The 52156-nt window shown below is 49.9% G+C and carries 48 protein-coding genes and 1 pseudogene; 22 read left to right on the forward strand and 27 right to left on the reverse strand.

Annotation, left to right across the window (positions count from 1 at the left end; genetic code table 11):
- Positions 1-177: 177 nt before the first annotated feature.
- Positions 178-300: a hypothetical protein gene (locus H6F88_RS34010; RefSeq protein ID WP_277882177.1), complete on the forward strand. Its 123-nt coding sequence runs from the start codon at positions 178-180 to the stop codon at positions 298-300.
- A gap of 149 nt (positions 301-449) precedes the next feature.
- Here H6F88_RS34010 and H6F88_RS13295 read toward each other — a convergent pair whose 3' ends face one another.
- Complete coding sequence (locus H6F88_RS13295) at positions 450-1430, reverse strand: glycosyltransferase (RefSeq protein ID WP_190643274.1); 981 nt, start codon at positions 1428-1430, stop codon at positions 450-452.
- 124 nt (positions 1431-1554) lie between these two features.
- Positions 1555-2793, reverse strand: a complete 1239-nt coding sequence (locus H6F88_RS13300) for a glycosyltransferase (RefSeq protein WP_190643233.1) — start codon at positions 2791-2793, stop codon at positions 1555-1557.
- A gap of 30 nt (positions 2794-2823) precedes the next feature.
- Here H6F88_RS13300 and H6F88_RS13305 point away from each other — a divergent pair, with 30 nt between their 5' ends.
- The 3 genes and pseudogenes from H6F88_RS13305 to H6F88_RS34460 all read left to right on the forward strand — a co-directional run bounded on the left by H6F88_RS13305 (position 2824) and on the right by H6F88_RS34460 (position 3658).
- Complete coding sequence (locus H6F88_RS13305; RefSeq protein ID WP_190643234.1) at positions 2824-3048, forward strand: DUF4926 domain-containing protein; 225 nt, start codon at positions 2824-2826, stop codon at positions 3046-3048.
- A gap of 114 nt (positions 3049-3162) precedes the next feature.
- Entirely contained in the window at positions 3163-3378 is a 216-nt protein-coding gene (locus tag H6F88_RS13310) for a hypothetical protein (RefSeq protein WP_190643235.1), read from the forward strand.
- A pseudogene (locus H6F88_RS34460) lies at positions 3375-3658 on the forward strand (type II toxin-antitoxin system mRNA interferase toxin, RelE/StbE family). Before H6F88_RS13310 ends, H6F88_RS34460 begins: the two are co-directional and overlap by 4 nt.
- 65 nt (positions 3659-3723) lie before the next feature.
- Here the strand turns inward: H6F88_RS34460 and H6F88_RS13315 are convergent.
- From H6F88_RS13315 to H6F88_RS13365, 11 genes are all read right to left on the reverse strand, one after another.
- Positions 3724-4968, reverse strand: a complete 1245-nt coding sequence (locus H6F88_RS13315) for a glycosyltransferase (RefSeq protein ID WP_242050538.1) — start codon at positions 4966-4968, stop codon at positions 3724-3726.
- Complete coding sequence (locus tag H6F88_RS13320; protein WP_190643236.1) at positions 4965-6284, reverse strand: polysaccharide pyruvyl transferase family protein; 1320 nt, start codon at positions 6282-6284, stop codon at positions 4965-4967. The genes H6F88_RS13315 and H6F88_RS13320 overlap by 4 nt, the downstream gene beginning before the upstream one ends.
- A gap of 37 nt (positions 6285-6321) precedes the next feature.
- The gene (locus H6F88_RS13325; RefSeq protein ID WP_190643237.1) at positions 6322-7857 is read right to left on the reverse strand and encodes a lipopolysaccharide biosynthesis protein; all 1536 of its coding nucleotides are present in this window, start codon (positions 7855-7857) and stop codon (positions 6322-6324) included.
- Entirely contained in the window at positions 7857-8906 is a 1050-nt protein-coding gene (locus tag H6F88_RS13330) for a glycosyltransferase family 4 protein (RefSeq protein ID WP_190643238.1), read from the reverse strand. Before H6F88_RS13330 ends, H6F88_RS13325 begins: the two co-directional genes overlap by 1 nt.
- 4 nt (positions 8907-8910) lie before the next feature.
- Positions 8911-9939 (reverse strand): glycosyltransferase, encoded by a 1029-nt coding sequence (locus tag H6F88_RS13335; protein ID WP_190643239.1) that lies wholly within the window; start codon positions 9937-9939, stop codon positions 8911-8913.
- Positions 9940-10413: 474 nt separating this feature from the next.
- On the reverse strand, positions 10414-11427 hold the full coding sequence (locus tag H6F88_RS13340; RefSeq protein WP_190643240.1) for a glycosyl hydrolase: 1014 nt from the start codon (positions 11425-11427) through the stop codon (positions 10414-10416).
- Positions 11428-11609: 182 nt separating this feature from the next.
- On the reverse strand, positions 11610-13001 hold the full coding sequence (locus tag H6F88_RS13345) for an O-antigen ligase family protein (RefSeq protein WP_190643241.1): 1392 nt from the start codon (positions 12999-13001) through the stop codon (positions 11610-11612).
- Positions 13002-13011: 10 nt separating this feature from the next.
- Positions 13012-15081: a GNVR domain-containing protein gene (locus H6F88_RS13350; RefSeq protein WP_206756444.1), complete on the reverse strand. Its 2070-nt coding sequence runs from the start codon at positions 15079-15081 to the stop codon at positions 13012-13014.
- 140 nt (positions 15082-15221) lie between these two features.
- Positions 15222-16241: a glycosyltransferase family A protein gene (locus H6F88_RS13355; RefSeq protein WP_190643243.1), complete on the reverse strand. Its 1020-nt coding sequence runs from the start codon at positions 16239-16241 to the stop codon at positions 15222-15224.
- A gap of 66 nt (positions 16242-16307) precedes the next feature.
- The gene (locus tag H6F88_RS13360; RefSeq protein WP_190643244.1) at positions 16308-17420 is read right to left on the reverse strand and encodes a glycosyltransferase; all 1113 of its coding nucleotides are present in this window, start codon (positions 17418-17420) and stop codon (positions 16308-16310) included.
- Between the two features lie 16 nt (positions 17421-17436).
- Positions 17437-18288 (reverse strand): WecB/TagA/CpsF family glycosyltransferase, encoded by an 852-nt coding sequence (locus H6F88_RS13365; RefSeq protein WP_190643276.1) that lies wholly within the window; start codon positions 18286-18288, stop codon positions 17437-17439.
- A 639-nt stretch (positions 18289-18927) separates the two neighbouring features.
- Between H6F88_RS13365 and H6F88_RS13370 the strand changes: the two genes are divergently transcribed.
- A complete protein-coding gene (locus tag H6F88_RS13370) occupies positions 18928-20217 on the forward strand; it encodes an inorganic phosphate transporter (protein ID WP_190643245.1) in 1290 nt (429 codons plus the stop codon).
- A 110-nt stretch (positions 20218-20327) separates the two neighbouring features.
- Positions 20328-20744 (forward strand): hypothetical protein, encoded by a 417-nt coding sequence (locus H6F88_RS13375; protein ID WP_190643246.1) that lies wholly within the window; start codon positions 20328-20330, stop codon positions 20742-20744.
- A gap of 98 nt (positions 20745-20842) precedes the next feature.
- On the opposite strand, the gene H6F88_RS13380 is transcribed toward H6F88_RS13375, so the two are convergent.
- Entirely contained in the window at positions 20843-21091 is a 249-nt protein-coding gene (locus H6F88_RS13380; RefSeq protein ID WP_190643247.1) for a hypothetical protein, read from the reverse strand.
- 416 nt (positions 21092-21507) lie between these two features.
- Between H6F88_RS13380 and H6F88_RS13385 the strand changes: the two genes are divergently transcribed.
- Entirely contained in the window at positions 21508-22395 is an 888-nt protein-coding gene (locus tag H6F88_RS13385; RefSeq protein ID WP_190643248.1) for a PAS domain-containing protein, read from the forward strand.
- Between the two features lie 62 nt (positions 22396-22457).
- On the opposite strand, the gene H6F88_RS13390 is transcribed toward H6F88_RS13385, so the two are convergent.
- The 4 genes from H6F88_RS13390 to H6F88_RS13405 form a co-directional block, all read right to left on the reverse strand.
- On the reverse strand, positions 22458-22958 hold the full coding sequence (locus H6F88_RS13390) for a hypothetical protein (RefSeq protein WP_190643249.1): 501 nt from the start codon (positions 22956-22958) through the stop codon (positions 22458-22460).
- 262 nt (positions 22959-23220) lie between these two features.
- The gene (locus H6F88_RS13395; RefSeq protein WP_190643250.1) at positions 23221-23742 is read right to left on the reverse strand and encodes a DUF2231 domain-containing protein; all 522 of its coding nucleotides are present in this window, start codon (positions 23740-23742) and stop codon (positions 23221-23223) included.
- Positions 23743-23813: 71 nt separating this feature from the next.
- The gene (locus H6F88_RS13400; RefSeq protein ID WP_190643251.1) at positions 23814-24554 is read right to left on the reverse strand and encodes an LmeA family phospholipid-binding protein; all 741 of its coding nucleotides are present in this window, start codon (positions 24552-24554) and stop codon (positions 23814-23816) included.
- Positions 24555-24601: 47 nt separating this feature from the next.
- Positions 24602-24883, reverse strand: coding sequence for an acetyltransferase (locus H6F88_RS13405; protein ID WP_242050539.1), 282 nt, complete (start codon positions 24881-24883; stop codon positions 24602-24604).
- Between the two features lie 260 nt (positions 24884-25143).
- On the opposite strand from H6F88_RS13405, the gene H6F88_RS13410 reads away from it, so the two are divergent.
- From H6F88_RS13410 to H6F88_RS13425, 4 genes are all read left to right on the forward strand, one after another.
- Positions 25144-25638, forward strand: coding sequence for a hypothetical protein (locus H6F88_RS13410; protein WP_190643252.1), 495 nt, complete (start codon positions 25144-25146; stop codon positions 25636-25638).
- Between the two features lie 92 nt (positions 25639-25730).
- Positions 25731-26135, forward strand: a complete 405-nt coding sequence (locus tag H6F88_RS13415; RefSeq protein ID WP_190643253.1) for a BON domain-containing protein — start codon at positions 25731-25733, stop codon at positions 26133-26135.
- Between the two features lie 535 nt (positions 26136-26670).
- Positions 26671-27759 (forward strand): glycosyltransferase, encoded by a 1089-nt coding sequence (locus H6F88_RS13420; RefSeq protein WP_190643254.1) that lies wholly within the window; start codon positions 26671-26673, stop codon positions 27757-27759.
- Between the two features lie 531 nt (positions 27760-28290).
- Complete coding sequence (locus H6F88_RS13425) at positions 28291-30636, forward strand: amylo-alpha-1,6-glucosidase (protein ID WP_190643255.1); 2346 nt, start codon at positions 28291-28293, stop codon at positions 30634-30636.
- A gap of 61 nt (positions 30637-30697) precedes the next feature.
- Here the strand turns inward: H6F88_RS13425 and H6F88_RS13430 are convergent, their stop codons facing one another.
- The gene (locus H6F88_RS13430; RefSeq protein WP_190643256.1) at positions 30698-31435 is read right to left on the reverse strand and encodes a Uma2 family endonuclease; all 738 of its coding nucleotides are present in this window, start codon (positions 31433-31435) and stop codon (positions 30698-30700) included.
- A 543-nt stretch (positions 31436-31978) separates the two neighbouring features.
- Here H6F88_RS13430 and H6F88_RS13435 point away from each other — a divergent pair.
- Entirely contained in the window at positions 31979-35866 is a 3888-nt protein-coding gene (locus H6F88_RS13435) for a PAS domain S-box protein (protein WP_190643257.1), read from the forward strand.
- A gap of 55 nt (positions 35867-35921) precedes the next feature.
- On the opposite strand, the gene H6F88_RS13440 is transcribed toward H6F88_RS13435, so the two are convergent.
- On the reverse strand, positions 35922-36338 hold the full coding sequence (locus H6F88_RS13440; protein WP_190643258.1) for a hypothetical protein: 417 nt from the start codon (positions 36336-36338) through the stop codon (positions 35922-35924).
- A 4-nt stretch (positions 36339-36342) separates the two neighbouring features.
- On the reverse strand, positions 36343-36993 hold the full coding sequence (gene sufR / locus H6F88_RS13445) for an iron-sulfur cluster biosynthesis transcriptional regulator SufR (protein ID WP_190643259.1): 651 nt from the start codon (positions 36991-36993) through the stop codon (positions 36343-36345).
- A 152-nt stretch (positions 36994-37145) separates the two neighbouring features.
- Between sufR and H6F88_RS13450 the strand changes: the two genes are divergently transcribed.
- The 7 genes from H6F88_RS13450 to H6F88_RS13480 all read left to right on the forward strand — a co-directional run bounded on the left by H6F88_RS13450 (position 37146) and on the right by H6F88_RS13480 (position 43557).
- Entirely contained in the window at positions 37146-37508 is a 363-nt protein-coding gene (locus H6F88_RS13450) for a ferredoxin-thioredoxin reductase catalytic domain-containing protein (protein ID WP_190643260.1), read from the forward strand.
- A 26-nt stretch (positions 37509-37534) separates the two neighbouring features.
- Positions 37535-38971: a Fe-S cluster assembly protein SufB gene (gene sufB / locus H6F88_RS13455; RefSeq protein WP_190643261.1), complete on the forward strand. Its 1437-nt coding sequence runs from the start codon at positions 37535-37537 to the stop codon at positions 38969-38971.
- Positions 38972-39406, forward strand: coding sequence for a retroviral-like aspartic protease family protein (locus tag H6F88_RS13460; RefSeq protein ID WP_190643262.1), 435 nt, complete (start codon positions 38972-38974; stop codon positions 39404-39406).
- A gap of 9 nt (positions 39407-39415) precedes the next feature.
- Positions 39416-40036 carry a restriction endonuclease subunit R gene (locus H6F88_RS13465; RefSeq protein WP_190643263.1) on the forward strand — a complete coding sequence of 207 codons (621 nt, stop codon included), beginning with the start codon at positions 39416-39418 and terminating at the stop codon, positions 40034-40036.
- Between the two features lie 68 nt (positions 40037-40104).
- Complete coding sequence (gene sufC / locus H6F88_RS13470; RefSeq protein WP_190643264.1) at positions 40105-40896, forward strand: Fe-S cluster assembly ATPase SufC; 792 nt, start codon at positions 40105-40107, stop codon at positions 40894-40896.
- Entirely contained in the window at positions 40893-42257 is a 1365-nt protein-coding gene (gene sufD, locus H6F88_RS13475; protein WP_190643265.1) for a Fe-S cluster assembly protein SufD, read from the forward strand. The genes sufC and sufD overlap by 4 nt, the downstream gene beginning before the upstream one ends.
- Positions 42258-42294: 37 nt before the next feature.
- Positions 42295-43557: a SufS family cysteine desulfurase gene (locus H6F88_RS13480; protein WP_190643266.1), complete on the forward strand. Its 1263-nt coding sequence runs from the start codon at positions 42295-42297 to the stop codon at positions 43555-43557.
- 221 nt (positions 43558-43778) lie between these two features.
- Here H6F88_RS13480 and H6F88_RS13485 read toward each other — a convergent pair whose 3' ends face one another.
- Complete coding sequence (locus H6F88_RS13485) at positions 43779-43949, reverse strand: hypothetical protein (RefSeq protein ID WP_190643267.1); 171 nt, start codon at positions 43947-43949, stop codon at positions 43779-43781.
- Between the two features lie 389 nt (positions 43950-44338).
- Here H6F88_RS13485 and H6F88_RS13490 point away from each other — a divergent pair, with 389 nt between their 5' ends.
- Positions 44339-44815, forward strand: a complete 477-nt coding sequence (locus H6F88_RS13490; RefSeq protein WP_190643268.1) for a TspO/MBR family protein — start codon at positions 44339-44341, stop codon at positions 44813-44815.
- Positions 44816-44932: 117 nt separating this feature from the next.
- The gene (locus H6F88_RS13495; protein WP_190643269.1) at positions 44933-45403 is read left to right on the forward strand and encodes a hypothetical protein; all 471 of its coding nucleotides are present in this window, start codon (positions 44933-44935) and stop codon (positions 45401-45403) included.
- A 5-nt stretch (positions 45404-45408) separates the two neighbouring features.
- Here the strand turns inward: H6F88_RS13495 and H6F88_RS13500 are convergent, their stop codons facing one another.
- Complete coding sequence (locus H6F88_RS13500; RefSeq protein ID WP_190643270.1) at positions 45409-46134, reverse strand: M15 family metallopeptidase; 726 nt, start codon at positions 46132-46134, stop codon at positions 45409-45411.
- A gap of 247 nt (positions 46135-46381) precedes the next feature.
- Between H6F88_RS13500 and H6F88_RS13505 the strand changes: the two genes are divergently transcribed.
- Positions 46382-46921 (forward strand): phycobiliprotein lyase, encoded by a 540-nt coding sequence (locus H6F88_RS13505; protein ID WP_347277698.1) that lies wholly within the window; start codon positions 46382-46384, stop codon positions 46919-46921.
- A gap of 114 nt (positions 46922-47035) precedes the next feature.
- On the opposite strand, the gene H6F88_RS13510 is transcribed toward H6F88_RS13505, so the two are convergent.
- From H6F88_RS13510 to H6F88_RS34015, 4 genes are all read right to left on the reverse strand, one after another.
- Positions 47036-48346, reverse strand: coding sequence for a serine hydrolase (locus H6F88_RS13510; protein WP_190643271.1), 1311 nt, complete (start codon positions 48344-48346; stop codon positions 47036-47038).
- A 127-nt stretch (positions 48347-48473) separates the two neighbouring features.
- Positions 48474-49073, reverse strand: coding sequence for a TetR family transcriptional regulator (locus H6F88_RS13515; protein WP_190643272.1), 600 nt, complete (start codon positions 49071-49073; stop codon positions 48474-48476).
- Between the two features lie 110 nt (positions 49074-49183).
- On the reverse strand, positions 49184-50176 hold the full coding sequence (locus H6F88_RS13520) for an aldo/keto reductase (RefSeq protein ID WP_190643279.1): 993 nt from the start codon (positions 50174-50176) through the stop codon (positions 49184-49186).
- A 95-nt stretch (positions 50177-50271) separates the two neighbouring features.
- A complete protein-coding gene (locus tag H6F88_RS34015; RefSeq protein ID WP_190643273.1) occupies positions 50272-51618 on the reverse strand; it encodes a GAF domain-containing protein in 1347 nt (448 codons plus the stop codon).
- Between the last annotated feature and the right edge of the window lie 538 nt (positions 51619-52156).

A 52156-nucleotide genomic window follows, 5' to 3' on the forward strand; every position in this document is an offset into this window, starting at 1 on the left:
CAGGAGGAATTGGCTCAAATGCTAGGGACATCGCAATTCACCTTTCAAGACTCAAAGGAAATTGCTCTTTAGGATAACCAATGTGATCCCAGTCAGGGTTCGCCAACAGTATCCGCACCATTTTGTCATGGTTCAGCAACCGTTTTGATTATAGTGATACATGTTTGCAGGTGCGTCATGACGCACCCTACAAGATGGCGATCGCACTTCCATCGTTTGAGAGCGATCGCCAGCATTAATCGCGTATTTATAGTAAATATCATGCAAGAATCCACTATTTACCGCTCGACCCAAAGTTGAGAGAGGCGAGCGATCGCCCTCAATCTTTTACGAGAAGGTTTATTTATCAGCCTGATTGCTTCTGCGACAGGACTGTTGATTGAGGAAGTTCAGCAACTTCAACAGCAAACGAGCGAGTCTTCACAAAGCTAACTTTAAGCAGAACGACGTTACAAGTATTCAATTTGTAAGGCTTTCTCTGGCAGTTTGGCTTCTCGTTGCCCTTCAACCTGAGCGCGAACGGTAATCAGGTAAATGGGTGGAATGACGAGATCAACTAGGGCAGCTTTACCCAGAAGTGCTTTGATCCCTGCTGAGGGAAGTTCTTTAACTAACCAACGACTGAGCCGATAGCCATATTGATAAAACTTCAGTTCCTTCATCAGGTCGATGCCGTGCAGTTCATGCAGGTAGCGGTTAGAGCGACCGTAGCGGCGAAACTGGCTAATCAAATCAGGTAGGGTCGTGCGGTGACGGTGCTGAACGATCGCCTTCTCGGTAAACTTAAACTTCCAGTTGCTCTGACGCTGCACTCGCCAGCAAAAGTCTGCATCGCCGCCCGTGGTCAGGTGAGAGCGAAACAGCCCGACTTCGGATAACACGGTGCGACGGGTAGCCAAATTCGCGGTTTTCCCGAAGGGGCAGAAGGGATGTACCAGAGCGGTTTCGTGGGACAGAATTTTTTTGCGGGCAGCGTATTGTTCCAAAAGTGATTGACCGGGCAGGGCTTCGATCGCCCCGACGACTAAGCCTACCTTCTCATCTTCAAAAGCGTTGACCAGTGACTCTAGCCAGTTCGGTTTGGGGCGGCAGTCGGCATCGGTGAAAGCCAAAACTTCTCCGGTAGAGGCTCGAATGCCTTTGTTGCGAGCGGCATAGGAGCTTTGAATATCGGTTTCGCTGATGTAGCGTAAGGTAATGCCCCGTTCCTGAGATTCGGTTTCGACGGCTTTGATGATCTCGGCAGTGCGATCGCTACTGGCATTATCAACCAGCAAATATTCGACGCGATCGGCAGGATAGGTCTGTGCCTGGAGGCATTTGACCAGATCGGGCACGTCCTGTTCGCCGTTATAAATCGGTACGATAACTGAAACTCTAGGTTGCACCATTTTAGTCAAACTATTTTCCAAGGCTGTGCGGGTATCCATGCTGAAGCACATGGATAGATGTAGCTGCATGGGAGCGATCTTGTCAAATCGGCTAACGGGGTAAAAGGTGGTTCCAGGCATAGTTCTCACTGAAGGCAGTAGAGTTAGGGTTGAGGTTAAGACATCATGGGCTGGTAGATTTCACGCTTTGGTAGATTTCAACGAGGCGATCGTTCAGCGTTTCTTTGTTGTAGTGAGTTTCGACGTAGGCACGCCCAGCTTTTCCCATCTCTATCCATTGGTCTGGGTGCGTCACCAGGAATTCCAGGCGATCTGCTAAGGAATCAACATCACGTTCGGCAACCAGAAAGCCAGATTTGCCGTCTTCGATTAATTCTGGAATGCCGCCGTGCTGGGTGCCGATGACGGGTAAGCCCATCGCCATTGCTTCTTTAAGCACGTTGACGGGCGCATCCTGATCTCCGTTCCGGCTACTGATGCTGGGGGCAACCATGATGTGGGAGCGATCGAGGATTTCGATTAACTCCCGTTCTTGTTTCCAACCCAGCAGTTCAACAAATTTGCTGACGTTCAAGTCTTGAATTAATTGTTGGAGGCTCTCTCTCAGCGGACCATCACCAATTACGTCGTATTTGATGTTGGGATGAGTTTTGCTCAATTTGGCGATCGCTCTCACTACATACTCGATCCCCTTTTTCTCCACCAGTCGCCCTGTGGTAACAATGCGAACCTGTTCACCGGGGGAAAGGCTGCGCGGCTGAAAGAAGAAGCGATCGCAGTCTATCCCGGAGCGATGAACCAGAACTTTTTCGGGATCGCAGCCGAGTTTGAGTAACCGATTTCTGAAGAAGTCGCAGTTAGTGAGAAAAAAGTCACCTTTCTGGAATAGCTGATCATAAACATGTTCACCATGTTGCCGAACGTATTCACTAATGTCGTTACCGCGAAAGGTGGTGATCAGTTTTCCTTGAATCGCACCGATGTCTCGCAGCGCCATTCCCAATAAGCCCAGGTTGCCAAATTGACAGTGAATGATGTCGTAGGGCGGTTTACCGAGCGAGGGCATTGTGGCGTAAATCAGGGAGAGCAGTTCAGGGTGTTCGCGATATTTGGAAGGATTGAGCGATCGCCAAGCCACAGCCGGATTCTTAAACCCGTCAGTCAGCACCAGTTTTATCCCTTTGGCAATTTCTTTTACCCGATTTTGGGGAATGCGATCGCGATAGTGAGTTCGTTCTAACAGGTTGTATTGGATAACATCGGGATGCAGTTTGGATAGGTCGGCGGGTTTGATGCCATAGATGTCTACTTCATGACCGCGATCGATGCAGCCAACAATCTGATTCAGGATAAAAGTTTCTGAGAGAAGAGGGAAACGATTGACGATAAAGGCGATTCTCATAGTGCTTGATCTAGATAAGGAGGTTAAGTGATGGCATTTGAGTTGTTTAGTCGGGTGGCACTACAGGAAGATTTTCCACACTACAAGCTGAAACAGGGCGATATTGCGACAGTGATAGAGCATCACCTGGTAAAAGATGGGGAAGATGGCTACAGTTTAGAGGTGTTTAATTCTGTAGGAGAAACCATAGCAGTACTTATTGTTTCTGAGTCACAAATTCAACCGCTCCTGAATAATGAGATCTTGAATACCTGAGCATTAGATGAAGCTGTTTGCGAATTAATTAACTTCTCTGTATCGATTGCTCATAAGGTTAGACTTGATAAAAACAAGTTTTTTCTATTTCTGACAACTGATTGGCTGTAGGCTATGACACATAAAACTTCTTTTCAACAAGCAATCGATGCTGTAGAAGCACTGTCAATAGAAGATCAAGAAATGCTTTTGGATGTTTTGCATAAGCGATTGGCAAGTCATCGGCAGAAGGTCTTGGTGCAGGAAGTTTCTGAAGTTCGTCAAGAGTATGCTCAGGGAAATGTTCAGTTTGGAACGGTTACTGATTTCTTGGCGGAGTTGGACGATTGAGAGCAATTGGGTGGACGCCAAAATCTCTACGTGTTTTCAAGCGTTTGATTCAGCGAAATCCTCAGCTTCGCCCCTTGATCGAGCAAACGTTAAATCAGCTTGCTGAAGATCCATTTCATCTCAGTTGCAAACTCATAAGTTGACAGGAGATTTATCTGGTATTTGGTCTTGCTCAATCGACTATAAGCTTCGGATTTTGTTTGAGTTCGTGGAGAATCCTGAGGAAGAGGAAGAATTCATTTTATTGCTTAACCTTGGCTCCCATGATGAAGTCTATTGATGCCTAACTACCAAGCTCTAAAAAGTTCAAGGGGACACGGCAACCTCCTTTATTGAGTATTGAGTTTACTGAGAAAGTTCAACTAATCGGTCGTTCAGCTTTTTGATATTGAAGTGCTGCTCGACGTGAATGCGCCCGGCTTTGCCAAGGTCGGGCCAGATTTCGGGATGTTGAATCAGGTGGTCTAGTTTGGCAGCGAGTCCGTCAACATCTCTTTCGGGGACGAGGAAGCCGGATTTGCCGTTTTCAATCAGTTCAGGAATGCCGCTGTGTAGGCTGCTGATCACGGGTAGTCCTCTGGCCATGGCTTCCATGAGGGCAACGGGGATGCCTTCCTGGTTGCCATCGTGACTGGTGACACTGGGGGCAAGCAAGATGTGGGACTGGTCGAGCAGTTCAATCAGGTCTTGCTGCTGTTTCCAACCCAAGAGTTTGACGGTATCACCAACTTCTAATTCCTGAATCAGGTTTTCCAGGTTGGCTTTGAGCGGACCGTCGCCTGCAATGTTGTATTCGAGTCGGGGTTTGAGATGGGGGCGAGTGTTGACGAGTTGGGCGACAGCGCGAATGCCATATTCGACTCCTTTTTTTTCAACGAGGCGACAGATGGTGATGAGGCGAATGGGATCGCCCTCTTTCAGAATCCGGGGTGCGAAGGAAAATTTGTCGCAGTCGATGCCCATGTGATGCACCACGATTTTGCCTTCGTCGCAGCCTAGCTTAAGTAATTGCTGTTTCCAGTGTTCGCTGATCGGGAGGAATAGGTCTCCTGCCTGAAAAAGTGGGTCGTAGGCGCGATCGCCCTTCTCCTTCAAATAAGTCGTGATATCGGAGCCGTGAAAGGTCGTGATCAGTTTGCCTTGCAAGACTCCTAGTTCTCGCAACAAGGCTCCTTTCAAGCCTGATGGTCCAAAGTGACAGTGGATCGCATCGTAGGGTCCGCGTCCGAGCAGCGGTGCGGCGGTGTAAAACTGCCAGAGTGAGGCAGCGCGTCCACCATATTTGGCGACGTTAAGCAGGTTCAAAGTGGCTTTAGGATCTTTGGGAAAGTGAGTTGCAATCAACTTTAGTCCTTGAACCAGCCGCATCGGTAAGCTGGATGGCATCGGAATTGGGCTGTAGGTATGCGCCAGCAAACTATACTTTTCGACATCAGTTTGCATCACGGATGCAGCCCGACGCTGGGGCGTGTAGATGTCTACCTGGTGTCCCCGGTCGATTAGTCCGGTGATTTGGTTGAGGATGAAGGTTTCGGACATGACGGGAAATTGTCCGACGACGAACGCAAATTTCATCGGCTTACCGCTCATGGTTTACCTCCTAGATTGCCACTGCTCGGATTCCCCTGTTTGGATTGCCATTTCTCTAATGCTTGCTTGGCGATCGCCCCCGCTGCCAACGCCTGTTGCTGCTCCTTGATTACGCCCACTGCGAGAGTTTGACGAATCTCAGGAATTGCCTGGATAAACGCTTCTACGGACTGCGTAAACTCCTCTGGCTCAATCAGTTCGATGTCGTGAACCCATTTGCCTAGCTGCAATCGGTCGAACAATTCACGAGTTTTAAATTCGTAGGCGATCGGCAGCACGGGAGTTCCTGCGGCTAGAGCGAGAATTGCCATATGCATTCGGGTAGCAATGACAAAGTCGTAGGTTTTTAGCTGTTCTAGCAGAGCTTCGGGAGGGCGAAACTGATGGTCTACCTGGACGTGTTGCCGAATGGAGTCGGGCACCATTGCGGCAATTTCTTCACCGACCTTGGAATCGTCTGTCCAGTATTGAGGAATGCCCTGACAGGTTGAGAGGAAGGTGACTTCGGCTCCGTGCTGTTCAACCAAATATTCGGTTGCCTTGCTGAGCGATTCCTGATACTTTCGCATCCCAAATTTAGAATCAATGTGTTTGAAGTGCGACCACTGGCGAGATGAAATGGCAACTTTGAGGCAAGAGTTTTTGGGTACAGATTGAGGATTTTGAATTGCCTCCGGTTGGGCCAGAGCAAAGGCTGCGTCAGAGCTAACGTGGCTGTTCTGAGTATCAACCTTAATTTCTTCTAGATGTTTGAGGGAGGCGCGATCGCGCAGCAAAATCAAAGCTGCTTCGTTAAATATCTTTTGTAGCTCTGTCTGATAAACCGGATTGCTGAATGGACCTAGAGACTGGGTAAACAGCATCAGAGGTTTTTTGAGCAGCAAAGAAAATTGAAAGTCAAAGATACGTTTTTCCAGGGAATAGTTCTCGACCAGGTACGTCCCGCCTGTACTCACAATTAAGTCGGCAGAAGCATATTCCACTAAGGCTCTGAGTTCGTTGGGAGAGAGCAAGGCTTTGGTAATTTGCTTGAAGCCATGCGTCCAACACCAGGCAGCAAAGAGGACGTAGTTTTGGTTGATTTGCTGAAGGCGATCGCTCCACCCCCCCAGTTGGCGAAACTTGCGCCGATCCAGGTAAACCCAGCGTCTGAAGGTTAACTTCGGATAATATTTGCTGGAGACTTCTGGCTTGCTGTCATAAATCACGAATTCCACATCAGCGCCAAACGCCTGCTTGAGAATGGACATCAGCCCCATCAAAATGGCGGCATCTCCGGTATTCAACATGACGACGTTGGTGATGAGAATTTTCATCGAAGGCTCCTGATGGATTGAGCAGAATTCTCCAAAACTAAATCGGTTTATTCTTCTTGAAAAGCAGCGGAATTAACAAATCTCGAAAATCTCGAACGGCAGCACGTCCAGCAGGCATTGCCAGCAAAATTGATCCGGTAGTGATAACGGTGATGGCTGCTGCAAGGATTAACCCCAACAGAGGACTGGGCACTTCCACCCAGTAACGCAGAGCGCCAATTCCCAATAACGCTCCCAACGCGGAGAAGGCGAAGGGGGCAAGGGTGCGGTAAAGGTCACCCGTGCGAACGAAGCCTTCTTGACCGACAAACCAGAATAGCAGCGGCGTGCGAATCAACAAACCGCTAATCGAGTAGGAGGCGGCTACGCCCATTGCACCCCAGGGCAGCCCAGCGGCGATCGCAATAATCGACAACGTGCTGCCCACCATACCCCACTGCAACTGTTTGCGAGTGCGATCTTGAGTGACAAACAGCCATCCGGTTGTGTTGGAAACAGGCTGCGTCCAGGCAACGATGCCCAACAGTGCAAACAGTTTACCTGCTTCGACCCACTGCGGACCCAACACCACAGTCATCAGCCAGTCAGCGGTGCCAATCATATAGACAATTAGCGGCATGGTGAGAATGCAGACGGCTCCCAGGATCTTCAGGTAGGCCTGGCGGTAGCGCTCGGGGGTGCTGGCTAGACGGCTCAAGGCGGGAACTGCAACACGGGTGAGGGGAGCGTTGATCTGATAGAGCGGCATTAGCAAGAGTTGGTATGCCTTGGTGTAGAGTCCAAGCTGTTGCGCTCCCCAAAAGCGACCAATCAAAACATTGTCAGCGTTGCGGGCAAAGTAGTTGATCACATTGAAGCCGGTCAGGTTTGCGCCAAAGGCGAGCATGGAGCGAACGCCTGCTTTGCGGGAAGGCAGGCTGGGTCGCCAACCACAAACAGCCCAACTCATGATCGTGTTGGTAAACCCCATTGCCAACTGCATGAATACCAGTGCCCATAAGCCATATCCCATCAGGGCGGCAACTACGCCGACGAGAACGCCGACCGCCATGTCTGCAATGTCAATGATCGCCAGGACGGTGAACTGCATCTGACGATTGAGCAATGCCTGATGCTGTACGGCTAGCCCACCGAAGAAGTAGCCGATCGCCAACACCAGCGTAATCCCCATCAGTCGCGGCTCACCATAGAACCAGGCGATCGCCGGAGCAATAGCAGCCGTGACAAACGCCAGCAGCAAGCTCACGCCCACATTCACCCAAAACAGCGTACTCACCTGCGCCTGGTTGATCGTTTCCCGCTGCACGGTTGCCTTCGATAAACCCAGGTCTTTGAACAGGCTAATGAAGCCCGTCACAGCGGCAACCATGCCAAACAGTCCATAGTCTTCGGGAGTCAGCAACCGCGCCAGCACTACCGTTGAGCCAGTTTGCAAAACAAACTTGCAGGCTTGCGACACCATCGTGATCGCGCCGCCCCGCACCGATCGCCCCTTGATGTTGGCTTTCAGGTGTTCGGTTTCAAAGTACTGATTTGGATTCTGTTCAGGAGTTTTAGCCGCATCTTTTCGCATCAGCCTGCTAGCACCTCCTGAAAGAGAGTTTTCCACTCTGCCAGGTAGCGTTCGTTGCTGCCCTGGACTGCATTGCGACCGTTACGTCCCCAGGTTTCAAGCTGTTCCGCAGGAAGGGAAACGAGGTGGGCGATCGCCTCTGCCAGTTTGGTGGGATCATCCGGCGGCACTAATAGTCCACAGTTCTGCACCTGTTCGGTTAAGCCGTCTACGTCTGAGGCGATTACAGGTCTGCCTGCGGCTTTTGCCTCCAGGCAAACGTTACCCCACGCCTCCCAGCGAGAGGGGATCACGACTGCATCACAGGTTTGCAGGAAGTAAGGGACATCGTCTACTCGTCCAACAAATTCCACGTTGGGTAGCCCTGCTGCCAGTTGGCGTAATTCGGCTTCGAGCAGTCCTTCTCCAGCAAGCTTAAGCTGGACGGGAAGATCGGAAGTTTGCTGAAGCGCTTTGATCAGAACGTCGAATCCTTTGTGTTCGCAGAAGCGACCGTAGGCAGCTAAAACCAGAGATTTTCCAACGGGTTTGGGTGCAACTTCAAAGAAGCGCTGGAGCGGCGGACATTGGGTAATGACTTTCAGCTTTTCGGCAGCAACTAGCCGATTTTTCAGCATCCAGTTCCCCTGTGCCTGAGAGATAGCAGCGACCTGGTCAGCCAATCCATAAAAGATTTTGAGCATGGTATGAAAGCGGGCGATCGCCTTCACGTTATAGGTTTCGTAGCCTTGAGAATAGCCATGTTCATGGATCAGCACTTTGGCGTGAGGGTTAAGCCATTTCATCAAGATCAAGTGGGGCAACACCTTAAGCCGCAGCGGGTGATGGCAGACGATCAAATCGGGCTGCGATCGCCAGTTTTCCCTTAGTGTTGGATCGGAAGCGATCGAGGAAACGGTGAAGTCAAACAGTTCTGCCAGCTCAGAGTTAACTAAGCCGCCCAAGGTAGACTTCACGCCACCCATTTTTTTGTCGCCGACGATGTGCAGAATTTTCGGATTTGTCCGATCGATCGCTACGGGTTTCGTAGGTGTGACGGGCAGTGCCATCGGTTTACCCTCCTGACAGTTGCTGCATAGGAATGTTTTGAGAGGTGTCTTGACTTGGAGGTGCCTGGAGCCGCAGTCCTTCCCGAATTCCCCGGTAGCGCTCCCACGGTACTAATAAATCTAGCCTCGCTTCCCAAATGCCCTCCCAGAGGACGCGCCCCGGCTCCTGCAAGAGGCGATCGCGCTGCTTCAGGCTGTGTTTAATCACAGTAGGGATGAAATTGGGAAGGGCGATCGCCGCCTTAAATAGCTCCTTGCGTCCAGTCGGCACGTGCAAATTCCAGCGGCGGTGCAGGTCGATTAGCGTGCGAGCCTTATAGTGCTGGGTGCGGCAAAATGCTTTCAGGTCAGCCCGGTAGCGGTGCCAGACCAGTCCGCCTTCCGTCAAGAAGTGAATTCGGTAAGGTGTTTGGGTCTGCATTCGCCAGTTCAAGTCAGTCTCTTCACCGCCTGTACATTCCAAGAATGTCCCGACTTGGGCAAACACGTCTGCCCGATACATCACATTGGCGGTTACAGCGGTAGGCAAAAACACATGGACTGCCCGATGTCCCGGACAGTTGAGCCGCAGTGCCTCATAGCGTTCCACTGGATGAGTCAGCGTGTGCGGTTTGAGCGTGCCTGCAACTGCGCCAATCGTGGCATTGGTGAAGCCAGCCAACAAGTCCTTGAGCCAGTTGGAATCGACGACACAATCAGCATCAGTGAAAGCCAAAAACTCTCCCTTCGCCTGTCGAATTCCGGCATTGCGGGCAGTTCCGGCACCGGGACTCGGTTCAAATAGGGCAGTGAAGGAAGCAGCAGACGGGAATTCAGCCAAGATCTCGGCGGTGCGATCGCTGGAGTTGTTGTTCACGATCAAAATTTCCAAACGGTCTGATGGATATTCCAACCGGGAAAGTGACTGGAGTAAAAGCGGCAGCAAAACTTCACCGTTGTAGACCGGAACAATCACCGAAATCATCGGCATTTGGGTAGAAATTTCTGCCTGGGACTGCACAGGATGGGGAGATGGGTCGGGTGGCATTGTCATTATAGGAACCTACGTTGTCTCAACCTGTCGTCTCAATCTATCGATAGGAAAGTTTCAGAAGTAGGTTGGATAAAGCAAAGCGAAACCCAACATCTGTCTGGATTTTGTTGGGTTCCGCATTCGCTCCACCCAACCTACGGGACTGCTACACGGGGTCAAGAATGATCTTTCTGTAATTGGGAATGATTCAGCAGTGGTCAGGAACGATTCAGCGATGGTCGGGAATGATTCGGTAATAGTCGGGAGCAATTCAGCAATGGTCGTTGGTTATTTTTCCTCGTTGTAAGGGCGCACTGCGGTGCGCCCCTACGCAAATCCGCAACATCTTTAGATTCAAGTGGTGTCAAAAGATGAGGTTGTGTTGATGAACTTGCAATCGGCTTTCATCTCCTAACTCTTTCCTGATTAGGGCTGCTGGACAGGGCATGGGTGTTTTGCTCAAGCCGGGGCTGGACAAGAGCTAGGGAGGTCGTTTTAGGGCTGTGACAGGTTTGCTTGTGTGGCGTTAGTCGTCAGCGCTTGAGCGTAGCGGTTGTAGGCAGAATAGGCAGGCAAGGTTTTGACCCTGCCGGAGTCTTCATCTGCTTCAATCAAGCCGTAGCTCATGGGGTGCAGTCCTTCACCTTGAATGCTGCGATACCAGAAGACTTTCTCCGCCCGTTGTGACAAACGGGGCATGACATTAGTGAGAAATTCTGCTTTGAGCCGTTCGCCACCATCATCCGTAGAGCGTCCCAACTCGGTAATCCAGAGCGGTTTGTTGACGCGACGTAGGAAGCGATCGACGACTTCGATCACTTCGTCAGAGCGAACGCGGTAGGGGTGAATGTTGACGCGATCGCAATGCTGCTCTAGCCCGCTATCGAGCAACGCCTGCCAATATTCTTCAGTGGACGCGCCGCTGGGGCCAGCCGCGATCACCGGGGCTGACTGACGCAATACCTGATTGGCACTCGACAGCAGTTGCACATAGCTAGCGGGAGTTCCCTGGTGATATTTGTCCAGGTTTGGCTCGTTGCCAATTTCCCAGGCATCGACCAGCCCTGCCATGTTGCTTCTTAGCCAGTTGCAGTAGCGCACCCAGTCGGGGGCATTGGGTACGGCACTCAGTTCGCCATTTCCAGCAAAGGCTGGCGTTCCCCAAACGACAAACAGGATTTTGAAGCCCATGTTTTTGGCTAGCTGCAAAGACTCCAGCGTCAGTTCGCTGTCATATCGACCGCGCACAGATTCTAGCGTCGCCCAGTTGTACCACACCCGCAGCCAGCGGATTCCAGCGGACTGGTAAAGCGGCAGCAGTTTGTCGCGCCAGTTTGTCCAGTTGAGTTCTGTACCCACATTCAGACCGAGAAACTCTGCTGTTGGGGAAAGGGATTGAACAGTTTGCGCCAAGGATTTTTGCACGAGCGGCTGACTGCTACGGCACTGAGCCGACAGTCCAGCGATCGCTCCACCTAAAAGTCCCAGGGCTACTCTGCGTTTAATCATTTAGAGTTCTCCGGTTGGTAGATTACAAAGGGATTAGGGACTGGGGGCTAGAGGGGGAAGGGGCTGGGGGCTAGGGGCTAGGGAGTGTAGAAATTTCAATGTAAGGGGCTGGAAATTGGGGGCTAGGGAAGTGTTAGGACTAGAGCTATCTCGGCATAGAGTTAGGGATTAACAGAGTAACCCTAGCCCTTTCCCCCCCACCAACGCCCAAAGCTCTCCCAAGGAGTCAGCGGCTCAGCCAGGGTAGCGGCTGACCAGGGTACCTGCTGCACTTGTCGATCTGCCCAGTTCCAAGCGCAGCCGAGCCAGGCGGCGAAGACAAAGACGGTGACGCTGGCGGCGGCTAGTTCCCCGGTCAGCATGGCGAGGGATAAGCCAGCCCAGGCTCCGAGGGTGGGGGAAAGGCTAGGCTGCTGACGCACCAGGCGATAGATAGAAAAGCTGATGGCAATCCAGGCGACGGCTAGGACAAAGCAGCCAATCAGTCCGGTTTGGTAAAGCGTGGAATAAAGCTGAGAGTGCGACCCCAGCGGTACATCTAGCACTTGGGAGCGTCCCTGTGCGCCAAAGCCGATCCAGGGCGAGTTAGTGAATGCTTGAAAGGTTTCCTCATAGAGGGCTAATCGTCCCGAGGTGGAGTCGCTGCGGTAGTTAAAGAAGTAGTCGTACAGCTTACTGATAATGATGGGCGAGGCAATTCCCAGAACGGGAGCACACCACAGTAAGGCTCGTCTGCCTTCGCGACTGCCTAGCCAGATAGCGATGAATGCGGCAAGAACGATGCCCACCTGGGCGGCGCGTCCGGCAGCTAGCAGAATGGTGATGAGTCCTCCCGCAATGCTGAGCCAGCGGAGCAGGCGATCGCGTTCCACTAAAGACCCCATGCAGACAAAGATGCTCATCGTACCCGCCAACGGTGCCCAGTAATAGAAAGATCGCAGTCGCGTTACGGGTTCAGCGTCCCATTCTAGTTGCTCGTAGTTATAGAGCCGTGCTTCAAAAAAGATATCAGCAGGCATAGACGGTACAAGCGTGATCAGTAAGCTTTGGGTTTCAGGAATGCTGCCTGTCAGCTGCTTGTAAATCTCGCCAAACACAACCGCTGCAAGCTGACAAACACCGACGATGCAGATCGCTCGGACGATGACGCGATAGCGTACATTCAGCTGCCGCATCGCATACCAGACTGCTACCGTCAGCAGCCACACACCCAGGATTGAGCCCGTTGCGGTGACGCTGCGTCCTAATTCTGCACCGCCCGTCCACAGGTTGAGGACGATCGCCACCAGCCAAACGCCCGCATACAGGCACCACATCTGCCAGCCAAATGGCAAGGTAACACGACTAGGACGCTGAAGACTGCGATAAAGCAAATACCAGCCGACTGTAGGGTAGACAAATACCTGAATTCCTAAAATCCACCACAGCGGCACCAGGGCGATCGTCCAGAAGACCATCTTTTCGGCGAAGAGGTCAGTGTGCGATCGCTCTACCCTGGCTTGCGGTATCCAAACCGGCGAAGCAACAGAGCTCAGCAGCGCTTTAGAGGGTAAATCTTCTGGGCTAAGCCTCATCGTGCCTCCCTCAAACTTCGCTGCCAACCAAATAGCGGCTGGAGTCGGACATGGCGGTAGGCAAGGGTTCTTCTACCCCAATCACCACTTGACCCAACAGGCGAGTACTCCAGGTTTGCAGGGTTTCCGCTGCGGCTTCTACGCCTTGACGACCTAGCAGATCGGGGTAAACCACCCACAGTACGCCATCTGAAAGGGAGGCAAGCAATGCGGCATCGGCATTTTGGCAAGCAGGCGGACAGTCTAAAATCACCAGGTCATAGCGCTCCCGTGCCTGATCCAGCAGCACCAGCCAATCTCGATAGTTGGTCGTCAGGCTGGCAGTAACTTGAGGCAGCACATCAAACCCAGGCAGCACCTTTTGCACCGTGCTTTGCCAAGAAGGAGAGCCGTTTGTGTCATTGGACCTAGCAGCTAGCAATGGAGCGTAAGCAGGACTGGGACGACGATGGGCATCAATCAGCAAGACTCGCTGACCCGACTTTGCCTCGACCAGCGCCAGGTTATGCGCCACCGACGATCGCCCTTCCTGCGGTGCCCAGCTACAGATGGCGATCGCCCGTACCTGCTGCGGCAGCATTCGCATGTGAGCTTGCAACAAGCGATAGCTATGTGAGAGTGGCTGGTGGTCTAGCGATTCCTCATGGTTCAATCTGCCATTGCCACGTCGAGGAATGGTTGCCAAAATCGGTAGCGGCAAAATTTGCTTCAGATCCCGGGTTTCCTCTAGGGAATCGCTGCGCGATCGCAACAGCCAAACCAGCGCCAGGGCGATCGCCGTACTCACGACTACCACCAGCGCTAACAGCAGTTTGTCATTGGGGGCGATCGGGTTATTGTTCACGGCAGCAGGCTCGACCACCCGTACATTGCTGACTTCTTGCTGTTCGGCAATTCGGGTTGCGGTGTATTGCTGCTCAAAGGTGCGATATTCCTGTTCCGCCAATTCTGCATCAAGCTGAAGCTGCGACTGCTGTTTAATCAGCTCCGGCAACTGGCGAGAACGCGCCTGAAGCTGGTTATATTGCTGAGTTAGTTGAGCCAATCGTGCCGCCTGAGCCGATCGCTCCGCCTGAAGCGTAAACCACTGCTCGACCAAGCGTTGGCGAATCGGGTCAACGGGCTGCTGAGGCGTCTGTTGTCCTAATAACTGTTCTGACCGCTGATTCATCAAGGCTTGAATGCGATCGCGTCTTTCCCTGGCGCTGACCACATAGGGGTCATTCTCGGTGAACCGATTCTCATAGTCAGCCAGTTGCCCCTGCGCCTCAACCAACTGCGATTGCAATTCCTGGTAAGCCGGATCTTGGCTCACCCCGGCTGCATTCAGCGTCGTCAACGGATCGCCCGAAAGCTGAGTTCTCATTTGGGCAATTCTTTGCTCCGTTGCAGAAAGCTCTGCCCGTGCTGCGGCGACCTGACTGGCAAATTCGCTGAGCGATTCTGTGATCGCATCCGTCTCAACCGTTGTGCCAAGGAATCCGCTACTGGTTTGAAAATTCTCCAGGCGATCGCGGGCTTGGGCTAGCTCACCTTGTAAGCTGTCTAGCTGACTTTGGATAAACTGGCGGGCTTGAGAGCCTTGTTCCCGGTTGGCGCTGAGGTTCTGCTCCATGTAAACCTCAACCACAGCTTTCACCACGTCGGCAGCGAGTTCCGGCGAGTCTGACTGGTAAGACACCTCGACCAGGTCAGTTCCCTCCACTCCTTTTACCTGGAGATTGCCATAGGGCGCATCCGAGGAACTCAAGTTCAACCGTTCTAAAGCCAGGTCGTACACCGGGCGAGACTTTAGCAGCGCCACCTGGTTGTTGACTGGACTGACGCGATCGCCCACGGCATCTAGTTCGCCTACCACCGTAGGCTGCTCTCCTGGACTAATTAACCGGGTACTCGTCGCCGGAGCCTGAATGAGCAGCGTAGACTTTGACTCATAAACTCGTTCAGGCAGGCGCGTTAGCACGGTTCCCACTCCCAAGAGCAGTGTCAGCGTGAGCAGAAATGGCACGCGCTCCTTGTTAATCGCTTGCAGCACCCGAACTGGGATAGATGGACGCTGAGAAAAAGACCAATCTGTCATCACGGCAACCTATTCCACCTCTCGGAGTAGAAGGACTGAGCAGTATCAAATCATTGAACTTGAGTTTTTACATCCTGCTATAGGCATTTATTCCTGTTTTTTAGGTTGGAATACTCAAAACCAACGATCAATAACATTTCCTAAATCCTTGCCTGCCCTCCTGATCGCATTTGAAACCAGCGTGATGTAAGCTGATGTCCCAGCTGTAGGAATTGGTTGAATACAGGTTGAGGCGTGACAGACTGAACGGCGATCGCCGCAAAAGTAATCGGTGCGCGGGGATCATGCCACAGGACTTTAGGCGAAGCTTTCAATGATTCTTGGGCGTGTTGCCTTGCGGCGGAGTAGTTTCCAGCAACAAAAGCAGCACGAGCCATCCAGCGATGGGTAAAGGCGATCGCTTGGGGTCTTAACCGCTCAACGCTATCGGGCGCATAAACGGCAATCTGCTGCAAAAACGTCTCCAGCCCTTGCAGCATTCGCTCGGTGTCCGCCGTGAAGCTGCCCGGATGCGTTCGATATTCGGTTAGCGTTTGCGGAACGAGATGAAACCGATGTCCATAAAAACTCAGGCGGACCCAAAGTTCTTGGTCAACCATCCGGCGCAGGCTGGGGTCAAATCCATTGGCTTGCTCTAGCACATACCGTCGCACCACGGCTGTACTGCCATTGCCTAGATAATTTTTGAGCAGCAGTGCTTCGTGGGTCAGGTTGATCTGGGCTTGGCTCATGTGAAGTCCCGTGCGATCGCCCTTTACGTCAATAAACGCTGCCCAGTCATAACTCACTGATGCATTAGGGTCACTATCCATCGCCTGACGGTGAGCCGCCAATTTTTCAGGACACCAGCGATCGTCTGCATCCAGAAATGCCACCAGTTCACCTTTTGCCGCTGCGATGCCGCTGTTGCGGGCAGCCGCCAACCCTCCGTTGATTCGACTAACCAGAACAATCCGCCGATCGCGCTGGGCAAATTCTGCCGCAATCTCAAGCGTATTGTCCGTAGAGCCATCGTTGACCACGATCGCCTCAAAGTCTGGGTCGGTCTGCGCCAACACCGAGTTGAGACAATCTGCCAAAAACGGACTGGCGTTGTACGCCGGGATCACGACGCTAAACTTGGGAAGGCGATCGCTGGACGCTTCAGATGAATTAGGCATTGCAGTGATCCAGATACTTCTGCTGAAGAGACGGTGAAATCTCAATAAAGTTTCATGAAGAAAGAACTAGGGGCTGGGGGTTGGGCTGGAGATCTTTCCCAATCCCCAACCTCTAACCCCCAATCCCCGACTTCTAGACGCTAACCGCTGATAAAGCGCTTCGTACTGCTGCCAGGTGCGATCAAAGGTCCACTGGCTCCAGTAATCGGCTTGAGCTTGCTTGCCGAGGCGCGATCGCAATTCCTCATCCGTTAGCAAATGCTCTAGTGCATTAGCCAAAGCTTTTGGATCACGCGCTTGGCACAGCCAGCCATTTTCACCCTGATGCAGTAATTCTTGATTGCCGTCAATATCTGTTGCGAGACAGGGTAAACCTGCTGCCATTGCTTCCATTAGCGCTAGAGGCAAACCTTCATACAGAGACGGCAGCACGAAGGCATCGGCAAGAGAGAGCCATTCTGAAACCTCTGAAGTTTGCCCCAAAAATACAATGTCCTGGGAAACGCCTTGCTGTTTTGCCTGGAGTTGCAGAGTTTCTCTGAGTTCACCGTCCCCTGCCCAGACAAAGCACCAAGATTCACGCAGGGAGTGTGGAAGCTGGGCAATCGCCTCCAACAGATGAGCATGACCCTTCTGCTCTGAAAGCCGAGCCACCGTTAAGCAAATTTGACGCGATCGCAATGATGCGGGTAATTGCTGACGCAGTGCTTCAGCGCGTTCTAGGTTGGGTGAACGGAAATAGACACCATTGGGGATCAGTGCCCGTCGCTCCGGCGGCAGACGAAAAAACTCCGCATGGTGTCGGTCCATTGCTTTAGAACAACCCACTACACAATCAGCAAAGCGGGTGAGGCGACGGCGAGTGCGATAGGCAATGTGGTTGGTCTGCACAGAAGCAGGCACCTGGGGGATCAACCGCAACAACAGGGAACAGTAGCGATCGTGCACATGCACAATGTCGTAATTCTCGCGCTGTAGTCGCTGCCAGAGCCGCCAACCGTCTAGAAGTTTGTTGCCTGTAAAGAAACGCTCAGCGGCGATCGCCTCCGACACATCAGCATCTTTGGCTAAAACCGTCACCTCATGTTCACTACAGCGGGCAGCAGTTGCTAAGTCCGCGACAACCTGAAGCGAGCCGCCACCCGTTTGATACTGATAAATTGCCTGGAGAATTTTCATCTCATGTGTATGAAAGTCATTGCTGAGACTGAATCACCAGAACCTCTGCCGGACGTACCTGCACCTTTGCCAAAGCAATCTGCATCAGGAAAGCAGGATTGCCCAGCAAATAGCGCGTCGCTAACCGTTTGGGCTCGTGCCACAACCGATAAAGCCACTCCAGTCCAGCATTAGAGAGATAAGTAGGACAGGTTGAAACGATCCCTGCCAGCCGATCAATTGCTGCACCACCCGCCAAAATCGCATTGGTCGAAAGCCGATGACGGTTTTGCCGAATCCAGTTTTCCTGGCGTGGCATTCCCATTCCCACTAACAAAACGTTGGGCTTGACTCGATTGATCTGCTCAACCACTAAATCATTCTCAACAGGGTCATTCATGTCGAAATAGCCGTCGTGACCGCTCAGCCGAATGTTGGGGTACTGAGTCCGCACATTCTCCAATGCTTTCTGCAAATGCTCACACTCAGAACCCAGCAGAAAAAGAGACAGCCCATGCTGGTCACAATGCTGTAAAAGCTTCGGCAATAGCTGAGTGTAGGAGACACGATACTGAATCGGTAGCTCCGTTCCCATAATCCGGATTGCCTTTAAAATCCCCGTGCCATCACAATGCACGATGTCTGCACTTTGCAAGAAATTGTAGAACCAGGGTAGCTGCATGGATAGATTGAACCCATGCACATTGGAGTGCGCCACCGTAATTTTTCTCTGCTCAACACAGGCGCTATGAATAGCTCCAACGATTGCTGTCGCTGTCATACAGGTAATTCGACGACCTAGTAGATGTACATCCAGGTTTGGTAACGCCTCTGCGTCAGTCACATCTGGCAGCGCTACGACAGTAGGGTGAACGTGTGAAATAGCCATATGAAAAAAGTTCACTCGTTAAAGGGTGAGCAGTCAGGGGTGTGCAATTGTGACGAATCTTCAGGTGATTGACTTAGGGTTAGAAGTCACTAGCTATCCTTCCAATCAAGGCTGAAGAATACTGGCGATAATTGCCCTAAATCCGACCGCCATTTCAGTTCTCAAACTGAATTTTGACTTTGCAACTCCTTGGCGCTGTATCTACTGAACTCCCTAACTGAAACAACGCTAAATCGGGGGCTGAGTTCTGACCTAAAACCAAACAAGGTCTAACAGTCAGTCAAAGTCAAGGCGTTATACGTGTATAACATCGGTTGTATCCATGTGTAAAGATAGTGTCAAGACCAGCGTTTAACAATGGGCTATGAGTGGGCTACAAAACCTACTAAAGCAGGCTATTTCCAAGTGACGTTCACGTAACGTTAAGTTAACAACCGCACTGTAACAAGCGGAAAAAAGCACAACATCTTACCCTAGGCTGAATCTCAGGGAAGGCAAAAATTGCAGAAATTAGGATCAAACTCTTTTCAGCACAAGGTTTTATCCGGCTCAAGTATAAATTTTTGATGAAGCTAAGTTATACGAGGGGCGCTACAGGCGAGAGTTTGAAGGGAGTTAAGCTGGTCTGGTTCACTTAACATGCTGTTTCTTGGTCTAACTGCTGTTCTCGCTTTTTATGTCGCCTGGAACCTGGGTGCTAACGATGTTGCCAACTCGATGGGAACGTCTGTTGGTTCAAAGGCAGTAACCCTGCGGCAGGCATTGGCGATCGCCGGAATTCTCGAATTCACCGGCGCAGTTCTATTTGGCAGAAATGTTTCAAACACAATTGCTACGGGAGTTGTTGATCCCGCTACGTTTGCTGCTGATCCCCATGTGCTGCTACTGGGAATGACCTCAACGTTAATTGCCTGTGGCATCTGGCTACAAGTCGCAACAACGTTTGGGCTACCCGTTGCTTCTTCTCACGCCGTTGTAGGAGCGATCGCCGGATTTGGTTGGCTAGCAGCAGGCACTCAAGCCGTAGATTGGGGCTCACTGGGTATCATTTCCGTTACCTGGATATTGACCCCAGCAATTAGTGGCTCGGTCAGCGCACTGTTTTACACCCTGATTTACCGCTGGATTCTGGCGCAATCCAACCCAGTCCAGCAGCTTTATGAATGGATTCCCTGGCTCAGTGCTGCTCTAGTCAGCGTTTTTAGCGCGATCGCTCTCCCACCCATTTTTCGTCTACCGCAATTTCAAGCATTACCACTTCCGTCCCATGATCTGCCGCTAATGGTTGGAGCGATCGCCACCGCCAGCCTCACCCTCATCACCTGGAACCAACTCAAAACCCACACCCAATCCGCACCCCCTCCCCCCCAATCCCCGATCCTCACTCCCCACTCCCCATTCCCTAACCCAGTTGAAACCCAACTTGCTCGCTTCCAATTTCTCAGCGCTTGCTTCGTTGCTTTTGCTCACGGCTCTAACGATGTAGGGAATGCTGTCGCACCCCTAGCGGCGATCGTTTACATTCACCGCACAGGCAGCATTCCTCTTAGCGATTTCAGCGTTCCGACCTGGATTTTGGTACTGGGCGGCATTGGGATCACGGCTGGATTGGCAGTATTCGGCAAGAACGTGATCAAAACTATTGGAGAAGGCATCATTCCGCTTCAGCCCAGTGCTGGCTTTTGTGCAGAATTATCGACTGCAACCACTGTTTTACTTGCATCTCGACTGGGTTTGCCGATTTCTACTTCCCATGCTCTAGTGGGTGCGGTCGTGGGGATTGGACTGGTACAACGAGGGCGATCGCCGGACTCCTCTATTCAATTTGGCACCCTGCGCCAGATTGCCTTAGCCTGGCTTGTTACAATTCCTGCTGCCGCCGGGCTATCAATCGCTATTTTTACGGTCCTTCAGAAATTGAACCTGTGAGATTTCAAAGCTAATATTGTTCAGTTGAGGAACTGTCACAGAAAGAACAAGGTTATAAAAATTACAACGCTAGGATACAGATATTGAAGCCCCATTGGAGGGTTGAACACATGAAACTACTAATGAAAGCTCTGGTTATCCCTGCCGCTCTACTAGCAACCCTCACCGCTGCAACCGTTGCTCGTGCAGATGTACAAACTCCGATCTCCTCTGGTCAAGCGGTTAGCCAAGGCTCATCAGGCGGTTCGCAATCCAGCCAGTGTGGTTTTATTGCTAGCACACCCAACGAGGTTGTGAGAGTGACCGGGGAAAATGCCTCCCTGCGGTTTACCTTGCAAAGTGAAGGACAGCCAACCCTACTAATCCAGGGTCCGGGTGGACGCAATCAGTGCGTCTTGGCGGATAGCTATTCTGGTGGCAATATCGAAGTTCCTGGCGTGTGGGAACAGGGAACTTACTCCGTGTTTGTGGGCGATCGCACTCAGTCCAGCCATCCATACACGCTCACGATCGTGCAAGAGAACTAGAAAGGAACAGGTTGAAGAAAGGGAGACGGGGCAAAGCCCCATCTCCCTTTCTTCGTTTAAATAATCAGTCCTGTGTGTAGGTTAAGCAACAGCGCCAGTTACTTCAGTTGAGATAAAGTCGTTTTGCTAAGCTGCTCGGTCAACCTTTCCACCTTCTGCTGAAGCTCATTCATCTGTTGCTGAAGTCCTTCTACCCGGTTGGACTCTGATGCAGAAGGCAAATCAAAGAAATGTCGGAGCGCCTGAACGACAACTGCCGTTTTGTCTTTTCCAGTTGTCTTAGCTTCAGATTCGATCGCCTGTACGACATCGTCTGGCAGTCTAAATGCTACTAACTTACTAGCCATTTTTACTTAAATTTATTGTTCAAACTTTAAAACCGTTTACTCTGCTCAGCTTGTAGACTCCTACAGCGCCAGACGATAGATTACCCTACCTAAAACGTATCAGCCCAAAGCGGGCTAAGCCAGCTTTGTATAAAGACTTCACGGAATCTACAACCTAATCCGAATGGGCTTGTAAATTTGTTAAGAACAAACCCACGCGCTTACCTTTAGATATAAAGAGCTTAAGCCCCTTGTTAAGGCAGGAATTATCTGTTTCGTGCTTTGTCTATATAAGCCCTGAAGGAAATAAATGTTACACTCTTCTTCCTCCCGCAGGCTCTCTCTTCCCTTCTTAATTTCTGACTCAGGAACATCGGGGCAAGTTATTAAGTCAAGCCCTTGAACCCTTTAACAGGCTTCAGGAGTTTGCACTACCCGTGATCTCAGCATCAGGAGAACCCGTGATTGAGTTAGGCATATTCCAGACTGAGTGCCAGATTTTGGAGCAGCTATTGTTGCGTCTCCGGTCAGCCGAAGCTGCCAAACAAGCTCTGGCAAAACTTGTGTGTGTGGCTCACCAGACTTCTTTAAAACGTCCAGATCAAAATTCTTTAGACCACGACAAGTCAACCTTAGAAAGCATTTGCGTAGTAGACCTAGATACTAAGCAGGTTCTGCAAGCTAATTTAGCTTTTCAGCGGTGGTTGGGATATGACCAGATTGAGGGATTAACCTTAAACTTGTACGACATAGTGGAGGGCGATCGCCACCAAATCGATCGGCAGATTCATCATCTGCTGCTAGAACAGCACTGCCTCATCACAGAACAACCGTGTCGTCACAAAGATGGATTTTGGATAGAAGCTGAAGTTAGACTGAGCCTAATTTCATTTAAAGGTGTGTTGGCACTCTGTGTTGTAGCGCGTGATGTTACTGAGCGCAGACAAATAGAGGCAACGTTGCAGGAAAGTGAAGCAAAATTTCGGGCAGTAGCCGAGACAGCTACATCTGCCATTTTTATCTATCAAGACGAACAGTTCTGCTATGTCAACCCAGCCACAGAGCAGTTGACGGGCTACACCCAAACAGAACTTCACACCATGAAACTTTGGGATCTGGTTGATCCTGATCTGCTTGCTTATACTAATAGGCTAGAAATTCAGCTTGGTAAACCTATATTTCTTCGCCATGAGCTAGAAATGATTACGAAAGCAGGTGAGATCCATTGCTTGGAGATAATAGCAACCTGGGCTGAATTCAACGGTCGCCCTGCTTTAATTGGTACCGCGTTCGATTTGGAAAATACCTTTCAACTAACCCTTTAAATCCTGAGAATTAGGAAAGCATCCGCTAATCACCTCCTTGATTCTTATATCTATCCCTCTGTTTAATCATCTCGAGATTCTGTTTCTTCCTCATACAAAAACTGGATATCAGAACGTAAAGCACTCCGAAACGCGCCTTTAGCTTTCCAGATTTTCTCTAACTGCTCTTTTGAATACTGCCCCTCCATCTCAGGTTTTTCTCTCAAAACTCTACGTAAAGTGTAAAGGGTATCCACTGCACTGCGTGACAACAACAAAAATGCTTTGGTACTGTGCCATTCATCGAGTTTTTTAGCAATATCTTTGAAATAAGTTTCAGATAAGTGTGCTTGTTGAGCAGCCATTTGTGATTTTCGCAACCCATCCGTGATGGCGATCGCTTCTGGATACATTTCGAGTCTTAAATCATATAGCTTAGAAGTCATACTTCTTTGCAGCTCTCGCTCAAACTTTTCCCGCTCTGACCTTAAAGTATTTTTGTTAGTCACAAAGGAAATGAGCGCGATGATAAGAGACACAATTGCAGCAATTACAGCACTCAAAACTCCTGTAAATAGTTCCATAAAAACTTCCCGAAGCTCCAGCACAAACCTTTAGAAAGTGTACTTTTATAGCGTCAACCATTTCAATTACTCCTTTTTCACTTGTATAAACCACAAATCTCTGTAGGGCGGTTCGCGAACCGCCCCTACGCTATGGCTTACCCATCTGAAGATAGCTGTAATCTTTAACTAGTAAGGGAGTAAATAAAAAGGGAAGGACTAGTCCTTCCCCTTTTCCACTCAACCTTTGATTCAACCTTGGTGTTTCCAATACCGCTCGCCTTTAGGGTCCTTCAGGATCACCATAGCCAATTACGGCAATTTTGTGGCGATAGACCAGTTCACCTCCATACCATCCGCTGATGCCTAACAACGCTGCAACAATTAGCGACAGGATTAACCCAGCCGGTAGAACTGCCCCAGTTACATTGTTCCAGCGCAGCACTAGGTTAATGATGGTCAGCACCAACACGGCCACATTCGCGACCATGTGCGCCCAACCTGCACTATGCTTACGAACTCGTCCAATTCTCAAGAAATCTAACATCCCGGTTATGGCTGCAGCGATTCCAGTTACTAGACCCGCAGCAATTAGCCAGAAAGAAGCTCTTGCCCAAAAGTCATCACCCACCAACCAATACACAGCATCCGTCGCAAACGCACCGACTAGAAATGCGATTGGAAGAGTCACAATTACAGGATGAATAGGGTGTCCGGCGATCGCCACGGTGCTAGGCACACCGCTATCACGATATTCTCTCTCATCGCTCTCAATAATTGGCGGAATGTTAGGCGTTTGAGTCATGCTGATTCTCCTAGTGTAAAACGATGGATAAAGCGTGGAATTGCAAATTCACAGTAGTGAATTACAACGGCTTATGAAGGAAACTGCTCAACACGGGCTGCTGTTTGAAGCGCTAATTTACCTTCAGAAATATCTAACTTTTGAATTTGGAAGGACATACCTTCTAGTTCAAAATTACGTAAATCTAGTAATTCAGCAGAGCGTTCCAAAAGTGCTTCTGTTAGCTCTGGTGAAAGATCTTTACCATCGTGATATTCTACTTGTGTCAAAACAACTCGTTGCCCACCTTCACCAATTTCTGGCTTTGCTGTAAAAGCGACAGGCTGACTCTCACCCGTTTCCTTGTCTAAAATGGTGGCGCTTAGAGCGACTTTAGTAGAATCAGGCAAACGAAAATCGACCTGTTGAAAATCAACTTTTGTCACCTTTCCGTTTACATGTACATCCAGCCCTTGCATTTTGCTCCGAATGTATTCAGAATTGAACGCCCGATTAATGTCTTCTTCCAACAAAACCACGTGAGCGGAAGCATCTACTGGGCGAGTTAATTCGACTTTACCGAAAGCAAGGCTAAGTGGGTTAATTGAAACACTGTCCGTTTGAAGCTCCATATCTTCAACCCGCAGGTCTTTCTCCATCACCATTCCCTTGCCTTTGATGGAGACAGAATCTACCTTTCCTTGAGCGAGTCCAAGAGCCTGTGCATCGACATCGACATTCACTTCTTGGACTTCATCTAGTTGGCTTTTAATGCCAATCTCAGCAGCCTTGCCTAATGCTTGTCCTTCAAGGCTTCTATCATCTTTGGTCACGCGTTCTAACCTTATGCAATTCAAAAAATAGTACAGTTCAAAAACAGTTAGTTGGTTCGGTAATCTGCATCGACCCAGCAGCGAGGCAACTCTTCACCAGAAGGAAATTTCAAATTTTTTTTGCTAATTGAAGCCGGCTCTTGTTCCTCTTGTCCAGCTTGCACTTGAGCAGAGATTGAATCTTTTACAGGGTTAAACAAAGCTTCTGGATCAAGCACTTCAACCAGATCTCCTGTTTGCTTATTCTCTAAAAACATTACGGTTCCTATATTTATTCCTAGTTCTTCTTGAGCAATGAGTGAAGCTAATACTTCTCTATAGATTCCCAAGGTTACGCTCAAGTCTAGAATGTCTAAATCTAACTCTCCTCGTTCTCAAGACAGATTAGATATAGCGCTTCACCTAGGTTTTTTGAGTGATAGTTTGTCTAGTAATTAAAGCGATGTGTTCTACCCAAAGAAGGATTAACTGAATTGTCTTTTGCTGCTGTGGCCTGAAGTTTTTGTCGCGAACAAAACACAAACTGAAGACACATAGAACGGGATCACTAGGATCAGTTAGGATCAGTACGGATACGAGGGGGACGATCATGACGAGTCAAAGCCCAACGGAAAGGCTACAGCGTACTGTGGGGGTCTTTCAGCAGCAGCAATCAGCAGAAGTTGCTCGCGACGCACTACTCAAAGCAGGTTTTTCCAATGATCAGGTTTTTATCCAAACTCAAGCTCTAGACCCAAATCCTCCGGCTCAAGACACTAAAGCCGCTGAAAGTGCTGGAGGGGGTGCTTTAGTTGGGACAATACTAGGAGCGCTAGTTGGTCTGCTACTAAGTTTGGGAGCAGGGAATATGAAAGCGGTTAGCCCTGTTGCGTTTATCAACTCTGGTCCCTTTTCATGGGGTGCTATTTTTGCAGGGGCAGGCATCGGAGCGATCGCCGGAGGGTTAATCGCTGGCCTTGCTGGAGTAAATGTGCCTAAGTCAGGTGTAGCAGCTGACCGGGATCATCTTTCCCACAAATATTTACTGATGTTTGTGGGTGACAAAGATGAATTGGCTAGAGCAAAAGAGTTAGCGCAGCAGTAGTAAACCTGCTTGAGCGAGCTTTCTAAACACACCTTCTAAGAATTGAGTAAGCGCTGGGCTACGCCGCAAGGATCTGAAAAGGAGGTCAAGTCATGACTTGGATGGAAAGACTGATCGTTGAGAAGGTCGCAGAAGATAAGCACTCTGCTAGCGATCGCCCAGTTCACTATGAAGGGCAAATGAGTCCAGGGCTTACAGGACAGTATGACCGCGATTTGCGTGAGAAAGCAGGAATGCATACCCCGCCACCCCTACCAGAAAACATGGGTTTAGAGGGAGAATTTGACCAGGGTGGGTTAGCAAAACGGGTGGCTTTAGCGCTGGATCAAAGCTCAGTTGCAGATGTTGAGAGTTTACAAATCGTGCAACGAGGCAACATGATCGAGTTTCGAGGAGAGTCACCCAATCAGTCAGTGTTAGAGCAAGTTGTAAAAATCACGGCTCAGATCGATGGAGTGAAACAAATCGAAACTGACCAGGTGGCGATCGCCCCTTGATCCTCTAGAAAAGCAGATAAGCAAGGCATTTGAGAACTACTATCTCTAGAGAAATAGAGTTACCCAAGGCTTGCCTGGTTAAAGAACGCTCTAAGCAAGGAATGCAGTAGTGATCCAGCCCTACCGATCTTCTTGCTCTCGCATCGTTCTCTTTCGTAGAGATGCCAACAGCTGACTTCTCACTTCTCGTGACCATAGATCAAAATCAAAACTGTCACTGTTAGCATTGAGCGCTGCCTCAGAAGGCTTTCTCTGTTCAGTTTTCGCGTTCGAGTTCATCTTGATTGCTAGAGAAGAACAGCCTATTAATTGTCAGCTAAAAACAAGAGCCGTATCTGTATCTCAAGGCATAAAGAGTCGCATCTGATGCATACAGCGCAAGGGCTTGATGCAATTGCTGCATAACTTTCATAAAGCGCTTTTCCATTCCTTTTGGTCTATGGTTATAGCTCCCAAGCATGATGGGGTAAAGGGTAGACCTGAAGAGAATGGAGCTGCCCCGTTTTAACTTTCTTTATTTTTAGGAGATTAATTCGTGAAAATTGCTCAAATTGCTTCTTTATGGGAAAGGGTACCGCCCCCCGCTTATGGGGGTGCAGAATTGGTCGTTAGCTTACTAACGGATGAATTAGTACGTCGGGGTCACGAAGTAACGCTGTTCGCATCAGGTGATTCTATTAGCTTGGCTCAGTTAGAGTCTGTCCATCCTCGAGCGCTACGGTTGGACTCGACCGTGAAAGAACCTGGCGTTTACGAGATGATGCAGTTGGGGCGAGTATACGAACAAGCAAACCAGTTTGACGTTATTCACTCTCACATGGGCTGCAGTGCTATCCCTTATACGGGTTTGGTGAAGACCCCTACAGTTCATACCCTTCACGGCATTTTTACGCCCGATAACGAAAAGCTATTTACTCACGCTAAAAACCAGCCTTACGTCAGCATCTCCAATGCTCAGCGAGAAGCCAGACTAGGACTTAACTACGTCGCTACCGTCTACAACGGAGTAGCGCTGGATACTTACAAATTTCATGCTCAACCTGATAACCCGCCTTACCTGGCCTTTTTAGGACGAATTTCTCCCGAGAAGGGAACGCATCTGGCGATCGCCATTGCTAAACAAACAGGTTGGCACCTAAAAATAGGCGGAAAAGTCGATCGAGTAGATGTGGACTATTACGAAGAAGCGATTAAGCCACACATTGACGGCAAACAGATTGAATTTTTAGGCGAGCTCAATCACGTTCAGAAGAATGCTCTAATGGGAGGAGCCGTCGCGACACTGTTCCCCATTACCTGGCGAGAACCGTTTGGGCTGGTAATGATTGAGTCAATGGCTTCTGGAACACCTGTAATTGGGATAGATCTTGGCTCAGCTCCAGAAGTAATTGCTCATGGCAAAACGGGTTTCCTGTGTCACACAGTAGAAGAATGCGTAGCAGCGCTTGACTCAGTTCCCCAGTTGAGTCGTACCGATTGTCGTCAACACATCGCAGACAACTTTAGCGTTCAACGCATGGTAGATGGTTACGAAGCGGTGTATCAGCAGATTCTAGAAGGCCGCTTTGCAAAAAATGGGCAATCTCGCAGCTTACCCCGTTTGAGCAAATATAGCGTTAGCTAATCATTCACGCTTAGCACGTGACGGTTTTCTTTAAGGGGTTGGCAATGCCAAGCCCCTTTTAAGGTTCGAGTCACTGTATTTGAATCACTCTATTTAAGCCACTATAAATCTCAGGATCTTGAGAAATTATTTAATTCATCTTGCTATAGGGGGATGCAGGGTGGCAGCTGGTGTAATGAGTTGGCAGAATAAAGTATGAGTGAACTATGGTTTTGTGGCACTCCTGGTAGAGTGTCTTGGTATCAACCAACAGACCCACTCACAAACTTTGCAACACCCGTCGTGCAGTTTTCTTATCCTGTATGGCATCTCCATATTTTCTGGGATTAACGTCCTAACGATTGCACTGCTTTGTGGTTCACTAGACCAGCCTGGGATAAGTCAATGGTTCTAAAGCTGATGGGTTTAATTCTGTTTAGACCCGTCACTTAACGCGATGTGTAGAAGCATTTTTAAGCGTTTACAGTGCAGTTCTAGCCTGACTTCCTAAGCTACGATCACTCCCTTGACCCAAGAATTGAAGTAGGAAGGATGTCAGATATTCTCGAAATCGACGGTAGAACTTTTATCCCTGCTGACCAGGCTGCTGTTCCAGAGTGGCCTTGCGTTCTTGTAGAACGTCCTCAGCCAACGTTAACGCTTAAAGACGATGACCTATTTCTAATCACCGATACGATCGGCAACATCGGTGGATGTTTGGTTAACGAACAAACCACCAGCATGGGGTTGTTTTGTCGAGACACACGATTTCTCAGCCGCCTGGAATTGCAGCTTGAAGGACGGGCACCCATTTTGCTAAGCAGCGATGCCCGCAAGGGATTTGCTCTTTCAGTATTGTGTGCGAACCCCAATCTCGATAGCGGTATTCGGGCAGAAACCATTGGCATTCAGCGAGATATTGTGCTGAATGGTGGTCTGTTTGAAGAGTTAACCATTACTAACTACAGCACCCGTCCCGTCAAATTTGAACTGACTTTGAGTTTCGGTGCTGACTTTGTTGACTTGTTTGAGGTGCGGGGTTCTGCCCGAGAAAACCGGGGACAGTTGCTGTGTCTGGTGCAGACTCCAGAGGAAAAAACTGTTTCTACTGAGCTACCTGTGCTAGCAAATGTGGGCGATCGCTTTCGGGGGGCTTCTGCTGAAGAGTTGGCGATGCTGGAAGAACTGGCGCGAACGCAAGATATTCCTTGGAACGGTGATGTCGATCGCCCTCCCCAAGAGTTAACGATCGCCTATCAAGGGCTAGATGGCGCTTTGATGGAGTCCCGCATTCAGTTTTGCCATCGCCAGCCCGACTCCTTTAAGGGATTTACGGCAATTTGGCAGCTAGAGCTTCAGTCTCATGAGACCCAGCGGTTAGGCTATCGGCTGCAGCTATTGACTAACAACCGACATGTCTCAACGGTGAGTGTGCCGATGACGCTGATGCAGGCTAAGGCTGCAGAGTTGTTAGAAGAGCAAAGCTGGCGATCGCTAGTAACTCAAATCCGCACTGACAACCGGGGCTTTAACCAGGTGATTGAGCGGGCAGAGCAAGATGTTTACTTGTTGCGGCAAACCTTTGGCAAGGGCAAAATCTTGTCAGCTGGGGTGCCCTGGTTCTCAACGCTGTTTGGGCGCGACTCAATCATTGCCGCCTCTCAAACGCTGATCCTCGACCCCACGATCGCCAAAGAAACGCTAACAATCCTGGCTCAATATCAGGGCAAAACGGACGATGATTGGCGTGAAGAGGAACCCGGTAAAATCTTGCACGAGTTGCGCCTGGGTGAGATGGCTCGTTGCCACGAAGTTCCCCATACGCCTTACTACGGCACTGTCGATGCAACTCCGTTGTGGCTGATGCTCTACGCTGAACACTATGCCTGGACACACGACCGGGAAACCCTGGATCGTCTCTGGTCAAACGCATTAGCTGCGATGGAATGGGTTGACATCAATTGTCAGGAAACGGGCTATCTCAGCTACAACCGTCGGTCTAAGCGGGGATTAGCCAACCAGGGCTGGAAAGACTCGAATGACTGCATCGTCAATCGCAAGGGAGAACTGGCAACTGGGGCGATCGCTCTTTGCGAGGTTCAAGCCTATGTGTACGCGGCTAAAGTCCGCCTGAGCGAGATCGCCCGCATGAAGAAGCGGCTCGACCTAGCAGACCGCTGGCAGGAAGAAGCCAGAGATCTGAAAGCTCGGTTTAATCAGGACTTTTGGTTAACAGATCAGGACTACTGTGCGCTCGCCCTTGATGGCAACGGCAACCCTGTAGACAGCATCACCTCTAACCCAGGTCATTGCTTAAACTTGGGCATTCTCACCCCTGAAAAAGCTCAGAGTGTAGCAGAGCGGCTCCACGCGCCAGATATGTTTAATGGGTGGGGCATTCGTACCCTCAGCAGCCTTTCTCCGGCTTACAATCCAATGGGCTATCATGTCGGCTCTGTCTGGCCACACGACAACGGCATGATCGTGCAGGGGTTGCGATCGCTAGGACTCGTCGATCAGGCGTTAGAAGTTGCTCAGGGTTTAGTAGATATGACACTACAACAACCCTACCAGCGTCCGCCAGAGCTATTCTGCGGTTACGATCGCACCGATGACAGCGGGCCTGTGCAGTATCCTGTTGCCTGTTCACCTCAGGCGTGGGCAACTGGCACGATTTTCCAACTGTTACAAATGATGATTAACCTGGTACCCGACGCAGCAAACAACTATGTGCGGGTAATTGACCCTAATTTGCCAGAGTCGATCAACCATTTGTCGCTGCACAATCTCAGAATCGGGCAAACGTTGCTAGATCTAGAGTTTGAGCGATCGGGAAGTGCGACCGCCTGCCGGGTAATTAAGAAGCGAGGCAACCTGCGAGTCGTCATTGAAGCTTAATTTTGAAGGGTGCTCCCCAGTGCGGGAGCACCCTTCAAAATTTAAGCCCTCGATATAAGACTTAAGCTTCTGCATCCGGATCGATGCCTAGTTCCCTTAGCTTTGCTGCTAGTTTTTCACTGCGTTGCTGTTCTGCTTCAGCCCGTTGTCGTTCCGCCTCCGCTATTGCTTCAGATGCCTGTGCCGATTCTTCTGGGGTAGGAATCAGTTGCCCTTCTGGCGTAAAGAAGCGTAGTTCACGATTATGAATACCCAAATAGAGATTTAACTGTTGACTCCACAATTGACCTTGCTGATTGGGCTGAAGGTCTTGATATTGCCCATCCAGAAGATGAAAACCCTGAAGCTCCAGTGTGTTTGGGTCAAACCAAAAGTAGTCCGGGGTGCGGAAGGTATCTTGATAAATTTGTTTCTTCAAGCCTCGGTCGGTTTTGGCGGTCGAATCTGAGAGCAGTTCAATGATGACGTTGGGGTATTTACCTTCCTCTTCCCACACGACCCAACTCTTGCGCGGCTTACGTTCTGTGCCCAGCACCACAAAAAAGTCCGGCCCGCGAAAATCTTCTGACTTGCGTTGATAAGGGCTGTAGTAAACCGTAAGGTTGCCTGAAACGTAGAAGTCTTGTCGCTGCTGCCAATACCATCGGAGCAGACGAATCAACAAATCAATTTGATCGCGGTGCAGGTCACTTTCCAAGGGAGGTTCGTTACTGTAGAGGTCTCCTGGAGGAAAGCAAACACCGTTTGTTTTCGCTTCCTCAAGAACGGCTTGCACGGATTCAGCAGTTGGGGAAGACATAAGCGCAGGTTATTTTATCCGTGTATGTATATCTCAGTTTAGCGGAAGGCGATCGCCCGTACTTGTCAAGAACTATAGGCTCTGTCAGTCCTTACATGCAGTCGTGCCATGCGTTAGTCAAAGTTTACATATTGAGGGAGGACGGGCTCCTACTCGTTGAGTAATTTTAGGATATTTGCCTTTGCCAGCCTTCTCAGTAATTGAAACAACATTGATTTGTTGCCACTGATCATCCCCAAAATCAAACCAATATCCAAACACATCACCCGTTAAAGGTAAGGGTTTAGAGGTGCTCTTCCCACCCTCTCACCATCACTCACTATCACCTTGTCTTACCATCGCGTTCTATATTATTCAACCAATAAGTTTGTCTAATCTACATATCGGATTGTTTCCTAGTGGGGAAGATTTTTTTCGATTTGCATCGGAATATATCTTTATGAACAGGTCAGCGCGATCGCTAGAGGTAGCGAGGCGCTGACGACTTTGTGTCGGAACATCGCCAAATAAATCTAGCTCAGCAGTCGCGCCCCTTGGAATCCTATGCTTTCTTCTCCAAATACCGCTCCTGCGAATCAGCACCGCTGGTGGATTGTAGTTTTAGTAGGGATTTTGGCGTTGTTCGCGGCTCACTGGATCGCGTTGGTTTATCGGGTTCAGCCCTCGCTTTCTCTTTGGTTTGTGCCATCGGGAGTGGCGATCGCTCTCACTTTTTGGTTTGGCCCGATTGGTGCAATTCTGGCAGGTGCAGCCGGCATTATGGTTGCGCCGCTGTGGGGACACACAGGCTGGAGCAGCTTAGTTGGAGCCGCAGATGCAGTTGAGCCGCTGGTTGCCTGGATGCTTTATCGCTACGCTTGGCAAGGTTCGCTTACGCTTAAACGACTCAAAGATGCAGCTGCCTTCATTCTCAGCGTGCCGCTTTCAGCCTGCATTCTTACAGCCCTACTCAGTAGCTTACTTTTAGGCGCATTGCAGAGATTGCCAGAAACTAGCTTCTCCCAGGGCATTGTGTTGTGGTGGCTAGGTAACGCACTGGGGGCTTTCTCGGTTACCCCCGCCTTGCTGCTTTTATTAACTCCTCTATTGCAGCAACGGGGATTGCTTTCGTCTGCCAACTCATCTGACCCCGTACACCTCTTGCAGCTTCCCCGTTATCGGAGTTTTTGGCTAGAAGCTCTTCCGATTCTCGCTGTGCTGATCAGTACAGCTTTACTGACCGTTTGGAAAACGGGTGAAGCGGTTTTGGTGTTTCAGCAATTTTCGTTTCTCAGTTTTGTGCCAATCGTGTGGGCAGCAACTCGATTTGGGGCAACAGGTGGAATTCTCACCTCCAGCTTCTGTGTACTGGTGACATTCCTGTCTTATTTGCTGAGCTACGGGGATGCCTTCGCGCTAGACCAGTTTCCGATTCCTGAAGAGGTGTTGAGTGTTCACACGCTGAGTCTGCTCGTACAGTGTGCGGTAGGTTTACTGGTAGGCACGGCCATCACCGAACGAGCTGCCAGTCAAGTAGCGTTGGCAGTTGAGCGGGTGCGTCTGAGCGAATATGAAGCCCGAGCGCAGATGTCCGAGCAGTTGATTCGACTCAATCATTCCCTCTCTGAAGCAAACGCCTGTTTAGAAAACTCTAATTTAGAGAAGGATGAGTTGCTCAGGCGAGAACAAGCCGCTCGCTCGGAGGCAGAAAGTGCCAGAGAGCAAGTCTCTCAAATTCTTGAAAGCATTACGGACGGGTTTGTTGCAGTCGATCGAGAGTGGCGGTTTACCTACATCAATGCGGAGGGAGCGCGAAATCTCGGCTGCACTCGTGAAGCACTATTAGGCAAAAATGTCTGGGCAGAGTTTCCAGACTTGGAACACACTAACTTTGGTCGGCTTTGCAAGCAAGCCATGTCAGAGGGAATTACCGTTGAGGATGAAGGCTACTACCCACCTTTTAACGCCTGGTTTAGCGTTCGGGGCTATCCTTCAAACAATGGATTTTCGCTGTATTTCAAAAATGTTACCGATCGCAAACAGACTCAAGAGGCGCTGCGTAAAAGTGAAGAACGTTTTCGGGTGGCGCTTCAGGGAAGCTCGATTATTGTTTTTTCCCAAGATTTAGAGCTGCGTCACAACTGGATCTATAATCCTCACCCGGATATGGCGGCCGAGTTCATTCTGGGTAAAACCGATCGAGAGATTTTGCCATTAGAAACTGCAGAGCGGGTTACAGCAATTAAGCGATCGGTAATTGAGCAAGGAATCCGGGCACGTACCGAGGTAGAGATAGAAATCAACGGGCAAATCACGACTTATGATGTGGCGTTGGAGCCCCTCCGCAGTCCAGGGGGGAATGTAGTAGGGCTGACCGGAGCCGCGACAAATATTACTGAACGGAAACAGGCAGAACAAATTCTGCGAGAAAGTGAGGAACGATTCCGGCAACTGGCTGAAAACATTGATGTTGTCTTCTTTATTTACGAGGAATTCAACGATGTTTCCCCAGGACAAGTAATTTACGTCAGCCCTGCCTATGAGAAGGTTTGGGGGCGATCGCCTCAGCAGCTTTACGCAAATCCTCAGGGCTGGCTTGATGCCATTCATCCTGACGACCAGGCGCGGATTCGAGCAGCACTGACGGGGTTTGCGCGAGCCGAGTTTGACGAACAGTTTCGCGTTGTCCAACCAAATGGCGAAACTCGCTGGGTGCATAAACGAATCTTTCCGATCTACGACCCTCAAGGCAACCTGTATCGCATTGCCGGAATTGTCGAAGACATCAGCGAACGCAAATGGGCAGAAGAGGCGCTTCAGGCAAGTGAATTGCTCTACCGCACATTAGGAGAGGCGGTGCCTGATTTTGTCTGGTCTGCTGGTGCAAATGAGCAGGTCGATTATGTTAACTTGCGCTGGGTTGACTACACAGGCACCCGACTGGATCAACTCAATCAATCGGGTGCTGTGGCGCAACTGATTCACCCAGATGATCTTCGTGCCCATCGACGACGGTGGAGGCAAGCCAAACAGTCCAAAGAGCCATTTGAGGTGGAACTGCGGCTACAACGACACGATGGTGAATATCGCTGGTTTATGGGTCGAGCAGTGCCGCTCAAAGACAATGCAGGTAACCTGATCCGTTGGATTGGCTCTGCTACTGACATTCACGCACTCAAGCAGGCGGAGGTAGAGCGAGAAGAACTGCTGGCACGGGAGCAGGCAGCGCGGGCAGAGGCAGAGGCGGCAAACCGTGCCAAGGATGAGTTTTTGGCGATTCTTTCCCATGAATTGCGATCGCCCCTTAACCCGATTTTAGGTTGGGCAAAACTGCTGCGAACCCGTCACCTCGATCCTTCCACCGTCGCTCGTGCGGTTGAAACGATTGAACGCAACGCTAATTTGCAAACGCAGCTGATCGAAGATTTGCTAGACATTTCTCGAATTTTGCGCGGCAAACTCAGCCTTGATGTTTCTCCAGTGAACCTGGTGCCTGTGATTGAGGCAGCTATGGAAACGATGCAGCTTGCAGCCGATGCAAAATCGATCGATTTTAGGTTTTGGATTACAGATTTTGGATTGGAGTCCACGGCGAGTCATCCAGCGGATGAAATGCTGGATTCCTTCAAAACTCAAAACTCAAAACTCAACATTCAACCTTCCCAATATTGGGTGATAGGCGACGCAAATCGGCTTCAGCAGGTCATTTGGAATTTGCTGTCCAATGCAATTAAGTTCACGACTGAAGGTGGACGGGTGACGATTCGGCTGGGGTGCAGTGACACTCATGCCCAAATTCAGGTAAGCGACACGGGTAAAGGCATCCGCGCTGATTTCTTGCCCTACATTTTTGATTATTTTCGGCAGGCGGACGGCTCCATCACTCGGCGGCACGGCGGACTGGGAATCGGGCTGGCAATCGTGCGGCACCTGGTTGAATTGCACGGTGGCACCGTTACCGCAGTCAGCCCTGGCGAAGAGCAAGGGGCAACATTTACTGTGCGAATTCCACTGATGGCTTCTGCCCCAGAAATCCGAGCGCCCATTAAACGGTCTGAGCCATTCCCCAGTTTGCAGAACCTAAAAATTTTGGTAGTAGATGACGAAGCAGATACCCGCGAATTTCTGACCTTCATGCTAGAAAAATACGGCGCAACGGTGTTTGCAGTTGCCTCCGCTCGGGCCGCTCTAGATGCGATCGCCGCCGTTCAGCCAGATCTGTTGCTCAGTGACATCGGCATGGCGAATGTGGATGGATATGAGTTGATCCGCCAGGTCAGAAATTTAGCCCCGGATCAGGGCAGACAGCTTCCGGCGATCGCGCTCACCGCCCACGCCAGCGAACAAGATCAGCAGCTTGCTCGCTCAGCTGGGTTTGACCAGCACATCGCTAAACCTGTTGAACCAGGTGTTTTGGTGGGAGCAATTGTGGCATTGGTTACTGATCGTTAATCATTAGTTTTTGGTTACTGGTTTTTGGTGATTGGTTATTGAGCTAATGCAGCTTCTAACCGTCTGGTTGTTGTGAGTTTAGCTCCTGTCCAACTTTGGCTTTTGCTTCTTGCTCAAACCAGGCAATGACCTGAGAGGGTGTGAGCTCGGCGATCGCCTTTCCCTCACTCTCTGCAACTTGACGTAACGGTTTGAGTGAGGACAACACCAGTTGCGTAAAAAACTGTCCAAAAGACTCATTTGCGGCTGCTTCTCGCCGCAGGCTCTCATCGTTTTCAACCCAGTCGGCAATTTGTTGAGCTGTGATGTTTTCAACCGCTAGCCCAGTTTGTTGAGAAAGCTGTTTGAGCGATCGCAGTGAATAGATTGCCACCCGCGTCAAAAACTTATCCCGCGAAGTCAGCAAAGCCTGATCGACCTCAGCCGATTCCTCTGGCGTTAAGAACTGCATTGGTTCTGGCGAATCATTCATACTGCTATTTTCCCTGAATCAAATAACCACAGCGATGCTCACCATTGACCAACCAGTGAGTCCGCTCAACGATGCAATCTTGCAATGCCGCTGCAAACATTTCTAGCTCATGCCCACACACGCTGGGGAAGGACTCGGCAATATGAGAAATTGCACAGTTATATTCAGTGACGATGAATTTAGAATTAGCAGCACTCTCTGAATCGTCAACGGCATACCACTCTGCCATGTAGCCTTCTGCTTGACGCAGCTTGACCAGGTTCGCAACCCGTTCGGCGATCGAGCCTGTCCCCAATCGCTCTCGATATTCCTCAGCTTTGCGCTCCCACTGTTTGCGTAGAATGGTGCCGACCTGGTCGTGTCCAACGGTTTCTGCCAGGGTGTTGAGCAGGGAGAGGGCAAATTCGTCGTAGCGGTCAGGCAGGCGATCGCGCCCTTCCCGACTCAAGTGATAAACAAAATTAGGACGACCCATACTCGCCTGGATCGCCTCATGCTCAATTAAGCCATCGGACTCTAAATCCTTTAAGTGACGGCGAATCGCTTGTGGACTGACGTTGAGCGCGCCAGCCAATTCCTGAGCGCTAGCCTGACTTTGCTTTAGCAGATAGTTCAGGATGTCTTGTTTAGTGGAAGGTTCCTGCGTGGTTGCCATCGTCTTCCTAACGGAGTGCTGAGACAAATCAATTTAAAGCCTAAAATAGACTTTGACAACTTTGATGTTGCTAAAGTACCCTACAATAAAGTTAAGCAACAAAAATGTTGTTTTAATTATAGAATTATTCGGCTGACCTGTCGCTTTATCAAATGAATCCATCTGAGAAACCTACCCAAGCCACCGAAAAGAGCCTCGAAGCCATGCGGCACTTTTCTGAAACCTATGCCAAACGGACTGGCACATATTTCTGTGCCGACCTGGGTGTGACTGCTGTCGTGATCGAAGGGCTAGCCAAGCATAAAGATGATCTGGGTGCGCCCCTCTGTCCGTGCCGTCACTACGAAGATAAAGAGGCAGAAGCCGCTGCCGCCTACTGGAACTGTCCCTGTGTGCCCATGCGAGAGCGCAAAGAGTGCCACTGCATGTTATTTCTAACCCCGGATAACGACTTCGCAGGCGACCAACAAGAAATTACCTTTGAGGAAATCCGGGCTACGACTAGCCAATACTAATTGTTTGTTGAGAGAGAACACCCCCGATGACTGCAACGGTTAGATCCTTAGTTAACCAGCCTTACAAGTACGGCTTCGTCACGGATATTGAGTCGGAGTCGATTCCACGTGGGCTAAGCGAAGATGTGATTCGTTTGATTTCAGCGAAAAAGCAAGAGCCAGAGTTCATGCTGGAGTTTCGCCTAAAAGCTTATCGTCAGTGGCTTAAGATGACTGAGCCAACCTGGCCCCAGGTGAAATATCCACCGATTGACTACCAAAATATTGTTTACTACTCAGCGCCCAAGAAGAAAGACAAGCTGGGCAGTCTGGATGAGGTTGACCCGACGCTGTTGGAAACCTTTGAGAAGCTGGGCATTCCTTTATCTGAGCAAAAGCGGTTGTCGAACGTGGCAGTTGACGCAATTTTTGATAGCGTTTCTGTCGCTACCACGTTTAAGGAAAAGCTGGCTGAAGAGGGCGTGATTTTCTGCTCGATCTCAGAGGCGCTCCAGCACCATCCCGACCTGGTGAAGAAGTACCTGGGCAGTGTGGTTCCTGTAGGCGATAACTATTACGCAGCGTTGAATTCAGCCGTATTCAGCGATGGCTCTTTTGTCTACATTCCTAAGAACACTAAATGTCCGATGGAGTTGTCCACCTACTTCCGAATCAACAACGGCGATTCGGGACAGTTTGAGCGGACGCTGATCGTTGCCGAAGAAGGCAGTTCGGTGAGCTACCTGGAGGGCTGTACGGCTCCCATGTTTGACACCAACCAGCTTCACGCGGCTGTAGTGGAATTGGTGGCATTGGATAATGCCGAAATCAAATATTCCACTGTGCAAAACTGGTTTGCTGGCGATGAAAACGGCAAAGGCGGCATTTATAACTTTGTCACCAAGCGCGGTTTGTGCCAGGGCGTAAACTCCAAGATTTCCTGGACACAGGTAGAAACCGGATCTGCAATCACCTGGAAGTATCCAAGCTGTGTGCTGGTAGGGGATAACTCAGTCGGTGAGTTCTACTCTGTTGCACTCACTAATAATATGCAGCAGGCAGATACGGGCACCAAGATGGTGCATATCGGCAAGAATACCCGCAGCACGATTGTCTCGAAGGGAATCTCGGCAGGGCGATCGCAAAATAGCTACCGGGGTCTGGTCAAAATTGGACCTAAAGCCGAAGGCGCTCGCAACTATTCTCAGTGCGACTCCATGCTGATTGGCGATACTGCTGGAGCAAACACCTTCCCTTATATTCAGGTGCAAAACAACACCGCCAAAGTAGAACATGAAGCCTCTACCTCCAAGATTGGAGAAGACCAGCTCTTCTACTTCTCTCAACGGGGCATCTCTTTGGAAGACGCAATCTCAATGATGATCAGCGGCTTCTGCAAGGATGTGTTTAACCAGTTGCCAATGGAGTTTGCCGTCGAAGCCGATCGCCTATTAAGCCTGAAACTAGAAGGCAGCGTTGGCTAAGTGAGATCAGCAACAATGGGCATCACTTACGCTGAAATTGAATTGACTCGTGGGGATGATCTGGCTCTTTTTCGTGAGGGTTACATCCCAGAGAACCGAGTTAGACGGATAATCGTCAGAGCTTTAGTAGATAGTGGTGCCTCGATGCTGTCAATCACTCCAGCCATTAGAGACTATTTGGATCTACCAAAAGTTGATGAGCAGCAGGCAGAGTTAGCGGATGGCTCTGTGGCTCAGTTTGATGTAGTTGGGCCAGTAGAACTCAGGTTTGAGAATCGAAAGACAGTTGAGTACGCGATTGTAGTACCGAACTCACCAGATGTCTTACTTGGAGCGCACCCGATGCAAGATTTGGATGTATTAGTTGACCCAAAACGAGAAGTGCTGATTGTCAATCCTAAAAGTCCCGACATTGCCCGAAAGTTTCTGAAGTGAGTTGGCAAGATGGTTCAGACCTTACAAGCAAGAACAATTGATCTGCGTCACCTGATTGATCACTTCAAGTTGGAGTTAGCTCAAGATGAGCAGTTCTTTAGGGAATGGCAAGTAGGATTACCCGAAATTACAGATGTTGAAAGGCAGTTTCTAGACAAGGTGAAAGCAGGTTATTTGAACTTGCTAAACTATCCACCTGTTTTGGAAAAAGCAGTTCAAATTTCTGTCCTGGGTCCGCTATTGTTTCTGGCAGATTTTTATCTTCCGCCTTTTCACATCAAAGCTGAGAAGTCAGTTGAAATTCAAGCTGAAGATGAAGGCGTAATTGTTCGTGGGCAGATCGATATCTTGCTGCTGAAAGAGCAGTTTTGGCTAATGGCGATCGAGTCAAAGGAGTTTTCCTTCTCCACAGACGCAGGTTTGGCACAGCTTTTAGCTTACATGTTAGCTAACCCCAATCCAGACAAACCAGGATTTGGTTTAATTGCAACTGGCAGTACATTTACGTTCGTCAAGCTGGTGCAAGGAGAAGTGCCTCAATACGCAACTTCCGATCAATTCGGCATTCTAAATCGGACAAATGGACTCTATGACGTATTCAGAATTTTGAAGCGGATTAGTCAGCTATAGGTGAGCTAGTCATAGATTTATTGAATTTACTTAGTTGAACGAATGGCAGTCGATGAGGGGTTTTTAGCGTGATTATTGAAAACAGTGAAGTGATTCTTTCAGTGCGAGATCTGACGGCTGAAGTAGATGGCAATCAGATTTTGAAAGGGCTAAATTTGGAAGTCAAGGCAGGAGAAATCCACGCCATCATGGGTCCAAACGGTTCCGGTAAAAGCACGTTTTCCAAAGTGTTGGCAGGGCATCCGAGCTATGACGTAACGGGTGGAGAAATCCTGTTTCAGGGCGAAAATCTGCTGGAGTTAGAGCCAGAAGATCGAGCGCGATCGGGCGTTTTTCTGGCATTCCAGTATCCGTTAGAAATTCCTGGCGTGAGTAACTTGGACTTTCTCCGAGTTGCCTACAATTCCCGTCATAAGCATCAAGGTTTAGAAGAACTGGATGCATTTGACTTTGATGAGTTGGTGCGAGAACGGTTAGAAGTCGTCAAGATGAATCCTAGCTTCCTTGGTCGCAGCGTCAACGAAGGCTTTTCGGGTGGTGAGAAAAAGCGTAATGAGATCTTGCAAATGGCAATGCTAGAGCCAAAGCTAGCGATTCTGGATGAGACGGATTCTGGTTTAGACATTGACGCACTAAAGATTGTCGCCAATGGGGTAAACCAGCTTGCTAAGCCAGATAATGCAACGATTTTGATTACTCACTATCAGCGCTTGCTCAACTACATTGAGCCTGACTTTGTACATGTGATGGAAGGCGGCAGAATTGTCACCACAGGCACGAAGGAGTTGGCTCATGAACTGGAGAGCAGGGGCTATGACTGGGTGCTAGAGGCAGAAGCGGCTGAGGTGGCAGGACGATGAGTATTCAGGTTTCTTCGAGTAATAACGAGGTAATGCAGCGATCGCCTCTTAACCGCGACAGCTATCTATTGCGCCTGCTAGAGCAAACGGGTAGCCCGGAGACGGATTTAGAGCTGTTGCGATCGCTCCGGTCTCAGTCCAAATTGCTGATTCAAGAGCAGGCATTTCCCACAACTCGCGATGAGGAGTGGCGATTTACGGATCTATCCTCACTGCTACAGGTTAACTTTGAGGCACGCACTTCTCAGTCCTCGGTTAGCTCAGAGCAAATTGCACCTTTTACATTACCTGAAGCCGCAGAGAGCCGACTGGTATTTGTGAATGGCGTGTATCAGCCACACCTATCCTCGGTGAAAGGGTTGCCCAAGGATTTGTATGTGGGCAGCTTATCAGAATTGTTGGCAGGGAAGCAGGAAGAGGCGATTGCCCTTCAGTCTCGCCTCTCTCACTATTTAGGTAAACAGCCAGGAGCCGCAGAACTTTTCACTGCGCTAAATACGGCAAACCTTACCGATGCTGCGATTATTTGGGCACCCAAAAACTTGGTGGTAGAGACTCCGATTCACCTACTGTTTCTCTCAACCGCAGCCGCTTCCCCAGCTTTTTCCCAGCCTCGCTGTTTGGTCGTGGCTGAACCTAACAGTGCCGTAACACTGGTTGAGGAGTACGTTGGACTGGACGAAGGCGTTTATTTCACTAACTCCGTCACTGAAGTGTGGGTAGAGTCCAATGCCCAAGTCAATCACTCCCGCATTCAGCGTGAAAGCAAAGCCGCTTTTCACATCGGCAAAACGGCAGTCTCTCAGGCAAGGGATTCACGCTACACCTGCACTGCTATCAGTTTAGGTGGAAAGGTTTCTCGTCACAATCCGGAGATTTTCCAGACTGGGGAGCAGACGGAAACTTACTTAAACGGACTGACGATAGCCCTGCAAGATCAACTGTCAGATACGCATAGTGCGATCGTCTACAGCAAGCCTTACGGCAGCAGTCGCCAATTACATAAATGCATCGTTGGCGACAAGGCTCACGGCGTATTCAACGGTAAAGTATTTGTGCCGCAAGCTGCCCAACTCACCGATGCCGGACAGCTCAACCGCAACCTGCTGCTGTCGCCCAAAGCACGGGTAGATACCAAGCCTCAGCTCGAAATTGTTGCAGACAACGTCAAATGCACCCACGGAGCTACCGTCGGACAGCTAGATGCCGATGAAGTCTTCTACCTGCAAAGCCGGGGCATCGACGCAGCCAGCGCCCGTAGCCTGTTAGTCTACGCCTTTGCCTTCGAAGTGGTTGAGCAGGTGGCGATCGCTTCCCTCCAGGACACCCTCACCCACTTTCTTAAAACTCAAATCCCTTAACCCTCACACCCCACACCCTACCTCACACACCCGATCCATGACCTTCACCCAAGAAAAGACCCTCGCTGCTCAGGTTCGTGCCGACTTCCCCATCCTGCACCAGGAGATTCACGGCAAACCACTCGTTTACCTGGACAACGCTGCCACGTCTCAAAAACCAGTGGCCGTGCTGAACGCCCTTCAGCACTACTACCAGCATGACAACGCCAACGTGCATCGCGGCGTGCATACCCTCAGTTCTCGCGCTACGGATGCCTACGAAGGCGCAAGAGACAAAGTGGCTAGCTTTGTCAACGCTGCCTCTCGTCAGGAAATCGTCTACACCCGCAACGCTAGCGAAGCGATCAACCTGGTTGCTTACGCTTGGGGCAACAGCAACTTGCAGCGCGGAGATGAAATCATCCTCTCCGTGATGGAACATCACAGCAACCTGATTCCCTGGCAACTGCTGGCTCAGCGCACCGGAGCCGTGCTGAAGTTTGTTGAGCTAACCGAAACGCAGGAATTTGACCTGGAACACTTCAAGTCTCTGCTGTCTGACAAAACCAAATTAGTTTCGGTCGTTCACGTCTCCAATACGCTCGGCTGCATCAACCCAGTCAAGGAAATTGTGGAACTGGCGCACCACTACGGTGCAAAAGTTTTGATTGATGCCTGCCAGAGCGTCCCGCACATGACTGTAGACGTACAGGCGATGGACTGTGATTGGTTAGTCGCATCAGGACACAAAATGTGTGCCCCTACCGGAATCGGCTTCCTCTACGGCAAGCTAGACCTGCTGCGTTCCATGCCTCCTTTCTTGGGTGGTGGCGAAATGATCGCGGACGTATTTTTTGATCATTCCACCTATGCTGATCTGCCCCACAAGTTTGAAGCTGGAACTCCTGCCATTGCTGAGGCGATCGCCCTCGGTGCTGCTGTAGATTACCTCTCTAGCCTGGGCATGGATAAAATTCATGCCTATGAAGCCGAGCTAACTGCCTATCTGTTCCAGCAGCTTCAGCAAATTCCTGAACTGATGCTCTATGGACCTAAGCCAGATTCAAAAGGTGAAGGTAGAGCTGCCTTGTCTGCCTTTACTGCCGGAAGCGTCCACCCACACGACCTGTCTACCATTCTCGATCAGGCAGGGATCGCCATCCGAGCCGGGCATCACTGCACCCAGCCCTTGCACCGTCACGTCGGGGCACAGTCCACCGCTAGGGCAAGTCTTTACTTCTATAACACCCGCGAGGAAATTGATACTTTTATCACGTCCCTCAAGGAAGCGATCGAATTCTTTAGCGGAATTTTTGGCTAAGAAGATTTCTACGAAGGGATTTACCCTTGGGTAGGGGCGGTTTGCCAGAAGCTTTGCAGTTAGCGATAGCTCTGATGCTAAACCTGCCCTTACAGGTATCTTGTTTACTAGAAGTCTTTTAAGAGAAGATCCGCCTCCAATTTATTTCCAAACAAGCAACCCGTAGGGGCGTAGCGTTCGGGCAGAAATTCTGGATTATTTCAGGGTTTATTTGCCGAATGCTACGCCCTCTCCTCTATCCGGCTTTCTAAAACTTCAGCGATCGCCCTAAATCCGCTGCATACTTCTCCACAATCGTTTTCGACTGCTCCTGCATCTTTCCGCATTGCTCCTTTGTCATCCCGCATTGCTCCTACATCTTTCCGCATTGTTGCTGCTGATACGGAAGCCACTTTGTCAAGAGCTATTATTTCTATGTACGGGCGAAGCATTCGGTCGGAAGATTGTGATTAAGTTGCAGGGATTGTGACCGAATGCTTCGTCCCTACCGCTACCGCTACTCCATTGAAGGATTCGGTATGAATCATTCTGCGCTGCTCTGAGACTGTCTGCGATCGCTTTGAGGTCATTCCCTTGGAGTGCTAGTTGAATTTGTGAGAAGTTACATTCTTCCAAGTTTGCTTCTAAACAAAAATCATCTATCAATGCTGCATCCTTACGACACCTCTAGAGATTGATTACAGCTACCTCTCAAACCTGCAAAGATAGCTGTGCAATTCGAGCTATCTCTACAGCAGTAGCTTAGACAACGCGGAGCATCGTGCCGCTAAGGGTGAGGATAATGATTAAATCTTGGATGGTGATTGGAGGAATTGCACTGATCTTAGGAGGAGCTGGCGGATCAATCGTGCCACCAAGTGGCGTTAAATGGTTTGCTCGGCTGCGTCGTCCCTATTGGCTGACATTTGAACCGTTGATTCCGCTGATTTGGACGACTGTTTTTATCTGCGGCGCATGGTCTGCTTACATCGTCTGGGAACATGATCCCGGTAGCCGCAAAACTTGGCTGCTCATGGGGCTATATCTGCTGTTGGAATTAGTGACCCTGTCCTACAACTCGGTGATGTTGACTCTAAAGAGCCTCAAAGCAGGAACCTTCATTGGAGGCACGGGCTTTTTCCTGGGACTAATTCTGGCAATTTTGGTATTGCCTATTTCTGTCTGGGCATCTGCTCTGTTGTTGCCTTACCTGCTGTGGAGCCCGATTGGCACCTACACCACCTGGGAACTGATGCGCCTCAATCCGCAAGATGCATAGCTCGATCCCTAATTCCCAATCTTTAATTCTCAATCCCTAATTCCCAATCCCCAATCCCTGCCTAAGTCCTGGTTTAATTTTTAAAGCCCCCGTTGATGCATACCCAGGAGAATCTAGATGCTCTTTTCGCGTAATCGAGCTGTTGTTGTGTTGTCTGCTGCACTGGGAGTTTTCGCGATCGGCTGTAGCCAGAACAAAATAGCCCAGTGTAATCAGTTGATTGAAGTTGCCAATGAAGCGGTGACCGAGGTGCAGGCAATCACCGAGAATGCCAGTCCGGACGATCCGGCCGCTTTTCTGCGAATTGCAGATACGGCTGACCAGGCAAAGACAAACCTGCAAGCAATTGAGGTTACAGATGAGCAGCTTCAAACTTACCAAGAACGATTCGTCACGCTTTACACAAACACGGGCGACTCAACCCGCAACCTAGTTGAGGCGGTAAACGCGCAGGACAATCAGGCTGCTCAGCAAGCTTATGATGCACTCCAGCAGGCGATCGCTGAAGAACCCAATCTGGTCAATGAGGTGAACGGCTACTGCAGCGGCAGAGCTCCAGCACAACAAGGCAATCAGACAGCACCATAGGGCAATCAGACAGCACCATAGCGAGCCACTATCATGGTGTCCAGGCTTTCCAAACCCATTAGCCAGGCCCACATCTGATCTCCCTGAGAAAAGTGCCACCACTCGTGAGGATGCTGCCGAAACCCAGCCCGAATCATTGCATTACGGAGAAGCTGACGGTCGCGGTGAAAGGTTTCGCGCAGGTTTTGCTGCCGTGAATCTTCCTTGGTTGAAGCACTCATGAAATGGTCAGGGTAAGAGCGAGGAGACAGTTCATCAATCGGAGAACCCATATCTACAGCTTGGCCCTGATCGTTTACCAACGTCACATCCACCGCTGCTCCCGTGCTGTGGGGCGGAGGCATCTTTGGGTCAGCACTGGGGACAGCCCAAAACTGATAGACCTGTTCTAAAATCGCCTGACGCTGTTCAGGGGTTAGCTGATTAAGGCGAAAGCCTTGTGCTTGAACAGTTTCAGCAAAAGTGTAATCCACCATAAACTGCTGCACGGCGATCGGGCGATAAGCATCAAAAATTTGAATACGCCACTGAGGATGTAGCTGTTGCAGATAGTCTTGCGCTCTGATCAATCCTTCCAATACACCTTGGCGCACAGAGTAGGGAGACTTGCCGCCATAAGGCGCAGATAACTTGACGTAGGGGTGGGGATCTTCTACAGCAAACAGCTCCACCGGAATCGGGAGCAGTGGCTCTCCGCATTCCAGAATCGGGATTCTTTGATAAGGCTTCATGGATGACCTGTGCGGACGACACGGACGAGACCAAAGAGAGCTACAGACGAGGCAGTTGAGTCCAGCTTAACCTCACTTTCAAGCTTGCCCTTGGGCACAGTGTACGAGGATGGCACATCTGCCTATGAACCATTGCTATCATGGAGTTGCGCGATTAACATTAAGAAAATTAACAGAATGCTGACAGTTTTCCCCAAACACTGTATTCGCTTTCTGACCAAATTATTCTACGGAAGGAACTAATCAGGTGATTGTATCTTCAAGGTCTACCACTACTACAGGCGAATCGCTGATCAGCAACTTTTTTCGTCGCTCGGTAGGTCAGTGGCGCTCAGAACGTCGCTACTACACCCTACCGGATGGCGAAACGAAGGAGATGGTTAGCAACATCACCATCCGCTTTCTGGAACAGAGCTGTGATGAACTGGCTCACCTAGCAGATTTGCATGAATTGTCCGATCGCCACTCGATGATTTGTGGGGCTGAGGTAACGTGGGATAGTGCGGACTCCGTATCGGGTAAGAAGCAGTCTAAAGGATTGACGCTATTTGGTGCGCTGGGCGATGTGCTATATCGCGATCGCGGCTTTGCCACCTCTAAGCCCGTTACTGCTGAGTTCTATTTCCCAAATCCAGAAACGCTTTGTCTGAGAACCGAGTACAAAGACTCTGTGTTCGAGGAGGAGCTGAAGCTGGTTGGTCAGCAATATCGCACTCGCCAAACGATCATTTCTCGCGCAGGTGAGCAACAGATGATCGGGCAATACCTGGAAAAGCGATTGGCTTAGGCAGAGCGCTTAAACAAGCCAATCTTTTCCCTATACCCTCGTCCCCAGGTTCTACCTGGGGATGCGTGTTTTAAGGCTCTGCCTGGTAACGAGCAGAACGAGAAACTAGCTTGCTTAAAGTCCGTTTTTGTCAATGTGGTTGGCGATCGCATTAATAGTTTCCCGAATAGCACGTTCATTGCCGCTGTAATCTAGCACGATGCTAACGACGTAGTATTCATCGTCCAGCATAAAGGCAACGGTTGTACCTAACGCCTTCGAGTTTTGCCCAGTTTTTTCGCCCATCCAGAAGGCTTTCGAGTTTCGTAAGCCCTGATGACCCAGCACCAGATCATCCTGGCTCATTAGCGTCTTGATCAGCTCATCATCACCCGGATTCTCCTTGTTGTAGATCGACACCATCATTTCAGTCAGTTCATCGGTGTTGATCTGATTTGGGCCAACGCCGGCATTAGCTGGATAAGTGCGTTCGCCAACGAGTTTGGTATTGACGCGAGTGACTCGGTAACCGCGATCGCTCAAAATTTGGTTGATGCGATCGCGTCCTACGTAATCGATGAGCTGATTTGTGGCAATGTTGCTGCTGTGTTCGATCATCCGCAACAGGACTTGTCGTAGCGGGTATTCTGCCCCCACCCAAACGTCAGATGCGTCTTCGGTGTAGTTTCCTCGGCTAATCGAAATGGGCGTATCAAGATCAATGTTGTCGGAATTGACCTTTTCCATCACGGCGATCGCCACTGGCACCTTGATTAGGCTGGCGGGACTGGCGGGCGGTGCGCTGCCGTTCAAGCGGCGGCATTCTCGCGAGGCTGCACGACAGACCGTGATGTGAACTCGATCTGAGCCAAGTCCCGTCTTTTCAGCGATCGGTTCCAGGTAGCCAGAACGAGCCGTGTCGTAGTTATAGGAAGCGAGTTTCAGGTAGTTTTCGTATTCCTCAGCCTTTTCGCTAGCGTTTTGAGACAAAAAGGATTGCTCTGGCACCGACTTGAGCGAGCTAACCGAATCATTCCAGAGAGAATAAAGTTTTTCTGTCGCTTCTAGCGAACCGTCAGACTGCTGCTGCGCTGTAACCGCCTGATTTGCCAGACGAATTGCTTGGTTCCAGTTTTGCTTTGCCGTCTCCTCAACCTGAATCCGAATTTCTACTGCTTGAAGCGTTTGCAGCATTGCGGTGGGTGGCGAAAAGATTCCTGCTTCATCGCCATTGGGAAAGACCGAAGCCTGATCCAAGTCAGCCTGAAGGCGATCGCGCATCTCATAAAGTTGCTCCAACGACTCGACCGTGGGCAGTTCGGGTGGCTCAGCATAGGGCGTTTCGATCGGGGGAGCCAGCGCTAAGGGGGGGTTAGCAACAGACAAACCCGCTACCATGCCTATGGCAACCACTGGAATAACGAGTAGATATGCGACCCGGCGCATTAATTGACCTCACACCGAAGAGATAGCAGCATCAAACGCAAGCAAACTCAATCAAAATTAAATATAAGGGTATTTACGCACTTGTTTGCAGTTTTTCAGCAAACGGACAAATTAATCTGTTTGCAAATTAGCTTTTTGCCAGATCTCTTGATGTAACACCTGCTAGCAACAGACTCCACACTTGAGCAAAATCAGCGTCAATGCCCGGATCGCTCCACTCAGCAGCATGAGCCGGATGATGAAACCGGGCAGTCGCACTAAAAATTGCTCTAGCGACCTGATGCGGATCAGAAGCCTGAAACTGTTGACTAGAAATGCCTTGTTTAATAATTTGCGTGAGTTGTCCAACTAGCTCGTCAACGTGGGCTTGAACGACCTCTCGTGATTCCTGGGCGATCGCATGATAGGTCGCAAACAGTTCTGGATCGTCTAATACTTTTTGTCGCTTGAGCGACATTAACCGCTCTAGCCAGTGATGTAGCCGTTCAGCCGCAGTTCCTTGTTCCTGCACAATTTCGGCTAGCGGTGCAGAGACTCGGTGCAGCCATCGTGCGGCGACTGCATCGCGAAGGGCAACTTTGCTCGAAAAATGTCGATAAATTGAGCCATGACTCACCTCTAGCACTCGTGCGACATCTACCACAGTTGCCTTGCTAGGTCCATAGCGACGCAACACATCTTCCGCTACGTCGAGGATTCGATCTGAAGTCAAGGCTGAGTCATTCATGCTGATGTTTCTATGCGATCGCGAACTTTATTAGAACTTAAATAGGGAGATAAAACCAGAATGGCATTCTGGTTTTATCTCCCTTGAACAAGTTTGGTAAGAATTTGCTTTTAGCGTCTTTCACTGTCTAGCATAGCCATCTGTCCTGCATCATAGCGGTCGCCCGCTACTGCATCCGGAGGAATTGCCGCTTCAATCTGAGATAGTTGTTCTGCACTCAGGTTTAGATCTAAAGCGCCTAACGCTTCCTGGAGGCGATCGCGACGACGGGCTCCAATCAGCGGAACGATGTCATTGCCTTGAGCCAAGACCCAGGCGATTGCCACCTGCGCCACCGTTGCATCTTGAGCCTGAGCAATCTCGCGCAGTGCTTCTACCAGAGTCAAATTTCGGTCTAGATTTTCGCCAGAGAAGCGGGGCAGGTGGCTACGAAAATCTTGTGCTGTTTGCGATCGCTCCTTTGACCAGCGACCACTCAACAGCCCCCGTGAGAGAACGCCATACGCCGTGACACCAATGCCCAATTCTCGCACCGTTGGCAAAATTTCTGCCTCGATGCTGCGGCTTAGCAAAGAATACTCGATTTGCAGCCAGGTAATTGGGTGAACCGCATGGGCGCGTCGAATTGTGTCTGCACCAACCTCTGATAAGCCAATCTGCCGCACATAACCAGCTTGAACCATTTCGGCGATCGCCCCAATCGTCTCCTCGATCGGTACTGTTGGGTCAAGCCGTGCGGGTTGGTAAAGGTCAATGTAATCAGTTCCCAGACGTTGCAAGGTGTAGGCAAGCGAAGTCTTTACGGCTGCTGGGCGACCATCGAACCCGATGAAATTACCATCGGGCGATCGCATCGCCCCAAACTTGACCGCAATGAACACCTCTTCTCGCCGCCGTCCAGCCAAAGCCTCGTGCAGCAGCAGTTCGTTGTGTCCCATGCCATAAAAGTCACCCGTATCGAGCAGCGTGATTCCTGCATCTAGCGCAGCATGAACCGTTGCAATGCTCTCTTCTCGGTCTGCGGGGCCATACATACCCGACATGCCCATGCAGCCCAAGCCAATCGCCGATAGCGAACTGTTTCCAATCTGACGCATTTGCATAGCGACTTCTCCACTGTCGTGATAGAAACAGTATCGCATGACGAATGACAGAAATCAATATCTGTCATTCTTAAGTTGTCAGAGCAGAGCGATCGCTACAAAGCAACAATCTTCAAAGTCTGTAAACGGTCGATTGCCCAGCCGATGTAGTCAGCAACAAATTTCAGGAGCCTCGTCTCATCGCCGGTAAAGGGACGGTGACAGGACGTACCAACATGGAAGACTCCCAAAACCTGATCCTTAATGCGTAAAGGCACTCCTAGCATAGATATCAGCCCTTTAGTGCGGAGCACAGGGCTGACAACCTCAATGTCCGACAAGTTTGCCACAACGACAGGTTCGCCCGTTTCAGCAACTTGTCCTGCAAAGCCATGTCCTAACGGAATTCTAATTTTCTCTAAAATTTCCTCTTCTAACCCAAGCGTGGCTTGAATGGCTAGTCGTTGCTCATCTTTTCTGATTAAAAGAACGGTTGCCGTCTCTACCTCCAACATCTGACAGACGCTATGCAGCAAGTTGTGCAGGAAATGCTGTAGCAGAAAATCTTCTGACTCTCCAAAAACTGTATGGCTAGAAGCTTTAATGTGCTGCTGAAGTAACTCAAGACCTTTCTCGCGATCGGCACTGATTAACTTAAAAACTTCTTCGGTCTCAGCCACCACAGCTTGGAGCGATGCGGGCAGATAGCTTAGATCACGATAGTGCATGTCTTGGCTAGCGGGTGCTGCAACTAGTTCCTTGGGCTTGCGGCTAGAAACTACCTTTGCGGGTACACCCACTGCAATGGAATAGGGGGGAATGTCTTTGGTCACAACTGCCGCTGCACCGATCACACTGCCTTCACCAATAGTGACCCCATCCAAAATCCTGGCACCACTGCCAATCCAGCAATTATCCTCAATTACAATTCCTTTGCAAGTCACTCCCTGCTCCTGAATTGGACGCTCCAAATTTGTGAATCGATGTTGATTAGCATAGATTCCTGTATGGGAGGCAATCATGCAGTAGCGACCAATTTTAATTGGACCGGGACCAGCAATGCAGACATAAGGCGCAATATAGGTTCTGTCACCGATTTCAATTCGGCAGTTTGCCCGACTTCCTCTGATGTCTACCCCGCGATCAATGTTGACTTGTTCTCCAATTAAAATTTGATGATTGTCCCCCATACATTTGATGTGAACGTCTTGCCTGATGTAAGACTTTTTACCAATCGTAATCTTGCTATCTACACCGGCTGCATCAAGACGTGCTCGGCTTTCAATCAAAACATTACTACCAATCTCAATGCTCTCAGGGGCAGTGAACTCTACGCCTTCTCGAATGGCGCAGCCATTTCCTAATTCAGCGAATAACCCTCGATAAAGTAAACCTCTCAACTTCGCGCCTGGTGATTTTGGAATCCATCCAAATAGCGGAATGAGTATAGTTTTTCTAGGCATGGCGATCGCTTTCCTTTGAATTGAAGAGGTAAATGCGTAAAGGCTCTGATATGCAGCTTTTGCCCAAGAAGTTTGCCGCGAATGGTTGAGCTTACTGTTGCAAAAGCTTTGGATTTTCCTGTACACCCTGAAGACAGCACAGTCTTTCCTGGCATTAGCTACTCAGGTTATGTGCCGCGATACGGCGATCCTATTTGAGTTAGACGAGTAAATAGCTAACTCCCTAAACCGTTCCTACTTACCTTTAATAGGACGACCTAAACAGCCACCACCAGAATTAAGGATCGACCGAATAAGGGAAAACACTGTGAAAATTTTATCTAGATTACTTATGATCTCCTGAAAATTACTGAGGACTTCATAAGAAATTTACGATGAAGCGATACTTACTTAACGTGAGCCGAGGATGCTGCCCAATTTAGATAACGTGAGTTCGGGATAAGGAGGGGCGAAATAGATAGAGTTGAAAGTACCTAATTTTTAACTCATCTAACCGCCCCATGCTTAGTCTAGAATCCCTGTTCTGTCATGTCGATGA

Source organism: Oculatella sp. FACHB-28 (assembly GCF_014696015.1).
GTDB lineage: Bacteria > Cyanobacteriota > Cyanobacteriia > Elainellales > Elainellaceae > JAAUTN01.

Bases quoted from the DNA above. Each gene is read 5' to 3' on its own strand.
- H6F88_RS13375 (WP_190643246.1), top strand. From the start codon at position 20,328: ATGAAACTACTAATGAAAGCTCTGGTTATCCCTGCCGCTCTACTAGCA.
- sufR (WP_190643259.1), bottom strand. From the start codon at position 36,993: ATGGCAACCACGCAGGAACCTTCCACTAAACAAGACATCCTGAACTAT.
- H6F88_RS13440 (WP_190643258.1), bottom strand. From the start codon at position 36,338: ATGAATGATTCGCCAGAACCAATGCAGTTCTTAACGCCAGAGGAATCG.
- H6F88_RS13295 (WP_190643274.1), bottom strand. From the start codon at position 1,430: ATGGATACCCGCACAGCCTTGGAAAATAGTTTGACTAAAATGGTGCAA.
- H6F88_RS13370 (WP_190643245.1), top strand. From the start codon at position 18,928: ATGCTGTTTCTTGGTCTAACTGCTGTTCTCGCTTTTTATGTCGCCTGG.
- H6F88_RS13340 (WP_190643240.1), bottom strand. From the start codon at position 11,427: ATGATTAAACGCAGAGTAGCCCTGGGACTTTTAGGTGGAGCGATCGCT.
- H6F88_RS13350 (WP_206756444.1), bottom strand. From the start codon at position 15,081: ATGACAGATTGGTCTTTTTCTCAGCGTCCATCTATCCCAGTTCGGGTG.
- H6F88_RS13435 (WP_190643257.1), top strand. From the start codon at position 31,979: ATGCTTTCTTCTCCAAATACCGCTCCTGCGAATCAGCACCGCTGGTGG.
- H6F88_RS13320 (WP_190643236.1), bottom strand. From the start codon at position 6,284: ATGAAAATTCTCATCACCAACGTCGTCATGTTGAATACCGGAGATGCC.
- H6F88_RS13515 (WP_190643272.1), bottom strand. From the start codon at position 49,073: ATGAATGACTCAGCCTTGACTTCAGATCGAATCCTCGACGTAGCGGAA.
- H6F88_RS13390 (WP_190643249.1), bottom strand. From the start codon at position 22,958: ATGGAACTATTTACAGGAGTTTTGAGTGCTGTAATTGCTGCAATTGTG.
- H6F88_RS13395 (WP_190643250.1), bottom strand. From the start codon at position 23,742: ATGACTCAAACGCCTAACATTCCGCCAATTATTGAGAGCGATGAGAGA.
- H6F88_RS13360 (WP_190643244.1), bottom strand. From the start codon at position 17,420: ATGAAAATTCTCCAGGCAATTTATCAGTATCAAACGGGTGGCGGCTCG.
- H6F88_RS34010 (WP_277882177.1), top strand. From the start codon at position 178: ATGACGCACCCTACAAGATGGCGATCGCACTTCCATCGTTTGAGAGCG.
- H6F88_RS13430 (WP_190643256.1), bottom strand. From the start codon at position 31,435: ATGTCTTCCCCAACTGCTGAATCCGTGCAAGCCGTTCTTGAGGAAGCG.
- H6F88_RS13325 (WP_190643237.1), bottom strand. From the start codon at position 7,857: ATGCGAAAAGATGCGGCTAAAACTCCTGAACAGAATCCAAATCAGTAC.
- H6F88_RS34015 (WP_190643273.1), bottom strand. From the start codon at position 51,618: ATGCCTAGAAAAACTATACTCATTCCGCTATTTGGATGGATTCCAAAA.
- H6F88_RS13315 (WP_242050538.1), bottom strand. From the start codon at position 4,968: ATGAGCGGTAAGCCGATGAAATTTGCGTTCGTCGTCGGACAATTTCCC.
- H6F88_RS13500 (WP_190643270.1), bottom strand. From the start codon at position 46,134: ATGAAGCCTTATCAAAGAATCCCGATTCTGGAATGCGGAGAGCCACTG.
- H6F88_RS13495 (WP_190643269.1), top strand. From the start codon at position 44,933: ATGCTCTTTTCGCGTAATCGAGCTGTTGTTGTGTTGTCTGCTGCACTG.
- sufB (WP_190643261.1), top strand. From the start codon at position 37,535: ATGACTGCAACGGTTAGATCCTTAGTTAACCAGCCTTACAAGTACGGC.
- H6F88_RS13465 (WP_190643263.1), top strand. From the start codon at position 39,416: ATGGTTCAGACCTTACAAGCAAGAACAATTGATCTGCGTCACCTGATT.
- H6F88_RS13305 (WP_190643234.1), top strand. From the start codon at position 2,824: ATGGCATTTGAGTTGTTTAGTCGGGTGGCACTACAGGAAGATTTTCCA.
- H6F88_RS13365 (WP_190643276.1), bottom strand. From the start codon at position 18,288: ATGGCTATTTCACACGTTCACCCTACTGTCGTAGCGCTGCCAGATGTG.
- H6F88_RS13300 (WP_190643233.1), bottom strand. From the start codon at position 2,793: ATGAGAATCGCCTTTATCGTCAATCGTTTCCCTCTTCTCTCAGAAACT.
- H6F88_RS13335 (WP_190643239.1), bottom strand. From the start codon at position 9,939: ATGACAATGCCACCCGACCCATCTCCCCATCCTGTGCAGTCCCAGGCA.
- H6F88_RS13355 (WP_190643243.1), bottom strand. From the start codon at position 16,241: ATGCCTAATTCATCTGAAGCGTCCAGCGATCGCCTTCCCAAGTTTAGC.
- H6F88_RS13510 (WP_190643271.1), bottom strand. From the start codon at position 48,346: ATGCGCCGGGTCGCATATCTACTCGTTATTCCAGTGGTTGCCATAGGC.
- H6F88_RS13450 (WP_190643260.1), top strand. From the start codon at position 37,146: ATGAATCCATCTGAGAAACCTACCCAAGCCACCGAAAAGAGCCTCGAA.
- H6F88_RS13520 (WP_190643279.1), bottom strand. From the start codon at position 50,176: ATGCAAATGCGTCAGATTGGAAACAGTTCGCTATCGGCGATTGGCTTG.
- H6F88_RS13480 (WP_190643266.1), top strand. From the start codon at position 42,295: ATGACCTTCACCCAAGAAAAGACCCTCGCTGCTCAGGTTCGTGCCGAC.
- H6F88_RS13425 (WP_190643255.1), top strand. From the start codon at position 28,291: ATGTCAGATATTCTCGAAATCGACGGTAGAACTTTTATCCCTGCTGAC.
- H6F88_RS13330 (WP_190643238.1), bottom strand. From the start codon at position 8,906: ATGGCACTGCCCGTCACACCTACGAAACCCGTAGCGATCGATCGGACA.
- H6F88_RS13490 (WP_190643268.1), top strand. From the start codon at position 44,339: ATGATTAAATCTTGGATGGTGATTGGAGGAATTGCACTGATCTTAGGA.
- H6F88_RS13345 (WP_190643241.1), bottom strand. From the start codon at position 13,001: ATGAGGCTTAGCCCAGAAGATTTACCCTCTAAAGCGCTGCTGAGCTCT.
- sufD (WP_190643265.1), top strand. From the start codon at position 40,893: ATGAGTATTCAGGTTTCTTCGAGTAATAACGAGGTAATGCAGCGATCG.
- H6F88_RS13310 (WP_190643235.1), top strand. From the start codon at position 3,163: ATGACACATAAAACTTCTTTTCAACAAGCAATCGATGCTGTAGAAGCA.
- H6F88_RS13410 (WP_190643252.1), top strand. From the start codon at position 25,144: ATGACGAGTCAAAGCCCAACGGAAAGGCTACAGCGTACTGTGGGGGTC.
- H6F88_RS13415 (WP_190643253.1), top strand. From the start codon at position 25,731: ATGACTTGGATGGAAAGACTGATCGTTGAGAAGGTCGCAGAAGATAAG.
- H6F88_RS13380 (WP_190643247.1), bottom strand. From the start codon at position 21,091: ATGGCTAGTAAGTTAGTAGCATTTAGACTGCCAGACGATGTCGTACAG.